Genomic DNA, 57,671 nt, shown 5'->3' with positions numbered 1-57,671 from the left:
CAAGGAAGGGAATGAGGCCGCGCTTGGCCATCAATTCCTGGATCTCGCCCCATTGCCCCGGGTCAAGATCGACACCTGTGGGATTGTGGCAGCAGGCATGCAACACCACGATTTCACCGGCGGGAAGGGTGCCGAGGGTCTGCATCAGACCGGCAAAATCGACCGTTCCATCGGCCTTGTAATAGGGATAGGCCTCGACGGTGAAACCGGCGGCGGAAAACAGGGCGCGGTGGTTTTCCCAGCTTGGATCGCTGATGAAGACACGGGCCGAAGGATTGGTGATTCGCAGAAGATCTGCCCCGAGCCTCAGCGCACCGGTGCCGCCGAGAGCTTGCACGGTCAGCATGCGCTCGTCGAGATTGGGCCGCTCGCTGCCGAAAATCAGGCTCCCCACAGCACTATTATAGGCGGCAATGCCGTCGATCGGACTATAGCCATGTGGGGCTTTGCGGCGCAGAAGCTCTTCTTCGGCTTGGCGCACGCAATCGAGAAGCGGAACACGGCCGTCTTCACCCAGATAGACGCCTACGCCCAGATTGACTTTGGTCGGCGTGGTATCGGCCACGAAAGCCTCGGTAATGCCGAGAACGGGGTCACGGGGCAAGAGTTCAACATGAGCGAAGGGCGACACGGGCTTTCATCCCTGCTTGCGCATCCAGCCGAGGTGGATGGGCTTTCCAGAAGGCGATCTCCGGCAGCCGCGAGAGCGTTTCGGATAAATCCCGAAACGCTCCAATCAAAATTGGAGCATTTTCAATTCTGTGAAATCGCGAGGCGAATCAAAGGCAACAGAAAATGCTCCAGGCGGATGCCGGAAGCGGTTTGAAATCATTTAGCACGATGGAGGCTGAACCTATCCCGAACAGAGTCGGCAAGATAGGACAAACGATCGGTTTCATCCGCCGGCTTGCGGCATAGCGGAACGGGCACCGACAGGCGCTATCTGTAATCCTTGGCGACACCTTCAGCAAATAACCTTTTGTCCCCCAAATGAAAGACAGAAATTCGCCGGTGCAACGGATTTATGACCATTAGTACGGGCACACCCCAGGGCACGCGCCACAGTGCGCTGCAACCCCTTCAGCCGCAATTGTCGATGGTGCGGCCGTTGCGCGGGGGTGAAAGTACCGGCTCCCGCGAAAGAGTGAGTCTTTCGCGGGAGCGCATCTGGTTCCTCACAGAGAGCATCACTCGACAGTCTGGTGAGGCTTTAAGTCTTACCGCGCCCGGGCGGCCAATTTGGTGGATGGTCCCGCCGACGTCATCCCCGCTCCTGCCACAGTGGTTGCGGACGTGGCTGCCGCAGCAATCACCGCTCGTTTGAAGGCGCCTTCGATCGAAACCGCGAAATTATAATGGGTGTTGGAGAAGGGCGCGGAAATGAATGGCTTGGTGCTGCGCCATCCGACCAGGATCGCGCCGATGACCGGTTTGTTGGCGGCGGTGACCACGGCACCGCCAGAGGCGCCGTCGCCGGTCTCACAATCGAAGGAGAATTCCCGTGTGCCCTCACTGCCGATCGAAAGCTGATCGCGCAGGCGGCATTGCTCCATGGAAAGCCTGCGACCCTCGCCCCAATCAATATGACCGCGCGCGACGAATTCGACTGGTTCATTACCATGGACGCTGCCTGCGAGGCTGAACGGCACGACACCTTCGAGCGGTCGCGTCAGATGCGCGACGGCCCAATCGTGCACGGCGGCGATGGCATAGGGATTGGTGGAGCCGGCGACGATGGAATGCAGATCGATCGGGATGCGCACTGGCTTGCCGCCGAGTTCCGCGACGAAAGTGCAGCTCTTGGCGCGCGGGTGTCCCTGTTCGTCGAAAAAGACATGGGCGGCGGTCGTCACCACATCATTGGCCAGCGTAAGCTGGCCTGCGCCATGTGCCTGCCCGCATTCGATCAATCCGGCCGCTTCGAAATCATGACGGAGGCGCTCGGGATTGAGACGGTGGTCAGTCGCAAAATCATCAACACTGCGTCGGCTGTTGCGGCCGAAGACCACGACTGGCGTGACGGGCAAGGATTGGAAATCCGCAAAATCCTTTTGGGTGAGGGGAGCCGCCGGGGAAGAAGATGACCAGGCAAATAAGAAAGCACAAATGAGAGCAAACGGCAGTCCACTATTCCCGACGGGCATTGCGAATCCTTCCTTTCGCGATCCTTGGACCCGGTCGTGACAAGCTGCGGTCCGACGGGCGTGACAATAATATTCTCGATTCCTCGGTTTTTTCTCGCGGTCCTTTTACTTTCCCCCAGACCTCTCTTCCGGCACTGGCGGCGATCATCTGGACCGAGGCGGAGCCGAGCCTCCGCGAGTGCCCTAGGCACTCTATGTTGCTACGACCATTCGGAGAAACGCCGAAGCATGAGCTTCGTGCATTTCAGAAGAGATAGGAAGGCAGCCTATTCTTCCCGATCCCGCTTCGAAACGATTTCATCGAATGGTTAATATTTTCCACCCGCAAAATATGGCGTTAGGAAGACGCTTCCTGCCAAATACCAAAGATGCCTCTTATCGTTAAAGCTGCGATTGACTGCACCTTCTCTGTGAAATCGACGTCACCAGGTTGCTTGATGCGGGCGGATTTCGAATCCGCCGGTAGCCTTTTCCGATAAGCCTGAAAATGCTCTTGTTTTCGAGTGAAGCGTTTCCGGATAGATCCGAAGCACTCTAACACAATGAAAATGCGCTTGTTTTTGAATGAAGTATTGCGTGAGACCCGGCAAAAGCTTCATTTGGTCCTTGCGGCCGGTTGCTCGGCCGAACTGGTTCGCCTATCGAAAATCGGCGTTTCCTGTGATGGCGCCGGTCAAGCCCGCTTCCCCGGAATTGGCGCTCACGTGCGGCAGCCGCACTTCATGCGCGAGGAATAGAGCAGGATTCCCGTTTGCACCGTAGTCACGTCTGCCGGACAGATACACCAATCCTGGGCCACAGCCCTCTCGATCGGGCTGTAAAACGAGCCGCTTGCCGTGCCTGGATTGATCGGCACGGGGTGGCGAGCCTGTCAGAGAATTCGCAAGCCGGCAGAAGCTGAAGCACCAATCCAATATCGACGGCCAATATTGCTTGATGAGTAGAGGCCGGATCGCTTCCGCATTTTTCCACATAGCGTAGCTAAAAAGCAAATATCGAGCCAATATTCCGCCCGTTGCGGCCTATTGGATGCCCGCCGCGGATTGTTTTCGATACGTTCGAAATGCGGCCTGTCCTCATGCTGTCGACATCGCTATCCTTGCCGTTCAGAAATGCTGTCAGAAGGCTGGCGCGTGTATTTGGTGCAATGCCGATACTGAAGCATTTTCCATCTCTCCTGCGACCGCAGCGCCACCGGTTTCCCATAATTCCTGGACGGTTCGCAGGTCTGGCATCACCCGGCCCGAGGTTTCATGTCCGCTTCGCTTCTTGATCTCTACAAGGAAAAGACCACACAAGGCTTTCTCGAACCTGACCCCGCGCAAATCGAAGTCTTGCGCAAGCTGGATCTTCTGTGCCGGGAGCTTCAGAATTATGCCTTGCCGAAGCGGTCGAGTCCCTTTGGCTGGCTGCTTGGGCGTAAACCAGTCGTGGGGCCGCGCGGTCTTTACGTCTACGGCCCGGTGGGGCGCGGCAAGACGATGATCATGGATCTGTTCTTTGAAGAGGTGGAAGTGGCGCATAAACATCGCCGCCATTTCAACGAGTTCATGGCCGAGATCCATGCCCGCATCCATGCGTGGCGGCAGAAGCTGAAACAGGGGCTGGTCAAGGGTGACGATCCGATCGAGCCAGTGGCGCAAGCCGTTGCCGATGCGACCGCGCTGCTCTGTTTCGATGAATTCACCGTGACCGATATCGCCGATGCGATGATTCTCGGCCGTCTGTTCGAGGCTTTGTTCGCGCGCGGTGTCGTGATCGTCGCGACCTCCAATGTCGCGCCAAAAGATCTCTATACCAATGGCCTCAACCGGGCCCTGTTTCTGCCTTTCATCCGCTTGATAGAGGAGAAGATGGAACCGGTGCAGCTCGTTGCACGCACCGATTACCGCCTCGAAAAGCTGCAGGGCCAGCCCGTCTATTATGTGCCGGCCGATGCGCGGGCCGATCGGGCGATGACGGAGGCTTTCAAGCTTCTCACTGGCGTCGAGCATGGCGATCCGGTCAAGCTGGAGCTGCTCGACCGCGAAGTGCGGGTGCCGCAGGCGAAGGCACATGTGGCCCGTTTTGATTTCTCAGATCTCTGCGACGCGCCGCTCGGTGCCACGGATTTCCTGACCATAGCGACGAATTTCCATACCGTGCTGATCGACCATATTCCGATCATCGACGCCGATCGCCGCAATAGTGCGAAACGGTTCATTCTTCTGGTCGATGCACTCTACGACCAGCACGTCAAACTGATCGCCTCGGCAGCGGCGCCGCCAACTGAGCTTTATCGCGCGGAGCAGGGAACGGAAAGTTTCGAATTCGACCGCACGGTGTCGCGGCTCATCGAAATGCAGTCCTCCTCCTATTTCGCCTTGCCGCATGGCACGATCGATTCACAAGGCTCCGGTCTTTCGACCGGCCTTGTGGAGACCTAGGGCTTTCGGATCTACCCAGAAACGCCCCACTCAAGAAAACAGGATATTTTCGGGGCGATTCAACATTATTGGAAAATGCTCTAAGGGCGTGGGAATGGGATTTTGCGGGAAGCTGATATGCGCGGCATTCTAGAGCGCGCCGTCACAAGGGTTGAGGCGGGCGATGCGACCCGATGCGGCCCAATGCAGACGAGACCGGTTGCATCGGATCGCATCGCCGCCGACTGTGATCGGTGATGGGCCCATGACGCGGTCCCCGTTGCGCTCAAGAATGCCGCCGCAGGTCGCTCCTGCCACCGATGCGCGCATACTCGATATTGCCGCAGAGCATATTCGCCGCCACGGCCTCGCGCGGACGACAGTCACGCGCATTGCCGAGGAAGCCGGTATGTCGCATGCCAATATCTATCGATATTTTCCCTCGAAAGAGGCACTGATCGAGGAAATCACGGCTTCCTGGCTGAAACCGCTGGAGGCTGGCCTTCGCACCATCGGCGATGCGCCGGATCCAGCTTTCGACAAGCTCGAACGGATTCTCTTCGCTATCCACAGGGCCTATCGCGCCAAGCTCGAAAATGACGCGCCCCTGTTCCAGCTTTTTGTCGCTGCGGCCGAGCGTGACGCACCGATAGCACGTAAGCATCGCAACCGATGCCGGCTTGAAATTCAGCGGATTCTGGAAGAAGGCACGAGCGGCGGCCTGTTCGTCATTACCGATATGATGGCGGCCAAGGCGCTGGTGATCGATGCGCTCTATCGGTTTCTGTCGCCTGCCGGTGTTCTGCTCGATCGCGGCGAATTGCGGACAAGCGTGGAGCGGCGAATGCAGAATCTCATCGATCTTTTGCAGGGGGCTCTGACGCATGGCCGCTATTGAATGTCGTGATCATAGCCGAATCTCGGGCGCCGAGCCCTATTACAACTTACGGAATTTGTCATAAGAAACCCGTTTTCCGCGGGTGGTCTAGGGGCCGGCTACAAAATTTAAAATTTGTTAATTAAATGATTTACAACAATAATTTGTGAACTATAAGCGCGCTAAAAGCGCTTCCGCAGGCGCTCGTTTCCGTTTCAGACTTTCGGGCGGGTTGCAAATAAAGCGCGGCTTCGGCACAAGCGCGCCAGGCTTCGTTTCCGGTCACTCCATCACGGTCGCCGCGCGGCCAGTCCGGGTCTTCAGACGGTCACGACATCGTTTTCGCCGTTTCAGGCGGTCGTCCCTCAATTCCGGCCATTCGGGCGGGCGAGGGCGCTCCACCCGGAGGAAGGCTGCCGGAGGAGGCTACGAAGCCGCAACAGGCCTCGGCTGAGATGCCGGAGGCGACATTAAGGACGGAGCATATGGCGCGTAACAAGATCGCTTTGATTGGAGCCGGACAGATCGGCGGCACCTTGGCCCATCTGGCCGGTCTCAAGGAATTGGGCGACATTGTCTTGTTCGATATTTCCGAGGGCACGCCGCAAGGCAAGGCGCTCGATCTGGCGGAATCGTCTCCCGTCGATGGCTTCAACGCCAATCTCTCCGGTGCCAATGATTATTCGGCCATTGCCGGGGCGGATGTGATCATCGTCACCGCCGGCGTGCCGCGCAAGCCCGGCATGAGCCGTGACGATCTTCTCGGTATCAATCTCAAGGTCATGGAATCGGTCGGCGAAGGCATCAAGACCTACGCCAAGGATGCTTTCGTGATCTGCATCACCAATCCGCTCGACGCCATGGTCTGGGCGCTACAGAAAGCCTCCGGTCTTCCGCCGCAGAAAGTGGTCGGCATGGCTGGTGTCCTTGATTCCGCCCGTTTCCGCTATTTCCTCTCCGAGGAATTCAAGGTCTCGGTCGAGGATGTGACGGCCTTTGTGCTCGGCGGCCACGGCGACGACATGGTGCCGCTGCTGCGTTATTCTACCGTTGCCGGTATTCCGCTCCCCGATCTGGTGAAGATGGGCTGGACGACGCAGGAGAAGCTCGACGCCATCGTCAAGCGCACACGCGGCGGCGGCGGCGAGATCGTCAATCTGCTCAAGACCGGTTCTGCTTTCTATGCTCCGGCGGCTTCCGCCATCGCCATGGCCGAATCCTATCTCAAGGACAAGCGGCGCGTGCTGCCATGCGCGGCCCAGCTCTCCGGCGAATACGGCATCAATAATCTCTATGTCGGCGTTCCGGTCGTCATCGGTTCCAACGGCGTGGAGAAAATCGTCGAAATCTCGCTCGACGATGCCGAAAAGGAATTGTTCAGGAAATCGGTGGCCTCGGTCGAAGGGCTCGTCGAGGCCTGCAAGACGATCAATCCGGCCTTCAAATAAGTCTGGATTTGGGAGAACCGGGATGGACGGCGTCGCGCGTCCATCCCACGGCTGTCCTGGGACATGGCAGTTTGGGGAATGGGCCTCCGGAAGGTGAGGGAGCCGGCGGTAGCTTGATCTCGAAAGTTCGGGCCGATGGGGTGTCAGCAATGTCTCCGGACCATCGTCCTCGATTTTCTGTCTCTATCTGGCCCCTGTCCTTCCTGGATGCCTGTCTCGAACTCCATGAAGTCTCACGGCATCCATCGTCGCCTGGTCGCGTCGCAATCGATGTTTTCTGACGTGATCGTCCCCTCGCTGCCTCGAAGGCTGCCAACCTTAGAAGTGCCTGCATGAATATTCACGAATATCAGGCAAAGACGATCTTGAGGGAGTTTGGAGCGCCCGTCTCGCGTGGAGCTCCTGTCCTGACGCCTGGAGAGGCGGAGGCAGCTGCGCGCGCGCTTCCAGGTCCGGTCTATGTGGTCAAGGCGCAAATTCATGCCGGTGGCCGCGGAAAGGGCCATTTCATTGAGCCCGAGGCCGGCGAGAAAGGCGGCGTGCGTATCGCCCGCTCCTTCCAGGAAGTTGTCGAGGCCGCGCAGGCGATGTTCGAGCATACGCTCGTGACCGCCCAAACGGGTCCTCATGGCCGCAAAGTGCGCCGTCTTTACATTGAAGACGGTTGCGACATCGCCAAGGAATTCTATCTCTCGCTGCTCGTCGACCGTTCGACCAGCCGTATCGCTTTCGTCGTGTCAACGGAAGGCGGCATGGATATCGAGGAGGTTGCGCAGCATACGCCGGACAAGATCGTGACCTTTTCGATCGATCCGGCGACCGGCATCGAACCGTTTCATGGACGCACGGCGGCGGTCGCGCTTGGGCTTGAAGGAGATCAGGCCAAGCAGATGCACCAGCTCGTGACGTCGCTTTATAATGCCTTTGTCGCCAAGGATATGGCGATGCTTGAGGTCAATCCTCTGGTGTTGACGCGCGACGGCCGTCTTCTGTGCCTTGACGCCAAGGTCTCGTTTGATCCGAACGCACTCTTCAAACATCCCGATGTCGTCGCCTTGCGTGACGAGAATGAAGAGGATCCGAAGGAAATCGAGGCGTCGAAATACGATCTCGCCTATATCGCGCTCGATGGCGAAATCGGCTGCATGGTCAATGGCGCCGGTCTCGCCATGGCGACGATGGACATTATCAAGCTCTATGGCGGAAGCCCGGCGAATTTCCTTGATGTCGGCGGTGGCGCCAGCAAGGAAAAGGTCACACACGCCTTCAAGATCATCACCGCCGATCCGCAGGTCAAAGGCATTCTGGTCAATATTTTCGGCGGCATCATGAAATGCGATGTCATTGCCGAAGGCATTATCGCCGCGGTCAAGGAAGTTGGCCTTGAGGTGCCGCTGGTCGTGCGGCTTGAAGGCACGAATGTCGAAATCGGCAAGAAGATTCTGTCGACATCCGGTCTCGATCTCATTCCCGCCGATGATCTCGACGACGCGGCGCAGAAGATCGTCGCAGCGGTCGCCAAACGGACGGCGGCTTTGGCTCAAGGCAAGGGAGCGGTCTGATGGCGATCCTGATCGATAAAAGCACCCGGGTCATTTGTCAGGGCTTTACCGGCCGCAATGGCACGTTCCATTCCGAGCAGGCCTTGGCCTTCGGCACGCGGCTCGTCGGTGGCGTCGCTCCCGGCAAGGGCGGCCGCACTCATCTCGATCTGCCGGTTTATGAGACCGTCGCCGAGGCAAAGGCGGCGACGGGATGCGAGGCCAGCGTCATCTATGTGCCGCCGCCGGGCGCTGCCGATGCGATCTGCGAGGCGATCGACGCGGAAATTCCGCTGATCGTCTGCATCACCGAAGGCATCCCGGTTCTCGACATGGTCAAGGTCAAGCGCGCCTTGTCGGGCTCGAAATCGCGGCTCATCGGGCCCAATTGCCCTGGTGTCGTGACATCCGGTGCGTGCAAGATCGGCATCATGCCGGCCCCCATCTTCTCGCAAGGGTCCGTGGGCGTTGTCTCGCGGTCCGGCACCCTCACCTATGAAGCGGTGTTCCAGACGACCCGGGAAGGGCTCGGCCAGACGACCGCGGTCGGCATTGGCGGCGATCCGGTCAAGGGCAGTGATTTCATCGATATTCTGGAATTGTTCCTGGCCGATGAGACAACTCATTCGATCGTCATGATCGGCGAGATTGGCGGTTCCGGTGAGGAAGATGCCGCCCAGTTCCTGATCGACGAAGCGCGCCGCGGCCGCAAGAAACCGATGGTCGGCTTCATCGCCGGCCGTACGGCGCCGCCCGGGCGGCGCATGGGTCACGCGGGCGCCATCATTTCCGGCGGCAAGGGTGATGCCGAGCACAAGGTCGCGGCGATGGAAGCCGCCGGCATCAAGGTGTCACCTTCGCCGGCGCGGATCGGCCATACGCTCGCCGAACTTCTGCGGGCCTGATTTTGACAGCGACACCGGCGCCGTGCGCCGGTGTATGTGAACAGAGCTTTCGGCCGTGTAAGAAAAACTGATAGAGCGGCTGAATGTTCATCAATGGGTTTCTCCCGAATGTGTCTATGGTTTCGGGAGTGGCACGGTGCGGAATGTAAGCGGAAGCTTTGCGTATTCACCGTCTTCGACGGTTGTCGCCGGGTGCAAGGACGGAATGCGACCTCGGCGTGATCACGCGTTTTCATGAATATTCGACAAATGGCGAGACAGGCGCTGACGGCTTGCCTCGCCTCGCGGACAAGACGCCGGCTCGGGGAAGGCGCGTATATCTGGCGGAAGGCTAGTGGCGCGGATTTTCTTATCTGGGCAAAGGATATTGTGAGGTCATACGTCATTCCGAATCCGCGCCGAAGCCGCCTCGCGGATACGGCGCGGATTCGGAATGACGGATACAGGCAGGAAGCAAGGACAGCGGCGGGAATATCTGCTGCCCCAGAGTGTGCATTACGCCGCTCTGATTGCTGTGATCCGGCAGGATATGTCTCCCAAAGATGGGGCGGCGGTCTCCGTTCTGCTCTCCTCATTCTGAATTCTGCCTGGGAAATGTATTCCCCTTGGGCCCATCGCCGCGGTTACGGTTGGCCCGTTATGAAGACAACGGCATTAACACGAATGCCCGCTCGCAAGGTTCGATTCCAAGGCTCGATTCCAAGCGGTGGGTATTCGCTATTGAAACAGATGTGATTGCTCTGGTCCGGCTCATCGGGCGCGCTTATCTCATACGCAGAGCAATTGCGACAAACTGCAGGAGATGACGATGGCACGTCAGGATGAAGATGCAGCCGGCACCGGCGCAGGCAGCGGAGGCGCCGGTCGGTCCGCGCACAATCAGGCTTTCGCTGAGACCTCGTTTCTTTATGGCGGCAATGCCGTCTATGTCGATCATCTCTACGATTCCTATTTGAAGAATCCGGCCTCGGTCGATCCGGAATGGCGTGAATTCTTCGCCGCCATGAATGATGAGCGCCGCTCCGTCGAGGTGACGGCCTCAGGCCCGGCCTGGAAGAAGCCGAACTGGCCGGTCGTTGCCAATGGCGAACTGGTTTCGGCGCTCGACGGCAATTGGGCGCTCACCGAAAAGGCGATCGGCGACAAGCTCAAGGCCAAGACCGAAGCCAAGGGTGAAGCAAAGGGCGAGGGGAAAGCCATCTCCTCCGCCGATATTGAACGCGCGACGCGCGATTCCGTGCGCGCTCTGATGATGATCCGCGCCTATCGGATGCGTGGCCATTTGCACGCCAATCTCGATCCTCTCGGCATTGCTCCGCCCAAGGATCATGAGGAACTGCATCCGGCGACCTATGGGTTTTCAGAGACCGATTACGACCGCAAGATCTTCATCGACAATGTGCTCGGCCTCGAATTCGCCAGCATCAATGAAATGTTGCCGATCCTGCGCCGCACCTATTGCGACACGATCGGCTTCGAATTCATGCATATTTCCGATCCGGTCGAGAAAGCCTGGATGCAGGAGCGCATTGAAGGACCCGGCAAGGAGATCAGCTTCACCCAGGAAGGCAAGCGCGCCATTCTGCAGAAGCTCGTCGAGGCGGAAGGGTTCGAGAAATTCCTCGATGTGAAATATACCGGCACCAAGCGTTTTGGCCTCGACGGTGGCGAAGCCATGGTTCCGGCGCTGGAGCAGATCATCAAGCGCGGCGGCGCTCTCGGCGTCAAGGAGATCGTGCTCGGCATGGCCCATCGCGGCCGCCTCAACGTCCTGTCCCAGGTCATGGGCAAACCGCATCGCGCCATTTTCCATGAATTCAAGGGCGGCTCGTTCAAGCCTGACGATGTCGAAGGTTCGGGCGACGTCAAATATCATCTTGGCGCTTCGTCCGATCGCGATTTCGACAACAACAAGGTCCATCTATCGCTGACCGCCAATCCGTCGCATCTCGAGATCGTCGATCCGGTTGTGCTCGGCAAGGTGCGCGCCAAGCAGGACCAATATAACGATGTGGTCGAGCGCACCCAGATCCTGCCGCTTTTGATCCATGGTGACGCGGCTTTCGCCGGCCAGGGCGTGATTGCCGAATGTTTCGGCCTCTCCGGCCTCAAGGGCCATCGCACTGGCGGCTCGGTCCATTTCATCATCAACAACCAGATCGGCTTCACCACCTATCCGCGCTTCTCGCGCTCCTCGCCCTATCCGTCCGATGTGGCGAAAATGATCGAGGCGCCGATCATCCACGTCAATGGCGACGATCCCGAGGCAGTGGTCTATGCCGCCAAGATCGCGATCGAATTCCGGCAGAAGTTCCATAAGCCGGTCGTCATCGACATGTTCTGCTATCGCCGCTTCGGCCATAACGAGGGTGACGAGCCGGGCTTCACCCAGCCGGTCATGTATAAGGAAATCCGGTCGCACAAGACGACGCTGGAACTTTATACCGACAAGCTCGTCCGCGAAAATCTCGTCACTGAAGGCGAAGTCGAGAAATTGAAGAATGACTGGCGCCAGCGCCTCGAAGCCGAATTCGAGGCTGGTCAGGCATTCCAGCCCAACAAGGCCGACTGGCTCGACGGCCGCTGGGCCGGCCTCAAGCCGGCGCTCGACGGCGAAGATGACCGGCGCGGCCGCACTGGCGTCGAGATCGAGCGTCTCAAGGAAATCGGCGAGCGTCTGGTCACCGTGCCGGAAGGCTTCCATATCCATAAGACAATCGGCCGCTTGCTCGACAACCGCCGCAAGATGATCGAAACCGGCACTAATATCGATTGGGCCATGGGCGAGGCGCTCGCCTTCGGGACGCTCGTCGATGAAGGCCATCCGGTGCGCCTGTCGGGTCAGGATTCCGAACGCGGCACCTTCTCCCAGCGCCATTCGGTGCTGATCGACCAGGAGACGGAAGCCCGTTATGTGCCGCTGAACCATATTCGCGACGAGCAGGCCAATTACGAGGTCATCAATTCGATGCTCTCGGAAGAAGCGGTGCTCGGCTTCGAATATGGCTATTCGCTGGCCGAGCCAAACGCGCTCGTTCTGTGGGAAGCCCAGTTCGGCGATTTCGCCAATGGCGCGCAGGTTCTGTTCGACCAGTTCATCTCGTCGGGTGAACGCAAATGGCTGCGTATGTCGGGCCTCGTCTGCCTGCTGCCGCATGGCTATGAGGGCCAGGGTCCGGAACATTCCTCCGCCCGTCTCGAGCGCTATCTGCAGCTTTGCGCCGAGGACAATATGCAGGTCGCGAACTGCACGACGCCGGCCAATTATTTCCACATCCTGCGCCGGCAGCTGAAGCGCGACATCCGCAAGCCGCTGATCCTGATGACGCCGAAATCCCTGCTGCGCCACAAGCGGGCGGTCTCGACGCTGGAAGAATTGCAGGTCGGTTCCTCGTTCCATCGCGTGCTGCTCGACGATGCCGAGCAGGGCAAGGCCGAGAAGATCAAGCTCGTCAAGGACGACAAGATCCGGCGCGTGGTTCTGTGCACGGGCAAGGTCTATTACGATCTCTTCGAGGAGCGCGAACAGCGCGGTATCGACGATGTCTACCTCCTGCGTGTCGAACAGCTCTATCCCTTCCCGTTGAAGGCTCTGGTCAACATCCTGTCGCGCTTCAAGAAGGCCGATGTGGTCTGGTGCCAGGAAGAGCCGAAGAACATGGGCAGCTGGACCTTCGTCGAACCCTATATCGAATGGGTCCTCGGCCAGGCGGGCGGCAAGGCCACGCGGCCGCGCTATGCCGGCCGTCCTGCCTCGGCGGCGACGGCGACCGGCCTCATGTCGAAACATCTGGCACAGATCAAGGCCTTTATGGACGAGGTCTACGGGGCCTGAGAAGGCACTATGAGGCCAGCCGCCGTTCCCCTTGGGCCGGGCGGCTGGCTTTCCCAATCCGGACGCGGCAGCGTGATGTCTCGAGCAGGATCTCTCGCGCTGACATTTCCCAAAGGCCGCGCAAATCCATTCCAGCACGATCAGGTTTGATTCAAGAGGAGGCCGCACGGCGGCGAGCGTGATCCCATGACAGTTGAAATCCGCGTCCCCACTCTCGGGGAATCCGTGACCGAGGCGACGATCGGTAAATGGTTCAAGAAGACTGGAGAGGCGGTCAAGGCGGATGAACCGCTGGTCGAACTCGAAACCGACAAGGTCACGCTGGAAGTCAATGCGCCGGCATCCGGCGTGCTCGGCGAAATCACCGCCAAGGATGGCGATACCGTTGGTGTCGGCGCCCTGCTCGGCCAGATCGTCGAAGGCGCTGGCGGTGCTGTCGCCGCTCCTTCTCCCGCCCCGGCGGCGAAACCTGCGGAGCCCGCTCCGGCCGCCGCCCCAACCCCCGCTCCAGCACCTTCCGCTGGCGCCGGTTTGCCGCCATCGCCCGCCGCCGCCAAGATTGCCGCCGATAGCGGTGTCGATACGGCTTCCGTTGAAGGATCCGGCAAGCGCGGGCAGGTGCTGAAGGGCGATGTGCTCGATTATGTCGCCAAGGGTGGTGCCACCGCTCCGGCCCCGGCTGCGGCTCCTGCCGCCGCCCGCGCTCCGGCGCCGCAGAATGATGCGGTGCGCGAGGAACGCGTGCGCATGACCAAGCTGCGCCAGACGATCGCCCGTCGCCTCAAGGATGCGCAGAATACCGCTGCCATGCTCACGACCTTCAACGAGGTCGACATGACGGAAGTCATGGCCCTGCGCGCCAAATACAAGGATATTTTCGAGAAAAAGCACGGCACGAAGCTCGGCTTCATGGGCTTCTTTACCAAGGCCGTGGTCGCGGCTCTGAAGGAAATCCCGGCGGTGAATGCGGAGATCGACGGCACCGATCTCATCTACAAGAATTATTACCATGTCGGCATCGCGGTGGGCACCGACAAGGGTCTTGTCGTGCCGGTGGTGCGTGACGCCGACCTTCTGAGCATTGCGGGGATCGAGAAGACGATCGCGGGCTTCGGCAAGCGCGCGCGTGACGGCCAGCTCAAGATCGAGGAGATGCAGGGCGGCACCTTCACCATCACCAATGGCGGCATCTATGGTTCGCTGATGTCGACGCCGATCCTGAATGCGCCGCAGTCGGGCATTCTCGGCATGCACAAGATCCAGGAACGGCCGATGGTCGTCGGCGGCAAGATCGAAATCCGGCCGATGATGTATCTCGCGCTTTCCTACGATCATCGCATCGTCGACGGCAAGGAGGCAGTGACCTTCCTCGTCCGCGTCAAGGAAGAGCTTGAAGATCCGGCGCGCCTGGTGCTCGACCTCTAAGAGAGACAAAGCCATGCAGGAGACGGAACCAGGCGATGAGGCTCCTAACCAGAGGGACCCGCCGGTTCCGTCTCCTTTTTTGCTCTTTGAACCTTTCCTGACGGGAATACGGCCCCTTCTCGGCCTGATGTTTTCCGCCCTTCTTCCGCAAACCCATCATCGTCCCGAAGCGCTGCCCGCCGAAGCCCAAGAGACTGAGGCCCAAGAGATTCAAGTCCAAGAGACTGAAGCTCTGGAAACCAGGGCCGCCGCGCGGGAACGGAATGATCCAGAAACGAGGATCACAATGTCATACGATCTCGTCATCATCGGAACCGGCCCCGGCGGTTATGTCTGCGCGATCCGCGCCGCGCAGCTCGGCCTCAAGGTGGCTGTCATCGAAAAGCGCAAGACCTTTGGAGGCACCTGCCTCAACATCGGCTGCATTCCCTCGAAGGCGCTTCTGTATGCGTCGGAGAAATTCGAGGAGGCCGCGCATGAACTCAAGAATTTCGGTGTGATCGTCGATGCGCCGAAGCTCGATCTCCCCGTGATGATGAAACACAAGGATGATGTCGTCTCGGCGAATGTCGGCGGTGTCGCCTATCTGTTCAAGAAGAACAAGATCGATTCCTTCATCGGTCTCGGCGCGATTACCGCCCCCGGCAAGGTCTCCGTCACCGCTGAGGATGGCTCCAGGCAGGAGCTCGAGGCGAAGAATATCGTCATCGCCACTGGCTCGGAAGTGACGCCGCTGCCGGGCGTGACGATCGACGAAAAGACCATCGTTTCGTCCACCGGCGCGCTGGCGCTTGAGGCCGTGCCGCAAAATCTCGTCGTCGTCGGCGCCGGGGTCATCGGCCTCGAACTCGGTTCCGTCTGGGGCCGGCTCGGTGCCAAGGTGACGGTCGTCGAATTTTTGGACCGTATCCTGCCCGGCATGGATGGCGAGGTCGCCAAACAGGCGCAGCGGATTTTCGAGAAACAGGGTTTTGCCTTCAAGCTCGGCCACAAGGTTCTTGGCGTCGAGGAGAAGGACGGCAAGGCGACGGTGACGATCGAACCGGCGGCCGGTGGCGACAAGATCACGCTTGAGGCTGATAAGGTGCTCGTCTCGATCGGTCGCCGTCCGGTGACGGAAGGGCTTGGCCTCGATGTGCTTGGCGTCGCGATGGAACGCGGCCGCGTCATCATCGACGATCATTTCGCGACCAATGTTCCGGGCATCTATGCCATCGGCGATGTCGTGCGCGGCCCGATGCTCGCCCACAAGGCCGAGGACGAAGGCGTGGCGGTTGCCGAAATTCTCGCGGGCCAGCATGGCCATGTGAATTACAATGTTATTCCGGGCGTCGTTTATACATCCCCCGAAATCGCCACTGTCGGTGCGACCGAGGAAGATCTCAAAGCCAAGGGTATTGAGTATAAGGTCGGTAAATTCCCCTTCACGGCGAATGGCCGCGCCCGTGCGATGCGCCAGACCAATGGTTTTGTGAAATTCCTCGCCGATGCCAAGACCGATCAGGTCCTGGGTGTGCATATCATTGGCCCGGTCGCCGGCGAATTGATCGCCGAAGCCTGTGTGCTTATGGAATTCGGCGGCTCATCGGAAGATCTCGCCCGCACCTGCCATGCGCATCCCACACTTTCGGAAGCGGTGCGCGAGGCGGCACTCGGCGTCGAGGGACGCTCGATTCACATTTGATCTGGCGCGAGCCGAATCAAGCGCGATCATCTCTGCTCTGGCTGGATGGCGTCCCCGAATGATCCTTCGGGGACGCCATTCTGATTCAGGGTGGATGCGAAGGGCATGCGGTCGCGCCTTGCGCTATGACCATCAGCGGTTCGGCAAAACCGCCATCAGGGCATCGGAGGCCTGCTTGCCGGCGGTTGCTGCAATCGCCTCGAGCGTCTCGTCCGCGGATTGCACGGTAAAGCCCCGGCGTTTCAGCGCCGCCAATAAATCATCCGGCTCTTTTTTCAGAATGGGCGCGAGATCAGCCAGCCGCGCCTGGGTCAAAACGGAAACCGCGCGAAATGCCGGGTTCCTGCCACGGGCATTGCCGCTCATGCCGGAAATGGCGAAGGGGAGCGCCACGATCAGGGACAGGACCAAAGGGATGATCAAGGTGCCGCGTTTGGCGTAGCTCAGGATCGAGCGCCAGTTTTTCCAGACATGCAGGACGACCGGCGCGAGCAGGACGATGCTCAGCCATTCATGCATTCCGTGGAAGGCACCTGGCGCCAGATGAAAAAACAGGGCGACGCCGGAAATGGTGGAAACGGCGAAAAGACCTGTCGTCAACGGCGTCGCATATCGGTTCATGAAGCGCGTCAGAGAATTTTCCGCTGGCGGTGTGATCTGTTCCTTGAGGGTGGTTTCCGAGGAGGTCATGAGGAAGGGCATCTTTCTGGTTGAACGGATCGTATCGGCAGCGCTTCGAACGGGATCTAAACGCTGCTTGACTGGCTGATTCGCTTTCCGGGCCGGGGAACCGCTGGAACGCGGAGGGTGTCTTTTCGGTCTTGATGGAATTGTTGCCCGCGATAAAGCCCTTGATAAGCAATCTCGTCTTGTTGGCGAAGCTGTTCGAAACATCCAGGCGTCGCACCGGGCACACCAAACTGCCGAGAGAGGTCCCATGGAAATGATCTCGTCGTGAAATCAAGTCGACGGGGCTTTCCGCTGCCGGTTCGACGCAGGAATACTCACAAATAAGGATTGCCGGTTCTCAGGAATCCAGCTTTATATTGTTAATATTTGTCCATTCTTGCGATGATTCATGCAGCCGCTCATTGATGGAACGCCCGCCTCTTCGTGTTTGCCTTTTCAGGGAAAGGGGCAGACCGGCACGAACCGGCTTTTCGGCGTCGCTTTTTGCCTGTTCCTGCTGCCCGGCTGCACTTTGGATGGGGCGGCGGCATTTGAAATCGCCGGCGCCTATTTCCCCGGCTGGATGGTTTGCGCCACGCTCGGCATTCTGGGCGGATGTTTGCTGCGGCTTTTGTTCATTCGCCTCGGCATTGATGAACGCGTGCCGTGGAAGCTTTTCTTCTATACGGCGGCAAGTCTCATCCTGACGCTTGTCTCTTGGCGTCAATGGTTCGGGCCAACGGCATGAAGGCCGCCGGAGCACCAAGGCGTGGCAGGCTCGCCATGCTCATCGTTCTCGGCGTGATCGGCTATGGGCTGTTCCTCGCGGTCCGGACCTATCAGCTTTATCGCGAATTTCCCTATTCCGACGATGCCTCGATCGATGCCGAGATCGTCCATGTCGCCCCGGCCGTCGGCGGCCGGGTGATCGAACTTCTCGTGCGTGAAAATCAGGCGGTGCGCGAAGGCGAGCTTCTGTTCCAACTCGATCCGCTGCCTTACCGCCTCGCCGTCGAACAGGCCGAGGCGGAACTCGCGTTTGCCCAGGCATCGCTCGCGACGCGCCGCCGCGTCATCACCACCGAAACGGAGAATGCTGAAATCGCCAGGGACCAGACGGTCCGGGCGAGAACCAATTATGAACTGGCGGCGCGGACAGCGGCGCGGCTGGCGCCACTCGCCAAACAGAATTTCGTGCCCAAACAGCAATATGATACTGCCGAAGTGGCGCGGCGCGATGCGGCGACGAGCCTTGCCCAGGCCGGGCGCCAGCAGGCCGCGGCGATCGCCGCGATTGGTGACACGGCCGGAGCCGAGGCGACGGTCCGGGCACGGGAGGCGGCGCTTGCCATAGCGAAGCGCGGGCTTGAAAATACCAGCATGCGCGCGCCGCATGCCGGCCGGATCGCCGGGCTCAAGGTGGCGACGGGCGAATTCGTCCTGCCGGGGCAGGCGCTTTTCACCCTGATCACTACGGAAGAATGGTTCATCGTCGCCAATTTCCGCGAATCGCAATTACCAGTGATTCGCATTGGTGATTGCGTCACGGGTTTTTCGATGATCGACCGGACGCGGCCCCTGCATGGGCGCGTCACCGGAATAGGCTATGGCGTTCTGGAAGCGAGTGGCACGGTGCTGCCGCGCCAGCTTCCCTATGTCGAGCGATCCCTCAACTGGGTACGGGTGGCGCAGCGTTTCCCTGTTCGCATCCATCTTGAGGATCCCCCTGCGGACCTCATGCGTATGGGCGCCAGCGCGAGCGCGCAGATCCGCTATGGCGCGGCCTGTCCGCATGAACAGGACGGAGAAGACCAGGGCGATGAGCGAGAGCCGGACGCGGCTGCCGGACCCGGGATCGGAGAAAGGCTCGCCACCCGAAAACTTGCCATTCCAGACCATGAGAGGCCGTGAGTGGCCAGGCCGCGCCTCGCCGATCTCCTCGCTCCCTTCCCTGGCCGGCTCGCCTTCGCGGTCCGGATCGGTCTGATCTGCGCCCTGACAGTGCTCATTGCCGAGACTTACGAGACGCTGGAGCCGGCGCTCTCTGCCTATATCGTTTTCTTCCTCAACAAGGAGGATCGGGTCTCGAGCCTCATCATGCATATTGCCGGGCTGGTTCTGATCAGCCTGATCATCGGCCTTGTCTTTCTCCTCGCCATTCTCGTCATTGATTATCCGGTCTGGCGAGTCCTCACGATGATGCTGGTGTCCTTCATCGTTCTGTTTCTCGGATCGGCATCGAAACTCAGCGCGATCGCGCCCATTCTGGCGCTTGTCGTTGCCTATGCGCTCGATCTGCTCGGCATGATTCCGCAGGGTGAACTCGCCACGCGCGCGCTGCTGCACGCCTGGCTGATGATTGGCTTGCCGGTGTTCGCCGGAATCGTCGTCAATGTGCTGATCGGTGTGCCGCCGCGTCTGCTTGCGGAGCGGGCGCTCGCCAAGCGGCTATACATCGCCGCCGCTGCTTTGCGTGGTGCGGGTGCCGATGGAGACGAAAGCATAGGGAAGCTGCGGGCGCTTTTGCGGGAGGGCAATGCCGCTCTTTTGAAAAATCTTGCCCTTGCCGGGTTCGAACATACTTCGCCTGCGCTTGATCTCGCCGCGCTCAAAAGCGCTGCCGCCGCAAGCTTCCGGCTTCTGGCCCTGATCGACGGATTTTTTGACCTGCCTGAGCCTTTCGCGGCTCTTGAGGAGCGGGAAAGATTGGCGGCAACCGCTGAAGCCATGGTGGCGATTTTCGCCCAAGGCCTTTATCCGGTCGAGATCGAGGCTTCCTTGCCACCTGATGCGTCTCCCCTGCTTGTGGAGATCGACCGCACCTTGCAAATTTTCACCCTGGTCGCGCCGGATAGGGAGGATGGCACGGCGGAAGCGCCAGCGCGACCCGAAAAGCCGAAAGAAAAATCCGGTTTCTTCAAGCCCGATGCCTTCACCAATCCCGATCACATCCGTCATGCGCTGAAGACGACGGCGGCGGCGATGATCTGTTATATCGTCTATCTGCAGCTCGACTGGTCGGGCATCCACACCTGCCTCATCACCTGCTACATCGTCTCGCTCGGCAGCGCCGCCGAGACGGCGCAGAAAATGATGCTGCGCTTCACCGGCGCGGCGATCGGCGCCGCGGCGGGCACGCTGATTCTCGTCTTCATCATTCCGCAGCTCCAGTCGATCGGCGCCCTGATGCTTCTCGTCTTTCTCGGCACCTTGCCAGCGGCCTGGGTCGCCGCTGGCGGCGAACGCATCGCCTATGCCGGATTCCAGATCGCCTTCGCCTTTTTCCTCTGCGTCCTTCAGGACTATGGCCCGGGCTTCGATCTGACCGTCGCGCGCGATCGTGTCATCGGCATCTTTTTCGGCAATCTCGTAATGTATGTGATGGCGACACAGATTTGGCCGGTCAGCATCGCCGGGCGCGCGGGCGCGACGATCACCGCCGGATTACGCGGCCTGCGGGATATGGCGCGCTCCGCCAATGCGCCCCAATGGAATGCCGGCGCTCTTGCCGCTTGTGGCGCAATCGCGCGACTCGAAGGGGCTTTGGAACTGATGGCCTTTGAGCCCGTCTCTCTTCGGCCGTCCATCGCCTGGCGGCAGGCGCGCGCCAGAGTGAGCGCCGATCTCGCGGGTGTGTTTCGGCTGCTGGCAATTCTGACACCTGCATCCGATCCGGTACCGCCGCTGAATGTTGCGGCCAGGTGTCTCGACGGGCTCGCACGGGCCGGTGACGAAGGCGACTTTGTGGCGGCTGAAACCACAGCTGCCGCTGCCGCGCACGAGAGAGAGTCCATGCAGGCGGGCCGCGTCCCTGCCTCCACTTTTTCCATCAGGGCAGAGCTCGACCGCCGGATCGACGCGCTGACGCTGGCGGTCGAGGAGGCCGCACGGACCGATTCTTTCGGGCAGCCTGTTCCCCGACCAAGCGCGCGAGCCTTTCATGCGGCGTCCTGATCCAATGTTCCCGCGCCCCGCCTTCCAGCCTCGGCAAGGCCGAAGCCTCGACGGAGATGAGCGGCGGAGCCATGAATTGCCTCTCGGCTGGTTCCGCGTTTGGCCTCTCACCATATTGTTGCCCGCTGTCCTTCTGGCGAATGGCTGCGCGACCAATGCCATCGATCTTGCTCCGCCCGAGCCCGACCGGCCCTTCGTTCCGCAGACCAAGGAGAATGGGGCAATCGACGCCGGAAAACCGGCCTTGAATCCCGGCTTGGCGCCAAAGCGGCAGGATTTCACCCTGCCGGCCAATGCCGAGACCGCTGGCCTGCCGGCCCCGCCCGAGCTTGAAGCCCATAAAATCTATTCGCTGGCGGAATTGATCGATATTGCCCAGCGCAATAATCCCACGACGCGTATTGCCTGGAACCATGCGAGGGAAGCCGCGCTCGCCGTCGGCCTTGTCGAATCGACCTATCTGCCGCGCCTCACAATCAGCGCCATCGGCGGCACGCAGCAAAGCAACAATAATCTCACCACTGGCGTCCTCGGCCTCGAGTCGACGGCGACCAACAAAGCCAATGGCCAGGGCATTATCGGCGCCGCCGGCCTGCAATGGCTCCTGTTCGATTTCGGCCGGCGGGCGGCCCTCGTCGAGGCCGCGCAACAGCTTTCCGCTATTACCAACGTCAATTTCACGGCCGCGCATCAATTGCTGATACACAAGGTCAGCCTGGCCTATTACGCTTATTCCGCCGCCCGCGCCCGCACCAATAATGCTGTCGGGTCCCTTGAGAACGCCAAAAAAGTGCAGGCAGCGGCGGAAGCACGGCTGAAACAGGAAGTTGGCACGATCGTCGATGCGGCGCAGGCGAAACAGGCGACCTTGCAGGCCAATCTGCAACTGGTGCGCGCGCGCGGTGCCGAACAGGACAATTATCAGACGCTGCTCGGAGCGATGGGCATTTCCCCGCTGACCAAAATCCGCGTGACCTCGGCGGAGGGCCGGACCCTCTCCGCCTCCATGGTGCCGACGACGCAGAGCATTCTTGAGGCGGCGCTCGCCAAGCGCCCGGATATTCTCGCGGCCTTTGCCGCGCAAAAGGCGAGCGAGGCCAATATCCGGGCGGCGGAAGCCGATTTCCTGCCGAAAGTCTTTGCTTCCGGCACGGTCGCCGAAGGCTCCGGCGGTCTCGGCGTCACTTCCATTCCGGCCATCGGCGCCGATGCTTTGCCGACGCTCAATCTCAACAACAATCGCTTTTCCGGTATCATCCTCGGCGGCGTCACCGTGCCGCTTTATGATGGCGGTACGCGCGCCGCCCTGCTTCTGCAGGCGCGAGAGCGGAGGGAAGGCGCCGACGCAATCCTGAGCCGCACCAAACAGGAAGCGGCGCGGGAAATCGTCTCGGCGCAGAATGGGCTGAAGACGAGCCTTGCCGCTTATCAGGCCTCGGTCGCTTTGGTGCAGGCGGCGGAAACGACTTTCGACGCGGCGCTTGCCGCCTATCGCAATGGCGTCGGTTCGGTCACCGCCGCCTCGCTCGCCGAAACCAATCTCCTGCAGGCCCGGATCGCCAAAACCGATGCCTATAGCGCGGCGCTTGCCGCAGCCGTCACGCTGGCGCTGGCAAGTAGTTCGCTCGGCTCGGTGCCCTATTAGCGCATTCCCGATAACGTCCGAAAAGCCTCCCGTTGCTTCTAATACCAGCGGTCATGATAAATGACCGCTGGACCACTCTTGAATTTTCGCCATCGCTTTGAAAAAGCGAAAATTCAAGAAAGGAACCAAAGGTCGTTCTTTACGACCTTTGGTATAAGTGGTGCGTTTCCGGATCAAGTCGGTGTTTCAGAGAAGGGCGGCGAAGGGAATGACTGCGGCATGTGTGCCCCTTAAGGGAGGCGGCGCCTCCGGATCGATCCGCAGCACGCCTTTTGACAGCAGCAGGGAAAAAATATCGGCCGTGCCGGCGGAGCGCGCTGGCCGGATCAAGGGCCCGGCATCGCTGTCGACGAGATCGACGAAAACAAACTGGGTCAGATCGCTGCGGAATTTGGGCTCGAAATCGAGACGGCCTGAGACGGTTGGCAGCTCGTTCTGGCCATAGGCGCGGCGGACAAAGGGAATGAGCAGGCCAATGGCGCCGACGACCGAGGCGGTCGGATTGCCGGGCAGTCCGAAAAGGGTGGTTTTCCCCAGCGTCGCGACCGTCTGCGGCCGGCCCGGGCGGATCGTTACGCCACGAAATAGAATCTCTGCGCCGAGATCACGCAAGGCGCCATGCACATGGTCTGTGTCGCCCACCGAAATCCCGCCGGTCGTCACCACAATGTCGGCGGTGGTACAGGCTTGCATCAAGGCGGTGCGCAGGCTTGCCGCTTCATCGCAGGCGACCACCTGCACGGTGGTGCGCAAACCGAGCGCGTCGAAAAGCGCCGCAAGCATGGGGGAATTGGAATCGAAAATCTGTCCCGGCTGCAGTTTTCCGCCCGGCTGCACCAGTTCCTTGCCGCTTGCAAGAATGGTCGCCCGTAACTGCCGTCGGATTTTGGGATAAGCGACACCCTCACAGGCGAGCATCGCCACATGGCGCCAGTCGAGCCGGGTTCCGGCGGCGATCAGCCTGTCGCCTTTACGGAATTCCTCGCCCGCGCGGCGGATATTGGCGCCCTTGGGCGGCAGCGTCCCGATGATGATCGTTTCGTCGGTGAGCGTGACGTTTTCCTGCGGAATGATCGTATCGGCGCCCTGCGGGACGGCGGCGCCGGTGAGGATGCGATAGGCATGGCCGCTCTTGAGAAGACCCGCGGGGTCACCGGCAACACCTGCACCGCAGATGGGCAGGCGGCTTCCCGCGTCAACATCGGCATGACGCAAGGCGTAACCATCCATCGCCGAAAGATCGATCGCCGGCCGGGGTGCATTGGCAAGGAGATCCTCGGCGAGAACGCGGCCGGCGCATTGGGCCAGGGGAACCGGCTCGGCGGGCAGAAGCGGGGCGAGGGCGAGAACGCGCTGCAGCGCCTCCCGGTAGGGCATGGCGTCGAGAGCCGTATCGATCATGGGAAATGCGCTCCCTCCCTGAAATATTCGTCACGGTGCCGGAGCGGAGGCATTGGCATATGACATTGCATTGGCGGCCGGGCGTCGGCCGCCCGTTTTTACGGGTCGGCGACGTCAGGCGCAGCGTGGCGAAATTTTATCCCGCAATGTCCCATTGTCATCCCGGTGAAATCGGTCAAGGGCGATTTATTTCGTCTCCGCCCGATGCGATCAGGATTTTCCTTTCGGCAGAAGGGTGGCGATGCGTTCCGCGCCTTGCAGGGGTTTGAAGGACCCCGGAAAGCCTCCCGGAGGCGGCGGTGGGGGTGCAAGCCCAGCCTGTCCATTGCCAGCCTGTCTATTGAAGGAAGGAGGCCTTGGCGGGAAGCCGGCCGGCGGAGCACCCATAGGCGGAAAACCTTCTGGCGGCGGTCCTGGCCTTCTGGTGCCGGGAGGAGGTGGCGGTGGCATCTGTTCGACGATGGGTGTGGCATTGCGATCGACGACGACTTGCAGGCTGGCAAGATAACGGTCCGCCGCCTCGCGCAAGGAGCCATGTGTCAATGCGCCGCCCATCAAGGCGATGCCATCGGTTCTGTTCAACGTATCGCGCAGGCTGTCACGTTTGTATGCGTCGACCTGCGTATACAGAAATTCATTCAGGGCATCAGGCAGGAAAATCTGCGAGGTCAGAATGTTTTTGTTCTCGTGCCAGACCTTGAAATGTATGTGTGTCGTCCGACCCTGATACCAGCCCGGATAAAGTGTATGGAAAGTGACATCGCCCGATGCGCCCGCCTGTTGCGTGCCGCGCAGAAAGGTCGCCGCTTTCACCTCGGGCGGCGCTTCTTCCCCAGGCATCGTGCCGAAGCCTGAATAGCGGCCCGAGGCGTCGCAATGCCAGAGATCGATGCGGGCTCCCGGCAGTGGATTGCCTTTTTCATCGAGAATGATGAGGCTGACATCGAGCGGAATCCCCGGCAATCCTTCCGTAATGTCAGCGCGGTTGAATTGCCGGGCTATATAATAGGGACCTTCCGTCAAATGCGGGGTGAGCGCGGGCGAACTGGGTCCCGCTTGAGAATCGCCTGCTTGAGAATCGCTTGTTCGAGGAGAGCCCGTCTGCGCTGGTGTTTCCGCATGGAGGTCGAATGCTACAGTGCCAGCGCCCATCGCCGCGCCGAGGAACAGGGATCGCCGATCCAATTCAAACATCTGATTTTCCGTAATTTCAGTTTTGTATAGGGCGCAGATTAAGCAAACCACGGGAGGTGGGAAAGATACCCGCGAATTAAATTCCGGTCATGAGCATCAGCTCTTCCCCATGCCCGTTGTGCATGCGTCATTGCCGGTCTTCGATGCGATTCGTGTCGCCGAGATTGGGGGAGATATAGAGCGGCGATTGCCGCAGCCGGGCAAAAAGGATGAGTAGCTCGCCACGATCGTCGAGCAGTGCGAGTTTCCGTCCCGTGGGATCAAGCCGCCACATCCGGACATCATCGAGTGCGGTGAAGAATTGGTTTTCCTGCGCCATGACGGCGGGCATGCAGGCCATGTTCGTGCGCGCGACCGTTCCGAAGTGGATCATTTGGCCGGAGACGGATGCCCTGCCGGCCATGCGGTTGCATCCGCCGGTCCCGGAAAGGCGGCCGTCTTCGGCGAGATCGAGAATGATAGTTACCGTGGCGTCCACACGCTCCTGGCGGATATATTCGGCGCGCCAACGTCCGTTTGGCGGCACCGGCTGCGCATTGCCTGCCGCGCCGCCGACCCTCTGGACGAGAATATCGACCTCTCCGTTTCCTGTCTCGGGAATGGGATGCTGCGTCGTCGAGGTAAACCAGAGCCGGCCATCGACCAGAATCCGGGCGCGGAGCGAATATGTGTGGCGAGGATCGATTTTCTTTGAATCGAAGCGGAGCCGATAGGGAATCGGCATGTGCCCGCGTGAACGGAGCCGCGTGAGGGCGATGGTTCTTGCGGGCGCGTCGGCGCGGGAGACGTCTTGCAGCGAAACCTCGACGATTGCCGAAGGCGGCAAGGCGATCCTTTCGCGATAGAAGACGGTGCCGCTTACAATAAGCGGCTTCGCCAGAGCAGGCAGGGAGGAAAGGATCAGCCCTGAAAGCACAGTCACAAGCAGGTGAACGATGGCAATGCGCCGCCGGATTCCGATGGCCATGAGACACCCCGCTAATACCGAAGGATGAACCTCTTCAATTTGGACGGTATCGGCACCGATGATGCCAAAACATTCTCGCCCTTTAGAAGAGCGGTAGAAAGGGGCTTGCTTCCATTCGCCTCAAACCATCCGGGGGCTTTGAGGCCATGTTATGACCGGACATCGGGTTCAGCTTCAATGGCTAAGGGACTGTCGGCTATCGGCATGATCCGTTAGCCGTGTGTTTTCTGTCGGTTTCGGACGCCAAGGGTTGATCAGTTCGGAAAAGTCGGGGAGCCGGTCCTTCTATCGCTTTCTGCGAGTGTGGAAGATGAGTGATGGCGATTACCCGGCGCATTCAACAGGGCCGCAGGCCTCTGTCCAGGCGGCAAACCCGCCGCTGATGTGGCTGACATTTTCAATGCCCATATCGATCAGGGTGGCAGTCGCAAGGGCCGAGCGTGCCGCAAGCTGACAATAAAGAATGATTGGCCGGTCCTGCCCGAAATCTTCCATGAAGAATGGAGATTCCGGATCCACTCTGAATTCGAGTGTTCCTCGTGGAACATGCACGGCGCCCGGGATCATTCCCGTGCGTTCGATTTCGTGGGGTTCCCGAAGATCGACGAACAGCGCATTTGAGTGAGCATGGGCGGCAATCGCTTCGGCAACGTCGAGAGTCTTCACCCGTTGCATTGCCCGGCTCACCAAATCCGCTGCTCCCAGTTTAAGGGACATGATGGTTACTCCTCGGGTCAGCGAATCGGGTTCTTCTTTTATTCGCTTGGATCGGAAAGGCTGATGTGTCCATGGAGATTTTGCGGCGCTCGATGCACACCATTCATGCCAAGCCTAATGCCAAAAGATACTGCGCTATCGTGAAGATGACATGCGCAACCAGCACGTAAAGGATCGTCAGCATTGGCGTCGGCGTCTTGCGTGCGAATAGCCCCGCCCCCATCCCCGGCATCAGAATTATGAGACCCGCCAAGGTGCTGACCACAACACCGATCAAGAGGAAAGGCAAAATGGTTGGCGCGCTGAGGAAATCCAACCCCCAGAAGAGCGGGTACATGGCGGCATAGGCAAGGCCGATGATATAGTGAAATCCCCAGCCGATGACGCTTTCAGTCATGGTGTTGGGTGAGGTGTTGTTCTGATCGAATACGAGTCTTCCCGAGAGAAGGCCGAGAAGCCAGCGGCCTACGGAAGGCCAGTGTGTTCCTGGCATCCAGCCGATCCATGCGACGATGATGCTCCAAAGGTCTAGCGCGATGGTCGATCCAATGCCGACGATCACTATGAAAATCACGGTCTGCTGCACCGGGGGAAGCCTTCCAAGAACATAGGTATGAACAGGGCTCTGCGCAGAGCCGACGAACAAACGGCGAGGATCGCAAAACGCTGTAAATTATGGCGTAGCGCTCAAGCCCTTGTCAAAAATAAGCAAAAAATTGACCGCACTGATCTGGTTCGCTCCCGCCCCGATTTCTCAAGCGGTAAAGCCGGGCTGGATCGAGAGAGACGATTGTACTGATGCCATCGCAATGGCCCTGCTCCGACACAGCATAGGGTTCGTGAACGCCGGGAGGTTGCTGCGCGCGTTCCGCCAGATATCCCAGTTCATCGGGCCAGTCCCCGATATGTCCGGCGGCATAAGATTGGTCGTGACTGTTTCTGCATGACGAAACAATCCGGGGGCTCGATCCAGAAGGATCGGAGGAATCAGCAGTCGGGATTTCAGAAAGGAGAAAATGGCGCGCCCGAAGAGATTCGAACTCCTGACCCCTAGATTCGTAGTCTAGTGCTCTATCCAGCTGAGCTACGGGCGCGCATTTGTGAGTTTCTGCTATTTGATCGATGCTGTGAAAGGCAGCGACCGGAAGCATCCCTCGCGGTTCGTGACCATTTAGCGACTTGTGCTGCGTCTGGCAATAGGGCTCAGCCGTTGGAACGCCAGTTGTTGAAACTTTATTGAAGGGCGATCCCCCGGCGCGCCGGTCAAGCGCGGAGCGGGAGGCTTTGCACGGCGCCGGGCAGAACGATCCGGAAGGTCGCGCCGACACCGCCCGTCATCGAATCCGGCAGCAGGCTAATCGTGCCGCCATGGCCGCGGACGAGATCAGCGGCGATGACGAGACCGAGGCCGGAACCGCCCGCGCGTGTCGAATTGAAGAAAGCGACGAAGAGATCCTTGCGCATCCGTTGCGGAACACCCGGACCATTATCGATGACATGAATGACGAGATCCTTGCCTTCACGCATGGCGGTGATCGTGACGCGCGGTTCCCGGCCAAGCGTCGCCTCGTTGCTTAAAAGCGCTTCTGCCCCGTTGCGGATGAGATTCATGAGAACCCGGAAGATCTGTTCTCCATCGGCGAGAATGTCGAAGTCAGGCGGGACATCATTGACGAAATCGACTTTGCCGGGGATCGAGAGCCTGACGGTTTCAATGGCTTCCGCAGCGACCTGATGCAGCGAGACGATATTATGCTGCGGCGGTTCGTCGACGGCGCGGCCATAGGCGAGAGTCGAGCGGCAGAAGCGGATGGCGCGATCAAGAGTCGCAACCAGTTTCGGGGCAAGTCTCTGCACCAGCGGATCGGGGGAATTGCCGAGGCGATCCGAAAGCAGCTGGGCGGAAGCGAGCATGTTGCGCAGATCATGATTGATCTTTGCGACCGCGAGTCCGAGCGCCGCCAGATGCTTCTTCTGATTGAGCTCGCGGGCGAGACGGTCCTGCATATTGGCGAGTGCCGCTTCCGCCTCGCCGATCTCGTGATTATGCCCCGAGGCATGGATGATCCTGGATCGGTCTTCCGGATCCTGGGCGAAATCGACGAGGCTTTCGGTGAGCCGGCGCACGGGATTGAGAATGAAGGAACGAATGGCGATTGCCGCCATGCCGCCGACCAGAATGCAGAGCACGAAGGTGATCGTCAAAACCCGCATCGAATAATCGAAAAATAGCGGACGCATGGTCGCTTCGTCGACGGTGATCTCGATCGCGTCGCCGCCATGCGGCGCATCGCCGATGATGGTCAGCATACGGTTGCTCGAATGGAAGAAGGTGCGCAACGTGGCGAGAACCGAAGTCACGAGATCCGTGTGGCGCAGATCGTAGACTTCATCGACCTTCGTCGGCAATTCGGAGACGGCGAGGATCCGTTTCGCGCCGCCGCTCTTCAACACGATGATGCGGGCGTCGACGCTGTCGAGCAATTGTTGCAGGAGGCTCTCGGGCACCATGGCGCCAGGGTCTGCATCGAGGACCAATGTCGCTGTATAGGCGGCCCGGAGGCGCGCGCGCAGCCAATTGTCGCGCCATGTCGAGAGAGCCGGCAGAAAGATCAAGGTCTCACCAATGAAGACGAACAGCATGGTGAGGATCAGACCGCGCGCGGTGAGGCCCAGGCGGGATGCTTTACGCTCGAAAATGGTATCGCCCGCCGTCTCCGCGGAAGGGTTGAACGGCTCCTGCTTCAGGCTTTCAGCGAGTGGCATGGTGCAGCCTCGAAAGACGCAGAGAGAAAAGGGGCGCAGGGTCGAATTTCAAGAAAATGTGCCTTGCTCTCAGAGCGATGAAACGGAAAAATAGGCCATAAGTCTTATCCTGTGCTTCTCTAATCCGCGTATAAATAGCCCTTTAATACCATTCGTTGCTGATCCCGGCCTGTCGTGACCGGCGTGGTGCGGCGCAACCATTTCATCATGAAGGTGTGCCTCATGCGCGCAGGGTGAAATGTGGTGCACTAATTTGTGGGCGCTTTTCCGGGCGATGCCTCGGCAATTTCGGCTCGGGCGGCAGGGCGCGGCTCAGGAAGCCTCTGTTAAGCTCAAATGCCTCCCGGTTCAAATAAATCAATCTTATGAAAAAGGTCTGCGTGGCTGGTATGGCGTGAGCGCATGCCACGGGATTGCAGCCTGAAGCGCGCTTGCCCACGTTCCCTTCCATGTCGCCCTGAGAAGAAGCCATGACCCATGTCTTCTTCAATCAAAGGAAACAGGAGCGAATCAAGAAAGTTCGACTGCGAAAAGATTCGCCATCGTGCATCCGAGCCCTTATTTCCCCATGATGAAGCGTGAGCGGCTAGAGCGTCTTGGTTCTATCCGGAAACATTCCGCTCACAAAAAATCAGGGCATTTTCAAAGTAATGGATTCTTGAACCGGTTTGGTGGTATCGAAAAGTGCGCCACGCCATAGAGACGGCGAATCAGTAACTGTTTATTTACAGTACCCGCGAGTCTCGATAATTGGCAAGGCTTTTCCCAAGGGGAAGTTCCAAAGGGAACTGCCGCCAAATTTTTTCAGGAAACAGGTGCGAAACCCAGCGGCCTGTTCTAAACGGAACTGCCGGGCGGCTTTATTTCCGATCGAAACGCGATGATGTGATTTCATTGATGGGGCTTTGGCGATGCCTGCCTCATGAATCGGGATCGGATGGCCGCTTCGCCTCTTGCGGAATCATGCCGCCGATGCATCGCCGGTGTTACCGTTTGGGGCTCGCGCTCGCGGTTCGCTTTTGGCGCTCTCGCCGACATCTATCGATCTGACATAAAGGCGCTCATGACGCAGGATCTGCAAAGCTCCGTTCCGCTGGCGGAGGAAGACAAGGCTGGAGGCTGGACAAAGCCCCTCGCGACGGGCGTGCTTGTTCTCGCCGATGGTACTTTTCTCGAAGGCGAAGGTTTTGGCGCGGTCGGTGAAGCCGTCGCGGAAGTCTGTTTCAATACGGCGATGACCGGCTATCAGGAAATCCTGACCGACCCTTCCTATGCGGAGCAGATCGTCACCTTCACCTTTCCGCATATTGGCAATGTCGGTGTGAATGATGATGATCTCGAAACCACCAATTCCGCTGCGCGCGGCCAGGTGCGCGGTCTCGTCGTCTTCGCCCCGGTCACCGATCCGTCGAACTACCGTTCGCGGGCTCATTTCGACGCATGGCTGAAAGCCCGTTCGATCATTGGCCTTTCGGGCGTGGATACCCGCGCCCTGACGACGCTGATCCGCGAAAAAGGCATGCCCAATGCGGTGATCGCCCATTCGCCCGAAGGTGTTTTCGACATAAAGGCACTGACCGCGCGAGCCGCCGCCTGGCCGGGGATCGACGGGATGGATCTGGTGCCTCCCGTCACCACGCAGGCAGCGCATGAATGGACCGAGACGGGCCCGATTCCGGCGCGCCTCGCGGCGCCCGCCCATCGCAACGCGCATCGTGTGGTCGCTATTGATTACGGCGTCAAACGGTCAATCCTGCAATTACTGACCGAGGCCGGTTGTGCCGTCACCGTCGTGCCGGCGACGACTTCGGCCGAAGCCATTGCCGCGATGCAGCCCGAGGGGGTTTTCCTCTCGAATGGCCCGGGTGATCCCGCCGAAACCGCCCATTATGCCGTCCCGGTCATTCAGGATTTGCTCGCGCGCAAAATTCCGGTCTTCGGCATTTGCCTCGGCCATCAGATGCTGGCACTTGCCATCGGTGCGAAGACGCACAAGATGCGGCAGGGCCATCATGGCGCCAACCATCCGGTGATCGACGTGACCACCGGCAAGGTCGAAATCGTGTCGATGAATCACGGTTTCGCCGTCGATGCGGCGACGCTGCCGCCGAATGCGGTAGAAACGCATCGCTCCCTTTTCGACGGCACCAATTGCGGCCTCAGACTGACGGATCGGCCGGCCTTTTCGGTTCAGCACCATCCCGAAGCCTCGCCAGGGCCACGCGACAGCCATTATCTCTTCCAGCGGTTCGTGACGTTGATGGAAGAGAGGGGGAGCTGACAGGCTGTCGCTCCGATCCGGGCTTTTGGAAGGTGGCCGCGCTAGAGTGTTTCGGATATATCCAGAAACACTCCACTCAGAAAATTTAGAGTATTTTCAGGTAAATGGAATCACGGAGCGATCCAATATAAAGACAAAATGCTCTAGTGGAAACTTCCATGCGGCGGGGTCGGCGGAGGGAGCGCGAAGGGCATGGGCTGGCGGCAGTTCTGGAACCGGGACGATCATGCGATCTATGTGAACGCCCGGCACAAACAGCTCCATTTCACGCGTGTGGCGGCGGATCTGCTGGCGCTGCTGCCCGAGCCCCCGCTGCATCTGCTCGATTACGGATGCGGCGAAGCGCTGGAAGCCCCGCGCATCGCCGCGCATTGCGGCAGGCTTTCCCTATATGACGCAGCGCCCGGCATCGTCGCGGGGCTCAAGCGGCGATATGCCGGTTTTCCTTCGATTGAAGTGCTCGATGATGCGGCGCTCGCATCGCTCGTACCATCATGCTTCGATGCAATTCTCTGTCTTTCAGTGCTGCAATATATAACGAGGCCCGAATGCGAGGCGCTGCTTGATCTCGGGCATCGGCTGCTGGTTCCGCGCGGACACTTGATTCTTGGCGACGTCATCGTTCCCGGTGCGCCACTGGTGAGCGACATTGCCTCGCTTCTTTCCTTCGCCTGGGAAGGGGGCTTCCTCACCGCCGCGCTCGCCGGCCTCGTGACGACATTTTTTTCCGATTATCGCCGGCTGCGTAGTACAATCGGTCTCCTCGCTTTCGACGAAGCGACGATGCTCGACATGCTGAGAGCCCATGGTTTCGAGGCGAGACGCGCCGCGCGCAACATCGGGCATAATCAGGCGCGCATGACTTTCATCGCCGAGAAGCTTTGAAACAATTCTCACATCAGGGCGATGGCCGCGACATGGCGGCCGTAATCCGCCTCGCCGCGATGGACGGAGCGGCGATAGGAATAGAAAAGCTCTTCCTGCTCATAAGTATCGATGGCGAGATTTTCAAAGGCGCCGATACCCGCGCGCACGAGGCGCATGCCAATGAATCCCGGCAGATCGAACATTTTGTGGTCTGGCCTCTCGGAGGCTGTAAAGAAACGCGCATGGTCGGCGTCATGCTCGAGAAAACGATCGAAGAATTCCGGCCCTACTTCATAGCTGCGCGGCCCGATGGTTGGTCCAAGCACGGCGGCGGTTCGCGCGCGATGCGCGCCCAATTGTTCCATCGCATCGAGCGTTGCTTCCAGCACGCCGCCGAGCGCGCCCTTCCAGCCCGCATGGGCGGCACCGATGACTTTGGCCTCGGCATCGGCGAAAAGAATGACACCGCAATCGGCACCGGTCACGCCGAGACCAAGACCCGGTGTTGCGGTCACGAGCGCATCGCAGCGTGGCCGCTCGGCGAAGGGCGCGTCGAGCGCCAGCGCTTCCGCCGAATGGATCTGATAGGGCACGAGCAGATTTTGCGGGGGAATCGCCAAGAGCTCGGCCATGCGCCTCCGGTTCTCCGCCACGGCTTCTGTGGCATCGCGCGAACCCACGCCGCCATTGAGTGTCGCATAGAGGCCTTCCGACACACCGCCCTGGCGGGTGAAGAAACCATGCCTGACGGGCCAGTTCTCGAAGAGTTTCGCCTGTAAAGCGAGAGCCTTTTCCATAGAATCCTCAAAATCCGGGCGGAATGGGAAGATCCGGCCCCATCACCGCCAAAACCTTGAATAAAGCGCCCATACCGTCCTGCTCGGCGCCGGTGTCCGTCAGGAAACGGGCCTGTGTCAATCGGGTGGCGGCAATGCGCAGGGCCTGGGCCTGCGCCGGGCTTGCCCGGCGTGCCAGGGCTTCGGTGCGTTCGGCAAGACCGAGCCGAAGCAGGAATTCGCCCTGCGGAACCGGGCCGTAGGTCAGGGCGCCCGCCGCCCGTGCCGCCTCGGCGAGCCGGGTGAAATCGACATGGGCGGTGAGATCGGCTTCGCCGGCTGCGCCCAATGGATCAACGCGCCGGTGGTGACGTAGCGCCTGCAAGGTCTCGCCGCCGCCGAAACTGCCTGGCCTTGCGCCATAACCATAATCCACCGCCAACATCGCGCCGCCGGTGCCTATGAGGTGACCCGCGAGCCTGTGCATCAGGGCTATCGCTCCGGCGTTGATTTCCAGCACTGCACCGGGTGCGGCGGCAATTTCCGCAAGCTCCGGCGCTGCTTCGGCAGCAAGGCCGAAGGCAAGGCCGCCTGCCGGCCCGAGGCCGACGAGCCTTTCGTGCCAGCCAGTGTCCGTATGCACGAATTGCCGCAAGGGCAGACAGTCGAAAAATTCATTGGCGATGCACAGAATTGGCGCCCGCTCCGTCGCCGGCACCCCTTCACGGTCTGCGAAAAACATGTTCACGCTTTGATGCCAGATCAAGGGGAGCGAGCTCGTCTCCAATGCCTTTTCCTGTCTCTCGCGTAGGACCGGATTGGCCTCGACGAGATGCAGTTCGATCGCGTTGCGGAAGGCGGGCAGGATTCGTGCGGCGCGCAGGAAATCGGCCATCAGCGTGCCGCGCCCGGGACCCAGTTCCACCACGGCAATCCGCGCCGGTGCGCCGAGGCTTTGCCAGATCTCCGCCGCCCACAGGCCGATCAATTCGCCGAACATCTGGCTGATTTCCGGCGCCGTGGTGAAATCGCCTTCCGCGCCGAGCGGCATTTTGCTGCAATAATAACCGTAGAGCGGGTGGTAGAGCGCGAGATCCATATAGCGTTCGAGACTGATTGGTCCTTCCTGCTCGATCATCCCCATAATCAGCCGGGCCAAGGGAGTTTCCGGGGAATTCTCCAAGAGGGGCTCGGTGGCGGGCCGTTGCGTCATGCCTGCGCCTCCTTGCGGGTGAGAGACCAGCCGATCAGCAACGCACCGATCGCCATCAGGGGCAGCGACAGCAGCATCCCCATGGTCGCGCCGCCAAAGAGAAAGCCGAGCTGTGGATCCGGTTCGCGGAAAAATTCGCAGCCCGTGCGGGCAAGGCCATAGCCAAGTGCAAAAAGACCGGTGACGAGCCCCGGCCGGCGCAGCGCGCCGAGGCGGATGGCGATGAAAAGCAGGATGAACAGAACGAAACCTTCGAAAAATGCCTCATAAAGCTGGCTTGGATGGCGTGGCAGGGGGCCCGCCCCGGGAAAGACCATGGCGAAGGGCGCTGTTTCTGGATCGGTGACGCGTCCCCAGAGTTCCGGCTTGATGAAATTGGCGATGCGGCCCAGAAACAGGCCGATTGGCACCGCAGCGGCGGCGAGATCGCTCAGCAAGAGGACAGGCACCCCGCGCTGCCGGGCCAGCAGCAACATGGCCAAAGCCGTGCCGATGAGGCCTCCATGGAACGACATACCCCCCTTCCACAGGCTGAAGGCTTCGAGCGGTTCGCGCCAGTAGAAATCGAAATTATAGAACAGCACATAGCCGAGCCGTCCGCCGAGAATGACGCCCATGGCCGCATAGACGAGGAGATCGTCGACGAGCAGGGCTGAAGGAGGCGTCCGCGTGCCCCAGAGGCGGGAATCCGCCGAGAGGCCGCGCGCATAGGCCCAGCCGAGGAGGAGGCCGGCGATATAGGCGAGCGCATACCAGCGGATCGGCAGCGGACCGAGCTGGATCAGCATGGGATCAATGGCGGGATAGGCGAGCAGGGCGGGCATGAAGCTCCTCCACGGGGCGCGGCTTGAGAAACCTGGGAAAGTGCCCGCGTATATCGGAAATGTCCGAAATGCGCGGGCAGATGGAGCACCACTCGAGATTGCGCCGGCGAATGCGCGATCTGATTTGCCTATAGGCCATCGCCACGGGAAGCGAAATCGCGTTCGTTGATTGCGGGACAGGCCGAGTCCTGTCCGCGGCACCTGTGGGGTTATCAGTGTCGCATCACTTGATGATCCTTGCGTGATAATCTCTGTGCCGGCACGTGTGTTGGGGGTAAACTGTCCCTTCAGGACGAATCAAGGACAATGGGAATGGCCCAGAACAGGCTTTTCGATGATTTTTCGCGGCTTATGACGGATGCTTCCGATGTGGCCCAGGGGGTGCGCCGGGAGGTCGAGACGATGGCGCGCGGCCAGATCGACCGCATTCTGGCGACGATGGATGTCGTCAGCCGGGAGGAGTTCGAGGCGGTCAAACAAATGGCCAGTCTCGCGCGGGACGAAAATGAACGTCTCGAAATGCGCATACGCGATCTCGAATTGCGGCTTGCCGCGGCTTTTCCCAAGGAATTCGATCAGAACCTCTGATCTCTTCCGGGGCGGCAGGCTGGCCTGATGGCAGGATCAGGGTTCACTTGCCGGGGATTGTTTTCCCGCCAACCTTGGACCTTCTTCCTCTTGACCTTTTGGCTTGAGCGGGCCTTTTATCGGAACTGGCCATGTCCGGTTCGACTCAAACCGTCGCCCAGACGGTCCGATGTCGGATCCTTATTGCACTTCGAGGAATAGAAATGACCGCAAATCCTCCCGTCGGTGGCGTCCCCTCGATGGATTATCCCGAGCACGAACGGACCTATCAGCGCTTCATCACCCTGGTAAAGGCATCGGTCATCGGAACGGGCCTCGTTCTCCTCCTGATCGCCTATTTCACGCTCTGAATTGCGGAGGCGGTCTGCAACGGTCGCCATCGTCCATGCTTTTGCGGCCGACCTCGGGGGATAGCGACGCGGAAGGCAGTGGATGTCTGAACGGATGATCATCTGAATGGATGCCGAGGGGGAAAGCCGTCTGGATTTCTGCGGATACTTCTCTGGGGTGAACCGCGAGGACGGATCTCTCTGGCGGGATAGTGCTGGATCCTTCCTGAAAGCACGTCCGCATCCTTCTCTGGCAATTCGTTCTCGTGACATCATCCTCGGCTATGCCGGTGCGGCTGACCGGAATCAACCGGTGACCGCCTTCGGGATGGGTGGCCGCTCGAAATTGAAGAACGTCCTGATGTTGCCTCGTCGGCGCAAGACGACAAGGCAACATCAGGGCTTTCTGCCTCCTGGAAGGGAGCAAGAAACAATAAAATCGGGGCGGAAACGCGTGGATCTTTTCCCATTGCATCCCTTTAGGGTCGCATGATCTTTGAGGTGAGTGCCGTTTCCCGTGTGCCGCACCGAGGGGAATCAGGAACAGGCGGATGTTTGCGGAGCAGCAACTTCGAGATTGAGCCTCACCTCTGCAGTGAGACTCATGACGGAATTGCGTCCTTGTCCGAAACCATCATGCTCGTGAAAATTCAGATGTCCGGGAGTCGTTCATGCGGATAGCAGTTCCATCGGAAACCGAGGCGGCGGAGCCGCGAGTGGCGGCGACCCCTGAAACCGTGAAGAAATTCATCGGTCTCGGCGCCGAAGTCTCGGTGCAGGCGGGAGCGGGCCGCAAATCCAGCATCGCCGATGACGAATATGCGGCTGTGGGCGCGGTGATCGCGCCGGATGCGGCGGCGGCGCTTCGCGACGCTGATCTCGTCCTCTGCGTGCACCGGCCGAAGCCCGACGATCTTGTGGGCGTCAAGGACGGTGCGGCGGTTCTCGCCATCGCTGATCCTTACGATCATCAGGATGCCCTGAAGGCGGTTGCCGAAAAGAAAGTGCGCCTCTTTGCCATGGAGCTGATGCCGCGCATCACCCGTGCGCAGGTCATGGACGTGCTGTCCAGCCAGGCCAATCTGGCAGGCTATCGCGCAGTCATCGATGCGGCCGCGGAATATGGACGCGTCTTTCCGATGATGATGACGGCGGCGGGCACCGTACCGGCCGCCAAAATCTTCATCATGGGTGTCGGCGTCGCGGGTCTCCAGGCGATCGCCACGGCACGCCGGCTCGGCGGCATCGTCACCGCCACGGATGTGCGGCCGGCGACGAAGGAACAAGTGGTGTCGCTCGGCGCCAAATTCATCGCCGTCGAGGACGAGGAATTCAAGGAGGCCGAAACGGCCGGCGGCTATGCCAAGCAGATGTCGCCAGCCTATCAGGCCAAACAGGCGGAACTGACGGCAAGTCATCTTGCCAAACAGGATATTGTGATCACGACGGCCCTGATCCCTGGCCGGCCGGCGCCGGTGCTCATCACTGCCGACATGGTCAAATCGATGCGTGCGGGATCCGTCATCGTCGATCTCGCGGTCGAGCGTGGCGGCAATTGCGCTTTGTCGAAACCCGGCGAGACGATCGTCACCGACAATGGCGTCCATATCGTCGGATTCACCAATGTCGCGGCGCGCCAGCCCGCGACCGCCTCGGCGCTTTATGCCCGCAATCTGTTCGCCTTCGCCGAGACCTTGATCGACAAGGAAACCAAGGCGCTCAAGATCGACGACGCGGATGAACTCGTCAAGGCGACGCTCCTGACCAAGGGCGGTGCCCTCGTGCATCCGAATTTCCAGGCCACCGCGGCCTGAGCGGTTTTATAAGGCCACCGCGGCCTGACAAGGCCCGCTGTGGCCTGAGCGGGTGCGACGATTTCTTGAAACGCCACGCTTAACGGATTGCAGGTTCCGGATCGAAGATCCGGGGCCGATTGGCCGGGTTTCGCTGGCCAGGTTTTCTTGGCCGGATTCCATGGTTCGGTTCCCCGGGTCGGTTCCCCGGCGGATCGACTCGCGTTTTCTGGCTGGCGAGGCCCCAAACAGGCCCGAAGAGGCTATTGTCAGATCATGTGCCGGGGGCCGCACCTTTCGGTTCGCGGCTTTGTTCGAGGGAGTTTGTGCGAATGGCGGCGGAAATCCAACAGCAGTTGCTTGAACAGGCGCAGGCCGTGGCGAATACCGCGCGCCAGGCCGCGGAGGCGGCGCAGGCGCATGCCGATCAGATCGCCGTGGGTCTGGGCGCCGCCGCGCATATGGGAGGCGGGGCGATCGATCCTTTCGTCTTCCGTCTGGCGATCTTCATTCTCGCCGTCTTCGTCGGCTATTTCGTGGTCTGGGCGGTCACCCCCGCTTTGCATACGCCGCTGATGTCGGTGACCAACGCCATTTCATCCGTCATCGTCGTTGGCGCTCTTTTGTCGGTGGGCGTCGATCTCGCTTCCGATACGATTGACGGCATTCCCGGTGAGGGGACCTTGTGGGCGCGTCTGTTTGGTTTCGTCGCGCTGGTTCTCGCCTCGGTGAACATATTCGGCGGCTTCCTGGTCACCGAACGCATGCTCGCCATGTACAAGAAGAAGGGATAATGCGATGAACGCCAATCTCGCTGCCCTTCTCTATCTCGTCGCCGGCATCCTGTTCATCCTGGCCTTGCGTGGTCTGTCGTCGCCCGCCACGTCGCGGCGCGGCAATCTCTACGGCATGGTCGGCATGGGTATCGCCATCCTGACGACCCTCGCCTATCGGCCGCCGGTCGGGCTTTCCGCCTGGCTTTTCGTCTTTGCCGGTATCGGTATCGGCGGCGCCATTGGCGCCTGGCGCGCACGCACCGTCGCGATGACGGACATGCCGCAGCTCGTCGCCTTCTTCCACGCTCTGGTGGGTCTTGCCGCCGTCCTTGTCGCCGCTGGCGCGCTTTACGCCCCGCAGGCTTTCGGCATCGGCATGCCGGGCGAAATCCACGGCGCGAGCCTTGTCGAAATGTCGATCGGCGCGGCGATCGGCGCCCTGACCTTCACCGGCTCGGTGATCGCCTTTCTGAAACTCGATGGCAGAATGTCGGGCAAGCCGATTCTGTTGCCGCAGCGCCATGCGATCAACATCGGCCTCGCCGTGGCGCTGGTGCTTCTGATCGCCGTATTTGTCGTCAGTCAGTCGCATTGGGTGTTCGGCCTGATCGTTCTGGCCTCGCTGGCTCTCGGCCTTTTGATCATCGTACCGATCGGCGGCGCCGATATGCCGGTTGTCGTATCGATGCTGAATTCCTATTCCGGCTGGGCCGCTGCCGGCATTGGTTTCACGCTCGGCAATCTCGCGCTCATCATCACCGGCGCGCTGGTCGGCTCGTCGGGCGCGATTCTGTCCTACATCATGTGTAAGGGCATGAACCGGTCCTTCATCTCGGTCATTCTCGGCGGCTTCGGCGGCGAGACGACCGCCGTGGCGGGTGGCGTCGAAACCCGCCCCGTCAAGCAGGGATCGGCCGAGGATGCGGCCTATATTCTCAACAACGCTGCCAAGGTCATCATCGTGCCCGGCTACGGCATGGCGGTCGCGCAGGCTCAACATGCGGTGCGCGAAATGGCCGATATTTTGAAAGGCGAGGGGGTCGAGATCAAATATGCCATTCATCCGGTCGCCGGCCGTATGCCTGGCCATATGAATGTGCTGCTCGCCGAAGCCAATGTGCCCTATGATGAAGTGTTCGAACTCGAGGACATCAATTCGGAATTCGGACAGACCGATGTGGCTTTCGTGATCGGCGCCAATGACATCACCAATCCGTCCGCCAAGACCGATAAATCCTCTCCGATCTATGGCATGCCGGTTCTCGATGTCGAAAAGGCGAAGACGGTCTTGTTCATCAAGCGCGGCATGGGCTCCGGCTATGCCGGTGTCGAGAATGAATTGTTCTTCCGCGACAATACGTTGATGCTGTTCGGCGATGCCAAGAAAGTGGTCGAGAACATCGTCAAGGCGCTCGCCTGACCTTTTGCACAGAGGCCTCCCGGAAACGGGAGGCAGTTACTCTTAAAAGCGAACCGGAAAGGGTCACCCCTTTCCGGTTTTTATTTTGGAAACCGATGCAATCGGCGCATTCATCAAGCGATCGAGCTGCTTTGACGCCGATTCAGCGAAAGTCCCGACAAAAGGCGGTTCAGCGAAGGCACACGCTGGATCAGGTGAACGAGTTTTGAACGGAGCGAGAAACGCAACAGGGGAGCAAGTTCCGGGCAGGCCACGGCGGTCGCTTCATTGCGCAGGGCATCGAGCCGTAATGTGATGTTGCGAAAACGCTCGATGAGATCTGACCGGTCCGCCGCCATCATATGGGCGGCAATATGCTGGAACTGCTCGCGAACCGATGCATCCGCCGCATGGAGTTCTGCATGGGCCTCAAGTCTTTGCTCGATTGCTTGCTTGAGCGGCTCGGGGAGAATCTGGATGCTGTAATAATCGGGTTCCTGCAGGACGTGCAGATGGAATTCGGGATTTTCGTGATCGACCAACTCGACGAGCCGCTCGTGCAATTCCGGCAGGACCGCAATGTTGAACACCGAGACGGTCACACCGAAACGCAAGGTGATATGCGGGCATTTTTGCTTGAGCGTTTTGACATTGGCGACGAAAATATCCCAATCCATGCCTTTGCGGACAAGTTCGCCACGCTCCTCGGCTCCATCGACGCTGAGTTCGAGACTGATCGTCTTGAAATGCGACCAGAGCTCGACGACATCATGCCGGCCGAGCCGCAGCGCCGAGAGATTGGTGTTGTAATAGAGGACGACATCGGTGCGGCCCAACGCGACCAACTCACTGAGAATGGCGTAATGCTGTTCGATCAGCAGCGGCTCGCCACCGGCGAAATAGATTTCCTCGACGCTCGGGAGCAGAGGGCGGATCGCCTCTATGCTGGCCTCGGTGGATGTGAAGGTCTTGATCAGGGCCTCTGGAGCGCGGGTCGCTTTGAGAGCGCGGGCGTCTGAAAACCATTTCGAGCTGGCGCCATGGTGGCACATGCGGCAACTGAAATTGCACAGATTGCTGAAACGGATGTCCAGCATGAGCGGCTGTGCCGCGGGCTGGACTGTCACACTCTCGTCGGCTTTGGCCAGAAAATCGTCGGGCTGGGCGAAAACCGAATTCTTTTGCCACAAATGCTCATTATAGGTGCGACGCAGACTCAGTCCGCCGGTCGCTTCCATATCATAACATTTGCTGCAGGCGTCATCCTTCTCATCGCGCAACATTTTGCGCCGAAATTCCGTGAAAGCCTGGCCGTTCCAGATTTCCGGGATCGATTGCTGTTTGACGTCGCCGAAATTTCCCTTGAATTCGCAGCAAGGGGTGGCGATGCCTCCGATCGCCACGCTGAGATTGCGGAATGGGGCGAGGCAGAATGCCTGTCCCTCGCGCGAAATGGCATGATTGGCTGACGGAATCGCGACCTTAGTCATTCAGTATGAACCAGATTGGAAACAACAGGGGCGCTGTCGTGCATTGAATGGTTTGGCCTGGGCAGGCTTGCTTGGTCGAAGCGAGATCACTGCTGCAGCGCCATGTTAACTTAAACAGATTTTTAAAATTTGCTTAGTGCAATTTTTCTATGTGGTGAATCACGGCTATTTCCGAATGCTGGATAGTGCGCTGGATTTCAGACCACGCTTCCGCGCCGTCTTGCCATGCTCCTGCTGCCATATTCCCCCGGCCTTCCTCCCAACGATGCCGGATGCGGTTCACATGTTTTCGAAACGCTTCTCGTTGATCCGGAAACACGGATGATGGATTGAGCGGGGAGGCTCTCTTTCACGCCCGAAACGTTGCTAAAAGCGTGGATTCGTATTCGCCGGATGCTCGTGATGCAGATGGTGGCGGTGGCGCGGCGTATCATGCGGGGTGTGGTGCCGGTGATGTCTATTCCCGGATGAATGATGGTTTCTATGGTTGGGATGGGTGATGTTTGCGTGCGGATGACCGGCTATGACGCCGGGCGTTGGATCTGCGGAAGAAGGCGCATTGGCGCCATGCGCGCCCGCGCGGGTGTTGGGCGTGCCACTGACAAGCGCCAAGGCGGGAGACATCTGAAACGTCAGGCAGAACAGGCCCGCAAAGAGCAATCCTGTACGCGACAATGGTGAACCCATAGCTCCATCCCTTTCCACTCTCCCGGATCGAAAGCAGGCCAGGTCGCCGCTTTTTCCCTTATTGTTGCGCTCTCTGACCGGACCGGGAGATTATGTACAGAAATAGAATATGGCATGCGTGCTTTTGCAAGAGTATCGAAACCGATTCATCGAGAGAATTGCAAAAGTGTCTCACTTTAAATCCAGAGCATTTCTCTTAGAACTATTCTTATTTTCCGAAGAACAACCTTGGCGTGAGGGCTGCTTCCGCTCGAAGACAGCGGGGATGTTTTGGCTTAGAGCGTTTCGCGTATATCCAGAAACGCTCCACTCAGAAAATTCAGAGCATGTTCGGATGTTTCCGAACTGCTCCACTTGGAAAAATGAGAGCATTTTTTCAGGCAAATGGAATCGCGGAGCGACAGAGACAAAATGCTCTCATATCCTTCGCGAAAGGGGGGCACGACGAGATGGCTGATATCGGATAATGTCTAGAGCCTTTTTACTTTACGTTGAATCGCTTCGCGATCGCATTTATTTGAAAATGCTTTATTTTTTAAGTGGAGCGTTTCTGGATATATCCGAAACGCTCTAGGCCGCTTTGGCCCGCGGCGGGATAGACTCGGCCTTGTCCTGTGAGACCACGAGGGGTGAGGATCCGCCCTCGAGTATGTCCTTCACCAGCATTTTCGCGATTCGAATGCGCCGCTGGGCATTCTCCAAATCCGACGCCGGAATTTGCGACGGCGCATTGGCGCGGATAAAGGCCCGCAATTTCTTTTCGAGCGCCGCGCGGTCGGTTGCGCCATAGCGGATGTTCAGCATGTCGCGGACATGGCGGATTTCGCGTTTGGTGGCGATGAAAGACACATTTTCGTCCGGGTCGAAAAAGTTTTCCGTCACTTCATTGAACAGGCCGCGGTGGCTTCCCGATGCGGCGAGGATTTCAGTGTCCGAGATCGATTCCATCGCGTCGAATGGTGCGGCGCTCGAGTCTCCCGCATCTGCTGTGATGGCGTCCTGTTTCCGCGTCAGAAAGCGAAGCAGCGCCCAACTCACGAGGACTGCGGCGGAGACAATAACGACATAGGGAGAAATGATCGCAGGCATGAAGGGCGTCGTCGCCAGCACCGCGAGGGAACCGCCGCCGATTAATTCCGTCTGCGTGATATGCATCGTCCTGCGCATCAAACCGGTCCCCGTTGCAGGTCTTATGAATCGCGACATGGATCCGGATTGAACCGGATGCCGGCGGCGCGTTGTCGCTGCTGCCGTGAAGCAATCTTCTGCGGGAAAGACAAAGATCGGTTTGATAAGATCAGGAAAATTGTCGCTGATCGGTGTTTTGCAGCGCCCAAGGGGAAGCTGCTTCCTCGTTCGGGACGATCATGCTCATAAAAGCAAGCATCGCTCGTACCTTGCGGCCTTTCGAGCGATGCTTAGACGTCTTATTAGTGTCCGTCACGCCGAAGCGGTTATGTCCGGGGATCGGAATGAGCCCGCGTGGACGGGGCCGGCAGAGGGTCAGGCCGCCTGCTGTTTCGGACGTACTTCGAGGCTGTAATCCTCGATCAGCGCACGGGAGATCACACCGGGGGTGAAACGATAGGGGCCGATTTCGGAGACCGGCGTCACTTCGGCGCCAGTGCCGCAGACGAAACATTCATCGAAACCGGTGAGTTCGTCGGGCATGATGCGCCGTTCGACGACTTCGAGGCCCCGCCTTTTTGCGAGTTCGATGATCGTTTGCCGCGTGATGCCGTTGAGGAAGCAATCGGCGATCGGCGTATGCAGCGCGCCGTTCTGCGTGAAGAACAGATTGGCACCGGTGCATTCGGCGACACGGCCCTGCCAGTCGAGCATCATCGCATCCGCATAGCCTTTGCGCTCGGCCCGGTGCTTGGAGATGGTGCAGATCATATAGAGGCCGGCGGCCTTGGCGTGGCAGGGCGCAGTCTGCGGATCTGGCCGGCGATAGTCGGCGATGTCGAGCTTGATGCCCTTCATCTTGGTTTCCATGTCGAACATGCTCGGCCAGTCCCAGGCGGCGATGGCGACATTGATGGTTGAATGCTGCGCCGCCACGGCCATCATTTCGCTGCCGCGCCAGGCGACCGGACGCACATAGCAGTTCTGGAAATTGTTCTTGTCGACGACGAGCTGTTTCGCCGTGTCGAGTTCGGCCGCGGAATAGGGGATTTCGAAATCGAGCACCTGCGCCGAGGCGCGGAACCGCTCGGAATGTTCACGAGATTTGAAAATGCGCCCCTCATAGGCGCGTTCGCCCTCGAATACGGCGGAGGCGTAATGCAGGCCATGCGACAGCACATGCAGCTTGGCCTCGTTCCAGGCGATGAGCCGACCGTTCATCCAGATGAAACCATCACGTTGGTCGAATGGCAGGACGGACATGAAGGGTAATCCCTTTCTTGAGGATCAAAATGGAATGGCCGATCGGCGCCTTTGCCGGCGGTGACTTTGCAGGCCCGTGATCTTGCGAGCCTGGTTCGTGAATGTCCGGAAATCGCTAAGGGCGCCGCGCTTGCTGCTTGGACTAGCCACTTGGACTTGCCGCTTGGACTTGCCGCTTGGACTTGCATCGCCTCATCGGGGCGGGATAAGGTTCGCAGCCTGGAATTTCGCCGAATTGGAAATTCGCCGCAGATGCCAAGCCTTGAGGCCGTGAAATCCGAAGAACCGGCGTCGCGCCAAGCCGTATGCGTGGCCTATCCGTCTTCGGAAAGGCTGTCAACAATAACCCTCGATCGCCATTCCCCCTCAATCCACGCTCAATCGGCGCCTTTCGGGCGCCTTTCGTGGCGCGACCATGATGGCGCCGCCTCGGGGGTGTGGCCGCCGCCAGTTTGTGCCGGAGGGCCGGGCTGTTCCAACTTTGCAGGAATGCACTACATTCAAAAAAGCGGCATCTTTCGCCGGGGGTGACGCCGGATGAACTTGTTTTTTCGCGCCTCTCACGAGGGTCGTCTGGTGCCGAAACCTTTAGACGGGCTTTGCTCCTTCAAGGGCCATTGCGACATTGCGCATAGATAAAACCAACAGGAAGGAACCGGCATGACGCTTCAACCTTCGAATCTTTCTCCTGCGCCCGCCGCGGCGTCGGGCCCGGCGGAGACGGTTCCCCCGGCCGATGATGCTGCGCATCTGCTCATCGTCGACGATGACCGGCGCATCCGGGCGCTTTTGTCGCGGTTCCTGGCCGATCAGGGTTATCGCGTCACCACTGCGGGCAATGCCGAGGAAGCGCTGGCGAGCCTGCGCAATTTTGCTTTCGACCTCATCGTGCTGGACGTCATGATGCCGGGTGAGAATGGCTTCGATCTCGTTGCCCGGCTCCGCGCCGAGCCGACCGATGTCGCCCATGTACCGATCCTGATGCTGAGCGCCTGTACCGAGCCCGCCGACCGCGTACGTGGTTTCGAGGTCGGCAGTGACGATTATCTCGCCAAACCCTATGAGCCGCGGGAGCTCGCGCTGCGGATCGCCTCGATCTTGCGTCGCGCGCAGCCGCGCGCCGTGACGGGGCCGGTGACCCAGGTGCGTTTCGGTGATTTTACCTTCGATCTCGAGCGCGGCGAATTGCAGCAGGCCGGCGAAATCGTGCGGCTGACCGAGCGGGAACGCGACATGCTGCGGCTACTCGCCGAAAATGCCGGAGAGATTGTCAGCCGGGAGGCTTTGGCAGGTCTTGGTATCGGTGGCAATGAGCGCACCGTCGATGTCCAGGTCAACCGGCTGCGCCGCAAGATCGAACGCGATCTCGCCAATCCGCTGCATTTGCAGACCGCGCGTGGTGCCGGTTACCGGCTGCTGGTTGATCGTTGAATGTTGATCGCCGAATGTCGATCGCCGGGCGGGCCGGCTCACTTCATTATGGGAACATCCGTCCCTGAGCTTCTCCGATGAGCGATTTCCGATGAGCCTCGTACGATCCACATCCGCTATCGAGGCGCCTCTGTCGATGCTGCGGCGCCTCGGCCGCCGCGCCGCGGCGCTGATGCCGCGCGGTCTCTACATCCGCTCGCTTTTGATCGTCATCGCGCCGATGGTGATCCTGCAGGGTGTGTTGACCTATGTGTTCATGGAACGCCATTGGCAGCTCGTGACGACGCGGCTTTCGACGGCTTTGACGCAGGATATAGCGGCGCTGATCGATCTGCACAAAAGTCTGCCCGGCCACGAACATGACGCGCTCCTCGCCCGCATCGCTCAGGACCGGCTGCGCATGGATGTGGAATTTTTACCGCCAGGACCATTGCCGCCGGCTCTGCCGAAGCCGTTCTTCTCGATCATAGACATCGCCCTCTCGAATGAAATCCGCCGCCAGATCGGGCGGCCATTCTGGCTCGATACGGTTGGCCGTTCGGATTTCATCGAGATCCGCATCGCGCTTGCCGATGCGGTGATGCGCATCACCGCCTATCGCAGCGCCGCCTATGCCTCGAACTCGCATATCTTTCTGCTCTGGATGGTCGGCACCTCGCTGGTGCTGATCCTTTTGTCCATCATCTTCCTGCGCAATCAGATCAGCCCGATCCTTTCGCTTGCACGCGCGGCGGAGGATTTCGGCAAGGGCCGCGACCCTGATTTCCGGCCTGAAGGCGCGCGCGAGGTGCGTCAGGCAGGCTATGCTTTCATCGAGATGCGGCGGCGCATCGAGCGCGCCGTGGAGACCCGCACCACCATGCTGAATGGCGTGAGCCACGATCTGCGCACCATCCTGACCCGTTTCAAGCTTTCCCTGGCAGTGATGGATGAGAATGAGGAAACCCGTGATCTCGGCAAGGATGTCGAGGAAATGCAGCGTATGCTCGAAGCCTATCTTGCCTTTGCCCGTGGTGATGCCGGTGAATGCGCTTCCGAGGTCGATATGCGCGACTTTCTGGAGGATCTGCGCCTCGATGCCGAGCGCCACGGGGCGCGGATCGAGGTCGTCTTTTCAGGCGATCCCTGCGTTTCGTTGCGCGCCGATGCCTTCAAGCGGTGTGTAAGCAATCTCGTGACCAATGCACGTCTGCACGCGAAGCATATCCGCGTCGAGGGTGTGCGGGACGTGCGTTTCCTGACCTTGTATGTCGAGGATGACGGTCCCGGTATTCCCGCCTCCGCGCGGGAGGACGTTTTCCGGCCGTTTTTCCGTCTCGATGAGGCGCGCAATCAGGATCAAGGCGGCTCCGGTCTCGGGCTCGCGATCGCCCGTGATATCGCACGTTCACATGGGGGCGATATCACGCTCGGCAACAGCCCGCTCGGCGGCCTCAGGGCGATCATCCGGGTTCCGATCTGAGCTCCCGGAATAGAAGTTGCTTGCATAGCGATAGAATGTTTGCTCCGGGTTTTGGCGGGGCTGTCAGGTTAGCCTGGTAGGACCTGGCACTTGCGGATGGCGAAAGTTAACGCGGTGTCATGGGCCTGTTGCGATTCAAGCACATCACCAGTTTCCCGCAATAGATGCGGAATATCGATACCGGCGAGCGGATCGGTGCAAGTAACGATCAGGCGGTCGCCGGCCTTCAGACGGAGCAAGGCTTTCCGGGTCCGCAGAACCGGCAAGGGGCATTTCAGGCCGCTGAGGTCGAGGACAAGCGTGTTCGAGGGCGTCATCATGCGAATGGGAGGTGGAAAGTTTCTACAAAAATGAGATCATTGGTTCACGGGGCATTTCGAATCGCGCGTTGATTTTCAAGATCGCGATGCCTCGGTTTGCGAGCTTGCGAAAATACCCGGTTCGGAAACCCGAGGGCTTGAAGCGGGCGTAGTATGCATCCTTTTCCAACCCGCTCAAAATATTGCCACGAAAGAGCCCGATCGGCGTGATTGCGCGATGCAAAGTACTTATATCTTAAATTTAATTTGATGAATATGACAAGCTTATCTGCTAATTTGAGAGGGTGATAAGCGAAATGGCGGAATTTTAATAAAGACTAGTTCCCTGTTTACAGCAAAACCAATTTGTCGCGGCCAGATTTTCAAAAGAATCTGACGTTTCCGTTCCTATTAGATCTGATAAAAGATTTTCAGCGCCAATTTGGAACCTGATTAAGCCAAAGTCTTCAGGTCCTGTTTCAATACATTAGTTTATGAGGGTCTCTCCAAGACCAGATGGTTTTCGTGATGGGTCGGCGCGCGACGCAACGGCATCGGCCTTTGATAAGGGATTTCTATGAATCACCTGGCAGGTAGTGCTCCATTGGACGCAAGAAACGGTGTCGTGATCGACGGCATGTTTTTTGACCCCGAGACCATTTTGAACAGGGAGATTGTCGCGTCGGTCGATACCCTGCGTGAGACATTTCTCGCCAACAAACCATTTCCTCATCTTGTTATAGACAATCTGTTTCCGGTCACCTTGCTCGAATTGATGAATAAGGAATTCGATCAGATCAAACATCGCGACTGGCGTCTCTATGACAGCGAGGATGAACGCAAATACGGCTCCCTCCCGGGGACCCGGTTCGGGCCCGCGACGCAGCTTTATTTCTCAACCATCCATTCAAGCCCGTTTCTCTCGTTTCTGGAACGGTTGACCGGGATCGAGGGGCTCATCTGCGATCCGCATCTGACTGCCGGTGGTCTGCATGACATTCCATCGGGAGGGCGGTTCGCGCTCCATCTTGATTTCAATCAGCATCCGCACACGCATCTCGCCAATCGTCTGGTTTTCATCACCTATCTCAACAGGAATTGGCAATCGTCCTGGGGTGGCCAGCTCGAATTGTGGGACCAGGATGCCGATCGCTGCGTCGAGAAAGTCAATCCGATCCTCGGGCGCACTATCGTATTCGCCCAATCCTCGAACAGCCTGCATGGTCATCCGACGCCGGTGAGTGCGCCTGACGAACGGCCGCGCCGTTCCGCCGCCGCTTATTTCTACAGCAACGGACGGGATGACGGCGAAAGCGATGAATTCCACACGACTATCATCTCCAAACCGATCCGCGCGACGGGACCTGCCGGCATCAATGAGAGGATCCGGTACTGGATACCGCCAGCCTTCGTCGACATGATCCGTTATTACAAGCGGAAACGACACGCTTCCAAATGGTGATTGTGACGCAGCGGTTTGTTCTCCCTGTTCATCTCCTCGCCGCGCCTCTCAAGGGCAGGAGAAGCCGAAAATATCAAGGAGTTCTGGGAAAGGCTGCTGCAATCAAGGATTTCGTGTAATCGGCTTGCGGATGGGTAAAGAGTGTCTCCGCCGGACCGGTTTCGATGAGGCGGCCCGCTTGCATGACTCCGATCCGGTGCGCGATGGCGCGTATGGCGCTGAAATCATGGCTGATGAAAAGATAAGTCAGGCTGAAATGCTCCTGCAGCTCCTTGAGCAAGGCAAGAATATCGGTTTGTATCGAACGGTCGAGCGCCGATGTCGGTTCGTCGAGCAGCAGCAGTTTCGGGCGCAGGATCATCGCGCGGGCGATGGCGATGCGCTGACGCTGGCCCCCTGAACATTCGTGGGGAAAGCGATGCCGCATAAGCGGATCGAGTTTCACCTCCTCGAGTGCCTTTGCCGCGCGGATGTCGAGCGCTTTTTTGTCGAGGCCTGGCTCGTGAATCCTCAGCCCTTCAGTGACGATGGCGCCGATCCGCATGCGCGGCGACAGGGCTTGATAGGGATCCTGAAAGACCATCTGCATATCCCGCCGCAATGGCCGCATCGCGCGCGCATCGAGATCGAGCAAATCGCGGCCGTCGAAGATAATGGTGCCAGTGGCCGGCACCAGGCGCATGAGCGCACGGGCGAAGGTCGATTTGCCGGAGCCTGATTCTCCGATGAGGCCGAAGGTTTCCCCGGTCCGCAACGCAAGGCTTACATGGTCGAGGATGGTGGCGGCAGAGGATTGTGCCGCCTTTTCGCGGCGTGGAAACGCTAGGCCGGCCAGCCGCGAGAAAAATGGGAAGGGCGAAGCTCCGCGTTGTGGAAAATGGACGGTGAGATCGCGAGCCTCGATCAGGATTGAGGGTTCTCCGGCCTGCGGTCTCTGCTGCCCCCGCGCATCTCGTGGCGGTAAGGCGGCTTCGATGAGGAGCTTTGTATAGGCATGGTGGGGCTCATGCAGAATGGCTTTGGCCGCACCGCTTTCGACGATCTCTCCGCTATGCATGACATGCACCCTGTCGGCGACGCGGGAGACAAGGCCGAGATCATGGCTGATGAACAAAAGCGCCATGCCGTGCCTTTGTTTCAGCTCGGCGATCAGATCGAGAATGCGCGAGGCCAGAGCGACATCGAGCGCCGTCGTCGGCTCGTCGGCGATCAGCAGGGAGGGCTCGCAGGAAATCGCCATGGCAATGGCGACGCGTTGGCGCTGACCACCCGATAATTCATGCGGATAGGCATGGGCCTTCTGTTTTGGCTCGCGGATTCCGACTTCATGGAGCAGGTCGCAGGCGCGCTCGAAAGCGGCTTTTCTGCTCAACTCCAGATGGTGGCGCAGCACCGCGCTGACCTGTTCCCCAACCGGATAAAGGGGGTCGAGCGCCGACATGGGTTCCTGAAAGATCAAAGCGATGCGTTTGCCACGCAAGGCATTGAGCTTTTGCCCGGACAAGGTGAGCAGGTCCTGCCCTTCAAACAGGATTCGGCCGGAAACCCGTGCTTCCGGCGGCAATATCCGCAAAGCCGCAAAGGCGCTCTGGCTTTTGCCGGAGCCTGATTCTCCGACCAGTGCCGCAGTCTCGCCGCGCCTTATCCTAAGGGAGAGATCCCGCACGACCGTTCGGTCGGCATAGACGATCGACAGAGCGTCGAACGCAAGGAGGGGCGCAACTTTGCCGTTTGGGTCCAGCTCTTCCGGATCAGCCGGTCTCATTGAGCGTCTCCGGGGCCGCGTCCGGCAAAAGCGCGTAAATCCTGGCTGAGCGCATTCAGCGCGGCGAGTGTCGCGGCCAGAAACAGAGACGGAAAGACGAGCAGATGGACGGCGCTCTGAATGGTGCGTGCGCCATCGGCGATGAGGACACCCCAGCTCGTCAGAGGTTCCTGGACGCCGAGCCCGAGGAAGGAGACGAAACTTTCGAGGAGAATGACGCGCGGGACGAGGATGGTCAGATAGGCGGCGATGGGGCCGAAGGCATTGGGCAGGATGTGCCGCCACAAAATGGCCGGCGTCGCGGCGCCGAGCGCCTCCGAGGCCGTCACGAAATCACGGTGTTTCAGACTGAGCGTCTGCGCCCTCACGATGCGCGCCATATCGAGCCATTCAACCGAGGCGATGGCGATGAGGATCAGGGCAAGGCCACGGCCGAGAACCATGGTCAGGACAATGACCAAAAAAATGAACGGCAAAGCATAGACGATCTCGACGAAACGCATCATCAGGGCGCCAGTGAGACCACCGAGATAGCCGGCGAGAGCACCGTAAGTGACGCCAAAGACGAGGGCGACGAGCGAGGCGAGAAGCCCGACGGCCAGCGAAATCCGTCCTGCAACGAGTACACGGGTCAGAAGATCGCGGCCGTTCGCATCGGTGCCGAACAGAAAGTGCATGGATCGGAGCGGCGCTCGGACACTCACGCGGCGGCCATCCTCGTTCTGCCCGATAATATGGGGTTCGCCGAATATGTCGGAGCCGGTGAACCCTCGCAGGATGCGGCTATCGATCGGTGCATCGGCACTGAAGGTCGCGCGCAAAGTTGGCGAGGCGGTGGCGGAATGGGTGATTTCGAAACCGGCGATTTTCAGGTGCAAGGCCTGGCCGATGGAAGCCAGCGCCGCCTCGGTTTCAGCTTTCGTCGGATGGGCTGCGAGAGAAGGGGGAATGAGAAGATAATCGCGATGGACTTCGTCATGTCCATGCGGCGAGAGCCAGGGACCGATGAGACAGGCAGCGGTGATGAGGCTGAGCACGGCAAGAGCTGGAGAGATGCTCCGTGCGAATGAGGCTTTGATGCTGGCGGGCTCGCTCATGACGGTTCATTCATGATGATTCATTCTCGGCGGATGCGGGGATCGAGCCAGGCGAGCAGCAGATCGGCGATGAGATTGAATCCGATCACCATCAATGCGACGATGATGACGGTGCCCATGACGATCGGATAATCACGACCGAGCGCCGCATCGACGAAATAGCGCCCCATGCCAGGCAGGCCGAAGATCGTCTCGACCACCATTGAGCCGGTGAGCACATTCGCGGTGGCAAGGCCGAGATAGGCGATGACCGGCAACAGCGCGGCGCGCAAAGCATGGGTCTCGATCACCCGCGCCGGCAGGCCGAAGGCGCGCAGGGTTCGCATATGTGGTTCGGCGAGAGCGTCGCGCATCGATGCGCGCGTCAGATTGGCGATGGCCGCGAGCAAAGGCAGGCAAAGCACGGTGACCGGCAAGATCTGATGGCTGAAAGCGCCGTCTTCCCAACCGCCGATGGGCAGAAGATGCAGATCGAGGCCGAAAAGGAGTTGCAGCAGCGGAGCGACGACGAAAGGCGGTACGATGAGGGCGCCAAGGATGATGAGACCCGCAAGACGGGCCGGAAAGCCGCGTGGGGCCAGAGCGGCGCGATAGCCGATCGGCACGCCGAGGCAGAAGGCGATGACGAGAGCCGCACCGCCAAGGCGAAGAGAGACCGGCAGGGCGCGGGCGAAGAGCTCGTTGACGGAGAAGTCACGCCAATGGAGGCTCGGTCCGAAATCACCTTGGAGCAGGCTCGACATATAAAGAAGGAATTGCTGCCACAAAGGCAGATCGAGCTTGTAGATGCGTCTCAGATTGGCAGCGATTGCAGGGTCGAGCGGGCGCTCGGTATCGAAAGGGCCGCCGGGCGCCAGTCGCATCAGAAAGAAAGAAAGCGCCGCGATGACGAATAGCGTGGGAATGGCGGCCATGAGGCGCCTGAGAATGACGCTCATCATTACGGATCGATCGAAATGAAGCGCCCGGGATGGGTGTCGAGCGCATTTTCGTGCCAGCCATGCAGTTTCGGCGAAACCAGATTTTTGGCCTTGAAGATCATCAGCGGCAGATAGGGGCCTTCTTGCAATAGCAGCATTTCGGCTTGATGCAGAAGCGCGGTGCGCTTCGTTGCATCGGCCTCTCCTGCTGCATCGTGCATCAATGCATCATAGGCTGAATTGCTGAAACCCGAAATATTGAGACCTTTGTTGCCGCTTTCGGCGAGAAACAGGAAATTCTGCGCATCGGGGAAATCGGCAAACCAGCCATAACGCAGAAGGGAATAGGGCGGACGTTCTCGCATGAAGGCATAATGACTAGTCACATCGGTGGCGACAAGACTGGTTTCGACCCCGATGCGTTTCCACATGTCAGCGACGGCGATGGCCGTCGCCCGATGATTTTCCGAAATATTGAAGCGAATCTCGGCCTTCAGCACTTTCCTGGGCCCTTGGCCGCCAGGACCATAGCCCGCCTCCGCGAGAAGCGCCCGCGCCCGGTCTTCCCGCTCGAATGGCGTCATATTGCGGAAGGTGAGCTCTGCCGGCGGGCCGTAGGACTCGATTCCCGGCGGCACGAAACTATAGCCGGGCTCCATCGTGCCACCCCAGATGCGTTCGGCGAGAAACTCCCGGTCGATTGCCAGTGATAAAGCGGTGCGCACGCGCGCATCGTCGAAGGGCGGATGCCGTGTATCGAAGGCATAGACATAGGTGCCGAGATTGGGGGACAGTTTGAACCTTTCGCCTGCAATTTTGCGGACGAAAGCGATCTGATCGACCGGGACGTCGCTGTAGGAATCGATTTCGCCGGAGAGAAAGCGGCGTAGCGCCGCCGAACGATCTTCGAGGGGGATGAAGATCTCCTTGTCGAGACCGATGGCCGCCGCATCGTAATGGTGCGGATTTTTGACGAGAACCAGCCTGTCGTTGGGATTGAAATCCGCCAGCATGAACGGCCCGTTGGTGACGATGCGGCCGGGATGGACGAAATCGCCATGCGTCGCCTCAATGGAATGGCGGTGTAGCGGCTTTGCGGTCAGATGCGCGAGTTGAGCGATCAGATAGGGTACCGGCTCTTCGAGCGTGATTTCGAGTACGTGGTCGGTGATTGCCGTGATGCCGAGTGATTCGGGCGGCAAAAGACCTTTGTTGACCTTTTCGGCATTTTTCAGCGTGTAGAGAATATTGGCATAGGGCGCGCCGGTGGCCGGATCCATCAGGCGGCGGAAGGCATAGACGAAATCCTGTGCCGTCACCGGGTCTCCGTTCGACCAGCGGGCATCCTCGCGCAGCTGAAAACGATAGAGGCGTCCGTCCTCGCTGATGCTCCAGCTTTTGGCGACACCGGGCTGGATGCGGCCTCTGGCATCGAGAATGACCAGCCCTTCGTAAAGCTCCGTCAGAATATGGCTTTCGATGACGGTGGTGGCTTTATGCGGGTCGAGAGAGCCGGGATCGCCCGGCTCGCCACGCCGCCAAATCCTTTCCGCAGAAAGGCCCGCAGAGGCAGTGCCGGCGTCGTCGGCCTTGCTACTACTGGGGGCAAACGCAAGCAGAATGGCGAGGAGAGGGGCAAGAAGGTTGGGTACCGGTACCATGCCTGAAGCATGGATCGAATCGGACCGGAAGGGAAGATCGCCCCGATTTTACTTGCTGTATCTCATTGTTCATCGCATCATGGCGCCGGGTGCAGACTGAAGCGCCTGGTCCGTGGCGCGAACAAGTGCCACGGACCAGGAATGAAAGCCAGGCCGCTCACCCGGCAGCGAAGCCCTACGCGCGCGGCCTTTTCCGTCGGCTTGGCGCGGGCCCGCCCGCAAGACACGTTCGTCGCCTTGATGGCAACAGGTGTTGAGAGAATCGGGGGTGGAGGCTGGCGTGTCTCGCGCAGCAACCGGAAGAGCGCTGCGTCAGTGAGGGTAGCGCCGGATTTTGTGATGTCGGCGTCGTGCAAGACAGTTATATATTCGAAGTCTAGTTTATTCACGGTGTGAGCGAATCTTTTCGGGATTGGCGCTGCCGCGGAACACGAAAATTTTTTTCAAAGAACGGAAACGGCCAAAACGCTCCCGGCAGTGGTGGGGAGAGGATCGTTTCATTCTCGTACTTTTCTTTGGACGTTGTTGTGCAAAAAATCTTTTTTGCCTGCGCCTGTTTTCTGACGGGCAGCCTATTCACAAATATCGACGTGGCTCGCGCCGGCCATCCCGTCAGTGTCCGCAGTGTATCTGTGGGGCAGGGGACGGCCCAGAGAGCCGATGAGCATGGGACACACCGTCACCGCGCGAAGCGGAACATGGACGAGCCTTTGCCGCCGGTTCCCCAGAAGATGCGCATCTGTCGCCGCGGCAACGGGCTGCATTACAATCCCTTCGGCGAACTCGTGTCAGGCCCCTGGCGCATTTGCCGCGTCGTGCCCGCGCATTGTTCCGTCAGCCGCGGCTGGTTCGTCGATCCCGAGGGACGGGAAGTTTATGGCACCATGCGCTCGTGCCGGGCTGCGGAACAGCCACCCAAGAGTTGAGACTTCAGGGAGTGAAAATTCACGAGCTGAGATCGCAAAAGCACCCCCTGGACGAGTGCACGGGCTGGCGGATGTGGCATGGTTCTGATCCCGCCGAATCACGTCGAATCACAAGGCGACTTTGTGGCTTGCGACCGGGATTTGCGTGCGGACCTTCTGGACTAAGGCCGGATTAATGCGCGCCGAGACGAAGCCGACGCCATCGGATGCTTTCGCGATAACATGGCCCCAGGGATCGACGATGAGAGAATGGCCGTAGGAGGTGCGGGTCTCTTTGCCGATCGTGTGCGGTCCGGTCTGCGCGGGTGCGCAGACATAGGCTTGCGTCTCGATGGCGCGGGCGCGCATCAGCACTTCCCAATGGTCCTTGCCCGTCTGCATCGTGAAGGCCGCCGGCACGACGATCATCGTCGCGCCTCTGGCGACAAGCGCCTGATAAAGATCGGGGAAGCGGATGTCGTAGCAGATCGAACAGCCGATGATCATATCCTCGCACGGATAGGTGACGACCGTATCGCCGGGCTTGAAAGAATTGCTCTCGCGATAGGGAGTGCCGTCCGGAGCCGTAATATCGAACATGTGAATCTTGCGATAGCGCGCGATTTCCTCGCCGGCGCGGTTGAAGACCACGGTGGTGTTGTAGAGCCGTTCCTCGCCGGGAATTTTCTCCAGAAGCGATCCGGCATGGATAAAAATACCGTGACGCCGCGCGAGATCCTGCATGGTGCGATAAGTAGGTCCGTCCGGCAGGAATTCCGCCGCGGCGAATTTATCGGCGCGCACGCCGCCGATGAAATCGAAAACCTCCGGCAATGCGATCCAGTCCGGCCGCTCCAGCGCCACGGCCGATTCGATCAATTCCGTGGCCGCCTTGAGATTGGCGTCCCTGTCGCTGATCGAATTCATCTGGATGAGCGAGATTTTCATGACGCTGATTCCCTTTCAAATCATTGGCTGTGCCCCGAGAGCTTGAGAATCGCCGATTCAGCTCATTCGCGAATCGTCGTGCCGCTCGGGGAAGGTTGTCGACAAGACTATGCGTGAGGCAGGCGGAAAGGCCAGAGGCCCAAAAAGCCGCGGGCGCTTTCGATTTTTTCTCTCGGACGCAAAAAAAAATCGCGCGGAAATCTGCTCAGACAGCGCGCTTCCGGCTCGTGGAAGCGCCTTTTGCGACCACTTTTTGTCACTTTCAACACATTGATATGACGTTCTTTTCTCACGACGGCGACAGGCCAGCGACATTTCCCTGAAGAAAGGGTTTGACATTGGGGGAGGGGTAGTTCTATAAGGCGTTCATCGACGGCGGCGCTGCTGAAGAGGCGGCTGACGCGGGACGTTATCTCCTGAATGATTGGGTGAAGGATCGCCCGGCTGAGAGGCTGGGTGGTTTGGCGTCTCTGAGTTAGAGGGTTTAGATACCCTTGTTTGCTGGATTAGCTGTTTGACAATTGAATCGGAAGAAAGAGAAACGTGGGCGGCGGGGTCCTTGCGGCCTGACCTTTGAAGGGGAACCTTTGAGGTGTTGGGTTGAGAAAGAACTCTGGCGGTCACGGATCAAGTTCACCGAGTTTGGAGCTTTAAGCTTTGAACGGGTGTGCTTGGGACTCGTCGAGAGAGCTGCTGAGAAGCGGCTTTTACGTAGTGACCAGCCGGCATT

General features: G+C 59.5%; 47 protein-coding genes and 1 tRNA gene (1 of these 48 running past the window's edge). 24 read left to right on the top strand and 24 right to left on the bottom strand.

Features of this window, described 5'->3' with window-relative positions:
• Window positions 1–631, bottom strand: partial view of an amino acid aminotransferase gene (locus tag DL88_RS18515; protein WP_034999545.1) — the 5' portion only. The gene continues 590 nt to the left of window position 1, outside the view; 631 of the gene's 1,221 nt are visible here — the first part of the coding sequence; the start codon lies at window positions 629–631; its stop codon lies beyond the left edge, outside the window.
• A gap of 586 nt (window positions 632–1,217) precedes the next feature.
• On the bottom strand, window positions 1,218–2,027 hold the full coding sequence (locus DL88_RS18510) for a serine protease (RefSeq protein WP_245270956.1): 810 nt from the start codon (window positions 2,025–2,027) through the stop codon (window positions 1,218–1,220).
• Window positions 2,028–3,397: 1,370 nt separating this feature from the next.
• Here DL88_RS18510 and zapE point away from each other — a divergent pair.
• The 8 genes from zapE (at window position 3,398) to lpdA (ending at window position 16,264) form a co-directional block, all read left to right on the top strand.
• A complete protein-coding gene (zapE, locus tag DL88_RS18500; RefSeq protein ID WP_034999540.1) occupies window positions 3,398–4,570 on the top strand; it encodes a cell division protein ZapE in 1,173 nt (390 codons plus the stop codon).
• A gap of 244 nt (window positions 4,571–4,814) precedes the next feature.
• Window positions 4,815–5,447 carry a TetR/AcrR family transcriptional regulator gene (locus DL88_RS18495; RefSeq protein WP_245270955.1) on the top strand — a complete coding sequence of 211 codons (633 nt, stop codon included), beginning with the start codon at window positions 4,815–4,817 and terminating at the stop codon, window positions 5,445–5,447.
• 464 nt (window positions 5,448–5,911) lie between these two features.
• A complete protein-coding gene (gene mdh / locus DL88_RS18490; protein WP_034999537.1) occupies window positions 5,912–6,874 on the top strand; it encodes a malate dehydrogenase in 963 nt (320 codons plus the stop codon).
• Window positions 6,875–7,206: 332 nt separating this feature from the next.
• Window positions 7,207–8,436, top strand: coding sequence for an ADP-forming succinate--CoA ligase subunit beta (gene sucC / locus DL88_RS18485; RefSeq protein ID WP_034999535.1), 1,230 nt, complete (start codon window positions 7,207–7,209; stop codon window positions 8,434–8,436).
• Window positions 8,436–9,320, top strand: coding sequence for a succinate--CoA ligase subunit alpha (gene sucD, locus DL88_RS18480; protein WP_034999532.1), 885 nt, complete (start codon window positions 8,436–8,438; stop codon window positions 9,318–9,320). Before sucC ends, sucD begins: the two co-directional genes overlap by 1 nt.
• 808 nt (window positions 9,321–10,128) lie before the next feature.
• The gene (locus tag DL88_RS18475) at window positions 10,129–13,155 is read left to right on the top strand and encodes a 2-oxoglutarate dehydrogenase E1 component (protein WP_034999522.1); all 3,027 of its coding nucleotides are present in this window, start codon (window positions 10,129–10,131) and stop codon (window positions 13,153–13,155) included.
• A 186-nt stretch (window positions 13,156–13,341) separates the two neighbouring features.
• Complete coding sequence (gene odhB / locus DL88_RS18470; protein WP_034999519.1) at window positions 13,342–14,580, top strand: 2-oxoglutarate dehydrogenase complex dihydrolipoyllysine-residue succinyltransferase; 1,239 nt, start codon at window positions 13,342–13,344, stop codon at window positions 14,578–14,580.
• A gap of 286 nt (window positions 14,581–14,866) precedes the next feature.
• The gene (gene lpdA / locus DL88_RS18465) at window positions 14,867–16,264 is read left to right on the top strand and encodes a dihydrolipoyl dehydrogenase (protein ID WP_034999764.1); all 1,398 of its coding nucleotides are present in this window, start codon (window positions 14,867–14,869) and stop codon (window positions 16,262–16,264) included.
• Window positions 16,265–16,396: 132 nt separating this feature from the next.
• Here lpdA and DL88_RS18460 read toward each other — a convergent pair whose 3' ends face one another.
• Window positions 16,397–16,954 carry a DUF4405 domain-containing protein gene (locus tag DL88_RS18460; RefSeq protein ID WP_245270952.1) on the bottom strand — a complete coding sequence of 186 codons (558 nt, stop codon included), beginning with the start codon at window positions 16,952–16,954 and terminating at the stop codon, window positions 16,397–16,399.
• Window positions 16,955–17,342: 388 nt separating this feature from the next.
• On the opposite strand from DL88_RS18460, the gene DL88_RS18455 reads away from it, so the two are divergent.
• Genes DL88_RS18455 through DL88_RS18440 form a run of 4 tightly spaced genes read left to right on the top strand, consistent with a single transcriptional unit; the run spans window position 17,343 to window position 22,532 of the window.
• Window positions 17,343–17,681: a YtcA family lipoprotein gene (locus DL88_RS18455; RefSeq protein ID WP_051956166.1), complete on the top strand. Its 339-nt coding sequence runs from the start codon at window positions 17,343–17,345 to the stop codon at window positions 17,679–17,681.
• Window positions 17,678–18,844, top strand: coding sequence for a multidrug transporter subunit MdtN (gene mdtN, locus DL88_RS18450; protein ID WP_084705302.1), 1,167 nt, complete (start codon window positions 17,678–17,680; stop codon window positions 18,842–18,844). The genes DL88_RS18455 and mdtN overlap by 4 nt, the downstream gene beginning before the upstream one ends.
• Entirely contained in the window at window positions 18,845–20,887 is a 2,043-nt protein-coding gene (locus tag DL88_RS18445) for an FUSC family protein (RefSeq protein ID WP_051956165.1), read from the top strand. It abuts the gene before it with no gap.
• Window positions 20,874–22,532 (top strand): TolC family protein, encoded by a 1,659-nt coding sequence (locus tag DL88_RS18440; protein WP_245270951.1) that lies wholly within the window; start codon window positions 20,874–20,876, stop codon window positions 22,530–22,532. The genes DL88_RS18445 and DL88_RS18440 overlap by 14 nt, the downstream gene beginning before the upstream one ends.
• A gap of 186 nt (window positions 22,533–22,718) precedes the next feature.
• Here DL88_RS18440 and DL88_RS18435 read toward each other — a convergent pair whose 3' ends face one another.
• The 8 genes from DL88_RS18435 to DL88_RS20700 all read right to left on the bottom strand — a co-directional run bounded on the left by DL88_RS18435 (window position 22,719) and on the right by DL88_RS20700 (window position 30,049).
• Window positions 22,719–23,933 (bottom strand): molybdopterin molybdotransferase MoeA, encoded by a 1,215-nt coding sequence (locus DL88_RS18435; RefSeq protein ID WP_034999516.1) that lies wholly within the window; start codon window positions 23,931–23,933, stop codon window positions 22,719–22,721.
• A 210-nt stretch (window positions 23,934–24,143) separates the two neighbouring features.
• Window positions 24,144–25,127, bottom strand: coding sequence for a dioxygenase family protein (locus DL88_RS19670; RefSeq protein WP_051956164.1), 984 nt, complete (start codon window positions 25,125–25,127; stop codon window positions 24,144–24,146).
• Window positions 25,128–25,254: 127 nt separating this feature from the next.
• Window positions 25,255–26,094, bottom strand: a complete 840-nt coding sequence (locus tag DL88_RS18425) for a YbaY family lipoprotein (RefSeq protein ID WP_051956163.1) — start codon at window positions 26,092–26,094, stop codon at window positions 25,255–25,257.
• 324 nt (window positions 26,095–26,418) lie between these two features.
• Complete coding sequence (locus DL88_RS18420; protein ID WP_034999514.1) at window positions 26,419–26,811, bottom strand: rhodanese-like domain-containing protein; 393 nt, start codon at window positions 26,809–26,811, stop codon at window positions 26,419–26,421.
• A 103-nt stretch (window positions 26,812–26,914) separates the two neighbouring features.
• Window positions 26,915–27,397, bottom strand: a complete 483-nt coding sequence (locus DL88_RS18415; protein WP_034999747.1) for a DUF2938 family protein — start codon at window positions 27,395–27,397, stop codon at window positions 26,915–26,917.
• A gap of 431 nt (window positions 27,398–27,828) precedes the next feature.
• Window positions 27,829–27,905, bottom strand: a tRNA-Arg gene (locus DL88_RS18405).
• Window positions 27,906–28,074: 169 nt separating this feature from the next.
• A complete protein-coding gene (locus tag DL88_RS18400; RefSeq protein WP_084705291.1) occupies window positions 28,075–29,577 on the bottom strand; it encodes an ATP-binding protein in 1,503 nt (500 codons plus the stop codon).
• Window positions 29,578–29,797: 220 nt separating this feature from the next.
• Window positions 29,798–30,049, bottom strand: a complete 252-nt coding sequence (locus DL88_RS20700; protein ID WP_156971203.1) for a hypothetical protein — start codon at window positions 30,047–30,049, stop codon at window positions 29,798–29,800.
• Between the two features lie 591 nt (window positions 30,050–30,640).
• Between DL88_RS20700 and carA the strand changes: the two genes are divergently transcribed.
• Window positions 30,641–31,858, top strand: a complete 1,218-nt coding sequence (gene carA / locus DL88_RS18395; RefSeq protein WP_034999742.1) for a glutamine-hydrolyzing carbamoyl-phosphate synthase small subunit — start codon at window positions 30,641–30,643, stop codon at window positions 31,856–31,858.
• Window positions 31,859–32,050: 192 nt separating this feature from the next.
• On the top strand, window positions 32,051–32,743 hold the full coding sequence (locus DL88_RS18390) for a methyltransferase domain-containing protein (RefSeq protein WP_034999509.1): 693 nt from the start codon (window positions 32,051–32,053) through the stop codon (window positions 32,741–32,743).
• Window positions 32,744–32,751: 8 nt separating this feature from the next.
• Here DL88_RS18390 and pgeF read toward each other — a convergent pair whose 3' ends face one another.
• From pgeF to lgt, 3 genes are read right to left on the bottom strand one after another with little or no spacing between them, the layout of a single operon-like run.
• A complete protein-coding gene (gene pgeF, locus DL88_RS18385; RefSeq protein WP_034999506.1) occupies window positions 32,752–33,522 on the bottom strand; it encodes a peptidoglycan editing factor PgeF in 771 nt (256 codons plus the stop codon).
• A gap of 7 nt (window positions 33,523–33,529) precedes the next feature.
• Window positions 33,530–34,714 (bottom strand): class I SAM-dependent methyltransferase, encoded by a 1,185-nt coding sequence (locus DL88_RS18380; protein WP_084705290.1) that lies wholly within the window; start codon window positions 34,712–34,714, stop codon window positions 33,530–33,532.
• A complete protein-coding gene (lgt, locus tag DL88_RS18375) occupies window positions 34,711–35,538 on the bottom strand; it encodes a prolipoprotein diacylglyceryl transferase (protein ID WP_034999501.1) in 828 nt (275 codons plus the stop codon). Before lgt ends, DL88_RS18380 begins: the two co-directional genes overlap by 4 nt.
• A gap of 306 nt (window positions 35,539–35,844) precedes the next feature.
• Between lgt and DL88_RS18370 the strand changes: the two genes are divergently transcribed.
• The 6 genes from DL88_RS18370 to DL88_RS18350 all read left to right on the top strand — a co-directional run bounded on the left by DL88_RS18370 (window position 35,845) and on the right by DL88_RS18350 (window position 40,444).
• On the top strand, window positions 35,845–36,126 hold the full coding sequence (locus tag DL88_RS18370) for an accessory factor UbiK family protein (RefSeq protein ID WP_051956162.1): 282 nt from the start codon (window positions 35,845–35,847) through the stop codon (window positions 36,124–36,126).
• Between the two features lie 203 nt (window positions 36,127–36,329).
• Complete coding sequence (locus tag DL88_RS20055; protein ID WP_156971201.1) at window positions 36,330–36,476, top strand: aa3-type cytochrome c oxidase subunit IV; 147 nt, start codon at window positions 36,330–36,332, stop codon at window positions 36,474–36,476.
• A 106-nt stretch (window positions 36,477–36,582) separates the two neighbouring features.
• Window positions 36,583–36,948, top strand: coding sequence for a hypothetical protein (locus DL88_RS18365; RefSeq protein WP_034999497.1), 366 nt, complete (start codon window positions 36,583–36,585; stop codon window positions 36,946–36,948).
• Between the two features lie 178 nt (window positions 36,949–37,126).
• Window positions 37,127–38,269, top strand: coding sequence for a Re/Si-specific NAD(P)(+) transhydrogenase subunit alpha (locus DL88_RS18360; RefSeq protein WP_034999495.1), 1,143 nt, complete (start codon window positions 37,127–37,129; stop codon window positions 38,267–38,269).
• A 311-nt stretch (window positions 38,270–38,580) separates the two neighbouring features.
• The gene (locus DL88_RS18355) at window positions 38,581–39,042 is read left to right on the top strand and encodes a proton-translocating transhydrogenase family protein (protein WP_034999492.1); all 462 of its coding nucleotides are present in this window, start codon (window positions 38,581–38,583) and stop codon (window positions 39,040–39,042) included.
• Window positions 39,043–39,046: 4 nt separating this feature from the next.
• The gene (locus DL88_RS18350) at window positions 39,047–40,444 is read left to right on the top strand and encodes an NAD(P)(+) transhydrogenase (Re/Si-specific) subunit beta (protein WP_034999489.1); all 1,398 of its coding nucleotides are present in this window, start codon (window positions 39,047–39,049) and stop codon (window positions 40,442–40,444) included.
• Window positions 40,445–40,557: 113 nt separating this feature from the next.
• Here DL88_RS18350 and DL88_RS18345 read toward each other — a convergent pair whose 3' ends face one another.
• The 4 genes from DL88_RS18345 to DL88_RS18330 form a co-directional block, all read right to left on the bottom strand.
• Complete coding sequence (locus DL88_RS18345) at window positions 40,558–41,913, bottom strand: twitch domain-containing radical SAM protein (RefSeq protein ID WP_034999486.1); 1,356 nt, start codon at window positions 41,911–41,913, stop codon at window positions 40,558–40,560.
• Window positions 41,914–42,279: 366 nt separating this feature from the next.
• Window positions 42,280–42,600 carry a hypothetical protein gene (locus DL88_RS18340; RefSeq protein ID WP_034999481.1) on the bottom strand — a complete coding sequence of 107 codons (321 nt, stop codon included), beginning with the start codon at window positions 42,598–42,600 and terminating at the stop codon, window positions 42,280–42,282.
• 570 nt (window positions 42,601–43,170) lie between these two features.
• Complete coding sequence (locus DL88_RS18335) at window positions 43,171–43,767, bottom strand: hypothetical protein (protein ID WP_156971200.1); 597 nt, start codon at window positions 43,765–43,767, stop codon at window positions 43,171–43,173.
• A gap of 336 nt (window positions 43,768–44,103) precedes the next feature.
• Entirely contained in the window at window positions 44,104–44,991 is an 888-nt protein-coding gene (locus tag DL88_RS18330; protein WP_034999475.1) for a branched-chain amino acid aminotransferase, read from the bottom strand.
• 660 nt (window positions 44,992–45,651) lie between these two features.
• Between DL88_RS18330 and DL88_RS18325 the strand changes: the two genes are divergently transcribed.
• Window positions 45,652–46,422, top strand: a complete 771-nt coding sequence (locus DL88_RS18325) for a response regulator transcription factor (RefSeq protein ID WP_034999473.1) — start codon at window positions 45,652–45,654, stop codon at window positions 46,420–46,422.
• 91 nt (window positions 46,423–46,513) lie between these two features.
• A complete protein-coding gene (locus DL88_RS18320) occupies window positions 46,514–47,884 on the top strand; it encodes an ATP-binding protein (protein WP_034999471.1) in 1,371 nt (456 codons plus the stop codon).
• 68 nt (window positions 47,885–47,952) lie between these two features.
• Here DL88_RS18320 and DL88_RS18315 read toward each other — a convergent pair whose 3' ends face one another.
• Window positions 47,953–48,204, bottom strand: coding sequence for a sulfurtransferase TusA family protein (locus DL88_RS18315; protein WP_034999469.1), 252 nt, complete (start codon window positions 48,202–48,204; stop codon window positions 47,953–47,955).
• Window positions 48,205–48,787: 583 nt separating this feature from the next.
• Here DL88_RS18315 and DL88_RS18305 point away from each other — a divergent pair.
• Complete coding sequence (locus DL88_RS18305) at window positions 48,788–49,645, top strand: 2OG-Fe(II) oxygenase (RefSeq protein WP_051956161.1); 858 nt, start codon at window positions 48,788–48,790, stop codon at window positions 49,643–49,645.
• Between the two features lie 73 nt (window positions 49,646–49,718).
• Here the strand turns inward: DL88_RS18305 and DL88_RS18300 are convergent, their stop codons facing one another.
• Genes DL88_RS18300 through DL88_RS18285 form a run of 4 tightly spaced genes read right to left on the bottom strand, consistent with a single transcriptional unit; the run spans window position 49,719 to window position 55,088 of the window.
• Window positions 49,719–51,410 carry an ABC transporter ATP-binding protein gene (locus tag DL88_RS18300; RefSeq protein WP_051956160.1) on the bottom strand — a complete coding sequence of 564 codons (1,692 nt, stop codon included), beginning with the start codon at window positions 51,408–51,410 and terminating at the stop codon, window positions 49,719–49,721.
• Window positions 51,407–52,507, bottom strand: coding sequence for an ABC transporter permease (locus DL88_RS18295; protein WP_034999464.1), 1,101 nt, complete (start codon window positions 52,505–52,507; stop codon window positions 51,407–51,409). Before DL88_RS18295 ends, DL88_RS18300 begins: the two co-directional genes overlap by 4 nt.
• 20 nt (window positions 52,508–52,527) lie before the next feature.
• Window positions 52,528–53,448, bottom strand: a complete 921-nt coding sequence (locus tag DL88_RS18290) for an ABC transporter permease (protein WP_034999461.1) — start codon at window positions 53,446–53,448, stop codon at window positions 52,528–52,530.
• Window positions 53,448–55,088 carry a peptide ABC transporter substrate-binding protein gene (locus DL88_RS18285; protein ID WP_051956159.1) on the bottom strand — a complete coding sequence of 547 codons (1,641 nt, stop codon included), beginning with the start codon at window positions 55,086–55,088 and terminating at the stop codon, window positions 53,448–53,450. The genes DL88_RS18290 and DL88_RS18285 overlap by 1 nt, the downstream gene beginning before the upstream one ends.
• A gap of 698 nt (window positions 55,089–55,786) precedes the next feature.
• Between DL88_RS18285 and DL88_RS20505 the strand changes: the two genes are divergently transcribed.
• Window positions 55,787–56,014, top strand: coding sequence for a hypothetical protein (locus DL88_RS20505; RefSeq protein ID WP_156971199.1), 228 nt, complete (start codon window positions 55,787–55,789; stop codon window positions 56,012–56,014).
• 108 nt (window positions 56,015–56,122) lie between these two features.
• Here DL88_RS20505 and DL88_RS18275 read toward each other — a convergent pair whose 3' ends face one another.
• Window positions 56,123–56,941 carry a carbon-nitrogen hydrolase family protein gene (locus DL88_RS18275; protein WP_034999446.1) on the bottom strand — a complete coding sequence of 273 codons (819 nt, stop codon included), beginning with the start codon at window positions 56,939–56,941 and terminating at the stop codon, window positions 56,123–56,125.
• Window positions 56,942–57,671: the final 730 nt, after the last annotated feature.

It is taken from the genome of Beijerinckia mobilis, assembly GCF_000745425.1.
Classification (GTDB): Bacteria; Pseudomonadota; Alphaproteobacteria; order Rhizobiales; family Beijerinckiaceae; genus Beijerinckia; species Beijerinckia mobilis.
The sequence above is the reverse complement of the archived record's forward strand: the minus strand, read 5'-3'. Positions and strand labels throughout refer to the sequence as shown.

Excerpts from the sequence above, each read along its gene's own strand:
- zapE (WP_034999540.1), top strand. The coding sequence starts at position 3,398 with ATGTCCGCTTCGCTTCTTGATCTCTACAAGGAAAAGACCACACAAGGC.
- DL88_RS18495 (WP_245270955.1), top strand. The coding sequence starts at position 4,815 with ATGACGCGGTCCCCGTTGCGCTCAAGAATGCCGCCGCAGGTCGCTCCT.
- mdh (WP_034999537.1), top strand. The coding sequence starts at position 5,912 with ATGGCGCGTAACAAGATCGCTTTGATTGGAGCCGGACAGATCGGCGGC.
- sucC (WP_034999535.1), top strand. The coding sequence starts at position 7,207 with ATGAATATTCACGAATATCAGGCAAAGACGATCTTGAGGGAGTTTGGA.
- sucD (WP_034999532.1), top strand. The coding sequence starts at position 8,436 with ATGGCGATCCTGATCGATAAAAGCACCCGGGTCATTTGTCAGGGCTTT.
- DL88_RS18475 (WP_034999522.1), top strand. The coding sequence starts at position 10,129 with ATGGCACGTCAGGATGAAGATGCAGCCGGCACCGGCGCAGGCAGCGGA.
- odhB (WP_034999519.1), top strand. The coding sequence starts at position 13,342 with ATGACAGTTGAAATCCGCGTCCCCACTCTCGGGGAATCCGTGACCGAG.
- lpdA (WP_034999764.1), top strand. The coding sequence starts at position 14,867 with ATGTCATACGATCTCGTCATCATCGGAACCGGCCCCGGCGGTTATGTC.
- DL88_RS18460 (WP_245270952.1), bottom strand. The coding sequence starts at position 16,954 with ATGACCTCCTCGGAAACCACCCTCAAGGAACAGATCACACCGCCAGCG.
- DL88_RS18455 (WP_051956166.1), top strand. The coding sequence starts at position 17,343 with ATGCAGCCGCTCATTGATGGAACGCCCGCCTCTTCGTGTTTGCCTTTT.
- mdtN (WP_084705302.1), top strand. The coding sequence starts at position 17,678 with ATGAAGGCCGCCGGAGCACCAAGGCGTGGCAGGCTCGCCATGCTCATC.
- DL88_RS18440 (WP_245270951.1), top strand. The coding sequence starts at position 20,874 with ATGCGGCGTCCTGATCCAATGTTCCCGCGCCCCGCCTTCCAGCCTCGG.
- DL88_RS18435 (WP_034999516.1), bottom strand. The coding sequence starts at position 23,933 with ATGATCGATACGGCTCTCGACGCCATGCCCTACCGGGAGGCGCTGCAG.
- DL88_RS19670 (WP_051956164.1), bottom strand. The coding sequence starts at position 25,127 with ATGTTTGAATTGGATCGGCGATCCCTGTTCCTCGGCGCGGCGATGGGC.
- DL88_RS18425 (WP_051956163.1), bottom strand. The coding sequence starts at position 26,094 with ATGGCCATCGGAATCCGGCGGCGCATTGCCATCGTTCACCTGCTTGTG.
- DL88_RS18420 (WP_034999514.1), bottom strand. The coding sequence starts at position 26,811 with ATGTCCCTTAAACTGGGAGCAGCGGATTTGGTGAGCCGGGCAATGCAA.
- DL88_RS18400 (WP_084705291.1), bottom strand. The coding sequence starts at position 29,577 with ATGCCACTCGCTGAAAGCCTGAAGCAGGAGCCGTTCAACCCTTCCGCG.
- DL88_RS20700 (WP_156971203.1), bottom strand. The coding sequence starts at position 30,049 with ATGGCTTCTTCTCAGGGCGACATGGAAGGGAACGTGGGCAAGCGCGCT.
- carA (WP_034999742.1), top strand. The coding sequence starts at position 30,641 with ATGACGCAGGATCTGCAAAGCTCCGTTCCGCTGGCGGAGGAAGACAAG.
- DL88_RS18390 (WP_034999509.1), top strand. The coding sequence starts at position 32,051 with ATGGGCTGGCGGCAGTTCTGGAACCGGGACGATCATGCGATCTATGTG.
- pgeF (WP_034999506.1), bottom strand. The coding sequence starts at position 33,522 with ATGGAAAAGGCTCTCGCTTTACAGGCGAAACTCTTCGAGAACTGGCCC.
- DL88_RS18380 (WP_084705290.1), bottom strand. The coding sequence starts at position 34,714 with ATGACGCAACGGCCCGCCACCGAGCCCCTCTTGGAGAATTCCCCGGAA.
- lgt (WP_034999501.1), bottom strand. The coding sequence starts at position 35,538 with ATGCCCGCCCTGCTCGCCTATCCCGCCATTGATCCCATGCTGATCCAG.
- DL88_RS18370 (WP_051956162.1), top strand. The coding sequence starts at position 35,845 with ATGGGAATGGCCCAGAACAGGCTTTTCGATGATTTTTCGCGGCTTATG.
- DL88_RS20055 (WP_156971201.1), top strand. The coding sequence starts at position 36,330 with ATGACCGCAAATCCTCCCGTCGGTGGCGTCCCCTCGATGGATTATCCC.
- DL88_RS18365 (WP_034999497.1), top strand. The coding sequence starts at position 36,583 with ATGGATGCCGAGGGGGAAAGCCGTCTGGATTTCTGCGGATACTTCTCT.
- DL88_RS18360 (WP_034999495.1), top strand. The coding sequence starts at position 37,127 with ATGCGGATAGCAGTTCCATCGGAAACCGAGGCGGCGGAGCCGCGAGTG.
- DL88_RS18355 (WP_034999492.1), top strand. The coding sequence starts at position 38,581 with ATGGCGGCGGAAATCCAACAGCAGTTGCTTGAACAGGCGCAGGCCGTG.
- DL88_RS18350 (WP_034999489.1), top strand. The coding sequence starts at position 39,047 with ATGAACGCCAATCTCGCTGCCCTTCTCTATCTCGTCGCCGGCATCCTG.
- DL88_RS18345 (WP_034999486.1), bottom strand. The coding sequence starts at position 41,913 with ATGACTAAGGTCGCGATTCCGTCAGCCAATCATGCCATTTCGCGCGAG.
- DL88_RS18340 (WP_034999481.1), bottom strand. The coding sequence starts at position 42,600 with ATGGGTTCACCATTGTCGCGTACAGGATTGCTCTTTGCGGGCCTGTTC.
- DL88_RS18335 (WP_156971200.1), bottom strand. The coding sequence starts at position 43,767 with ATGCGCAGGACGATGCATATCACGCAGACGGAATTAATCGGCGGCGGT.
- DL88_RS18330 (WP_034999475.1), bottom strand. The coding sequence starts at position 44,991 with ATGTCCGTCCTGCCATTCGACCAACGTGATGGTTTCATCTGGATGAAC.
- DL88_RS18325 (WP_034999473.1), top strand. The coding sequence starts at position 45,652 with ATGACGCTTCAACCTTCGAATCTTTCTCCTGCGCCCGCCGCGGCGTCG.
- DL88_RS18320 (WP_034999471.1), top strand. The coding sequence starts at position 46,514 with ATGAGCCTCGTACGATCCACATCCGCTATCGAGGCGCCTCTGTCGATG.
- DL88_RS18315 (WP_034999469.1), bottom strand. The coding sequence starts at position 48,204 with ATGATGACGCCCTCGAACACGCTTGTCCTCGACCTCAGCGGCCTGAAA.
- DL88_RS18300 (WP_051956160.1), bottom strand. The coding sequence starts at position 51,410 with ATGAGACCGGCTGATCCGGAAGAGCTGGACCCAAACGGCAAAGTTGCG.
- DL88_RS18295 (WP_034999464.1), bottom strand. The coding sequence starts at position 52,507 with ATGAGCGAGCCCGCCAGCATCAAAGCCTCATTCGCACGGAGCATCTCT.
- DL88_RS18290 (WP_034999461.1), bottom strand. The coding sequence starts at position 53,448 with ATGATGAGCGTCATTCTCAGGCGCCTCATGGCCGCCATTCCCACGCTA.
- DL88_RS18285 (WP_051956159.1), bottom strand. The coding sequence starts at position 55,088 with ATGGTACCGGTACCCAACCTTCTTGCCCCTCTCCTCGCCATTCTGCTT.
- DL88_RS20505 (WP_156971199.1), top strand. The coding sequence starts at position 55,787 with ATGGACGAGCCTTTGCCGCCGGTTCCCCAGAAGATGCGCATCTGTCGC.
- DL88_RS18275 (WP_034999446.1), bottom strand. The coding sequence starts at position 56,941 with ATGAAAATCTCGCTCATCCAGATGAATTCGATCAGCGACAGGGACGCC.